54 protein-coding genes and 2 tRNA genes (1 of these 56 running past the window's edge) are annotated in these 56471 nt (G+C 71.3%); 14 read left to right on the forward strand and 42 right to left on the reverse strand.

The window, feature by feature from the left end; all coding sequences use genetic code 11:
• Window positions 1–1427: acyltransferase family protein (locus ACK4LS_RS08455; RefSeq protein ID WP_409716009.1), on the reverse strand; the 1427-nt coding region annotated here is incomplete at its 3' end.
• A 298-nt stretch (window positions 1428–1725) separates the two neighbouring features.
• Here ACK4LS_RS08455 and ACK4LS_RS08460 point away from each other — a divergent pair.
• The 3 genes from ACK4LS_RS08460 (at window position 1726) to ACK4LS_RS08470 (ending at window position 4908) form a co-directional block, all read left to right on the forward strand.
• Window positions 1726–3726 carry a protein kinase domain-containing protein gene (locus ACK4LS_RS08460; protein ID WP_409716012.1) on the forward strand — a complete coding sequence of 667 codons (2001 nt, stop codon included), beginning with the start codon at window positions 1726–1728 and terminating at the stop codon, window positions 3724–3726.
• A 127-nt stretch (window positions 3727–3853) separates the two neighbouring features.
• On the forward strand, window positions 3854–4717 hold the full coding sequence (locus tag ACK4LS_RS08465; RefSeq protein ID WP_409716015.1) for a hypothetical protein: 864 nt from the start codon (window positions 3854–3856) through the stop codon (window positions 4715–4717).
• Window positions 4714–4908: a hypothetical protein gene (locus ACK4LS_RS08470; protein WP_409716018.1), complete on the forward strand. Its 195-nt coding sequence runs from the start codon at window positions 4714–4716 to the stop codon at window positions 4906–4908. Before ACK4LS_RS08465 ends, ACK4LS_RS08470 begins: the two co-directional genes overlap by 4 nt.
• 21 nt (window positions 4909–4929) lie before the next feature.
• Here ACK4LS_RS08470 and ACK4LS_RS08475 read toward each other — a convergent pair whose 3' ends face one another.
• The 9 genes from ACK4LS_RS08475 to recO form a co-directional block, all read right to left on the reverse strand.
• On the reverse strand, window positions 4930–5181 hold the full coding sequence (locus ACK4LS_RS08475) for a hypothetical protein (RefSeq protein WP_409716021.1): 252 nt from the start codon (window positions 5179–5181) through the stop codon (window positions 4930–4932).
• A gap of 77 nt (window positions 5182–5258) precedes the next feature.
• Window positions 5259–5334 (reverse strand) — tRNA-Asn (locus tag ACK4LS_RS08480).
• Between the two features lie 62 nt (window positions 5335–5396).
• Window positions 5397–6170 carry an ATP-binding cassette domain-containing protein gene (locus tag ACK4LS_RS08485; protein ID WP_409716159.1) on the reverse strand — a complete coding sequence of 258 codons (774 nt, stop codon included), beginning with the start codon at window positions 6168–6170 and terminating at the stop codon, window positions 5397–5399.
• 159 nt (window positions 6171–6329) lie between these two features.
• Window positions 6330–8171, reverse strand: a complete 1842-nt coding sequence (gene dnaG, locus ACK4LS_RS08490; protein ID WP_409716023.1) for a DNA primase — start codon at window positions 8169–8171, stop codon at window positions 6330–6332.
• Complete coding sequence (locus tag ACK4LS_RS08495) at window positions 8171–9523, reverse strand: deoxyguanosinetriphosphate triphosphohydrolase (protein WP_409716026.1); 1353 nt, start codon at window positions 9521–9523, stop codon at window positions 8171–8173. The genes dnaG and ACK4LS_RS08495 overlap by 1 nt, the downstream gene beginning before the upstream one ends.
• On the reverse strand, window positions 9495–10661 hold the full coding sequence (dusB, locus tag ACK4LS_RS08500) for a tRNA dihydrouridine synthase DusB (RefSeq protein ID WP_409716029.1): 1167 nt from the start codon (window positions 10659–10661) through the stop codon (window positions 9495–9497). Before dusB ends, ACK4LS_RS08495 begins: the two co-directional genes overlap by 29 nt.
• A gap of 81 nt (window positions 10662–10742) precedes the next feature.
• On the reverse strand, window positions 10743–11426 hold the full coding sequence (locus ACK4LS_RS08505; RefSeq protein WP_409716032.1) for a DsbA family protein: 684 nt from the start codon (window positions 11424–11426) through the stop codon (window positions 10743–10745).
• A 28-nt stretch (window positions 11427–11454) separates the two neighbouring features.
• The gene (locus ACK4LS_RS08510) at window positions 11455–12279 is read right to left on the reverse strand and encodes an isoprenyl transferase (protein ID WP_409716035.1); all 825 of its coding nucleotides are present in this window, start codon (window positions 12277–12279) and stop codon (window positions 11455–11457) included.
• The gene (gene recO, locus ACK4LS_RS08515; RefSeq protein ID WP_409716038.1) at window positions 12276–13004 is read right to left on the reverse strand and encodes a DNA repair protein RecO; all 729 of its coding nucleotides are present in this window, start codon (window positions 13002–13004) and stop codon (window positions 12276–12278) included. Before recO ends, ACK4LS_RS08510 begins: the two co-directional genes overlap by 4 nt.
• A gap of 73 nt (window positions 13005–13077) precedes the next feature.
• On the opposite strand from recO, the gene ACK4LS_RS08520 reads away from it, so the two are divergent.
• Window positions 13078–13791: a trimeric intracellular cation channel family protein gene (locus ACK4LS_RS08520; protein WP_409716041.1), complete on the forward strand. Its 714-nt coding sequence runs from the start codon at window positions 13078–13080 to the stop codon at window positions 13789–13791.
• 51 nt (window positions 13792–13842) lie between these two features.
• On the opposite strand, the gene ACK4LS_RS08525 is transcribed toward ACK4LS_RS08520, so the two are convergent.
• From ACK4LS_RS08525 to lepA, 16 genes are all read right to left on the reverse strand, one after another.
• Window positions 13843–14631: an MOSC domain-containing protein gene (locus ACK4LS_RS08525; RefSeq protein WP_409716044.1), complete on the reverse strand. Its 789-nt coding sequence runs from the start codon at window positions 14629–14631 to the stop codon at window positions 13843–13845.
• A 40-nt stretch (window positions 14632–14671) separates the two neighbouring features.
• Window positions 14672–15460 carry a methyltransferase domain-containing protein gene (locus ACK4LS_RS08530; protein ID WP_409716047.1) on the reverse strand — a complete coding sequence of 263 codons (789 nt, stop codon included), beginning with the start codon at window positions 15458–15460 and terminating at the stop codon, window positions 14672–14674.
• 10 nt (window positions 15461–15470) lie between these two features.
• Window positions 15471–17231: a 2-isopropylmalate synthase gene (gene leuA, locus ACK4LS_RS08535; protein WP_409716050.1), complete on the reverse strand. Its 1761-nt coding sequence runs from the start codon at window positions 17229–17231 to the stop codon at window positions 15471–15473.
• A gap of 150 nt (window positions 17232–17381) precedes the next feature.
• On the reverse strand, window positions 17382–18008 hold the full coding sequence (locus tag ACK4LS_RS08540; RefSeq protein WP_409716053.1) for a GNAT family N-acetyltransferase: 627 nt from the start codon (window positions 18006–18008) through the stop codon (window positions 17382–17384).
• A complete protein-coding gene (locus ACK4LS_RS08545; protein WP_409716056.1) occupies window positions 18005–18952 on the reverse strand; it encodes a zinc-binding alcohol dehydrogenase family protein in 948 nt (315 codons plus the stop codon). The genes ACK4LS_RS08540 and ACK4LS_RS08545 overlap by 4 nt, the downstream gene beginning before the upstream one ends.
• Before the next feature lie 149 nt (window positions 18953–19101).
• Window positions 19102–19995, reverse strand: a complete 894-nt coding sequence (gene era, locus ACK4LS_RS08550) for a GTPase Era (protein ID WP_409716059.1) — start codon at window positions 19993–19995, stop codon at window positions 19102–19104.
• The gene (locus ACK4LS_RS08555; protein WP_409716062.1) at window positions 19992–21302 is read right to left on the reverse strand and encodes a hemolysin family protein; all 1311 of its coding nucleotides are present in this window, start codon (window positions 21300–21302) and stop codon (window positions 19992–19994) included. The genes era and ACK4LS_RS08555 overlap by 4 nt, the downstream gene beginning before the upstream one ends.
• Window positions 21299–21766: an rRNA maturation RNase YbeY gene (gene ybeY, locus ACK4LS_RS08560; RefSeq protein ID WP_409716065.1), complete on the reverse strand. Its 468-nt coding sequence runs from the start codon at window positions 21764–21766 to the stop codon at window positions 21299–21301. The genes ACK4LS_RS08555 and ybeY overlap by 4 nt, the downstream gene beginning before the upstream one ends.
• On the reverse strand, window positions 21763–22788 hold the full coding sequence (locus ACK4LS_RS08565; protein WP_409716162.1) for a PhoH family protein: 1026 nt from the start codon (window positions 22786–22788) through the stop codon (window positions 21763–21765). Before ACK4LS_RS08565 ends, ybeY begins: the two co-directional genes overlap by 4 nt.
• A gap of 49 nt (window positions 22789–22837) precedes the next feature.
• The gene (locus ACK4LS_RS08570) at window positions 22838–23185 is read right to left on the reverse strand and encodes an HIT domain-containing protein (protein ID WP_409716068.1); all 348 of its coding nucleotides are present in this window, start codon (window positions 23183–23185) and stop codon (window positions 22838–22840) included.
• A gap of 133 nt (window positions 23186–23318) precedes the next feature.
• On the reverse strand, window positions 23319–24053 hold the full coding sequence (locus ACK4LS_RS08575; RefSeq protein ID WP_409716070.1) for a 16S rRNA (uracil(1498)-N(3))-methyltransferase: 735 nt from the start codon (window positions 24051–24053) through the stop codon (window positions 23319–23321).
• Between the two features lie 2 nt (window positions 24054–24055).
• Entirely contained in the window at window positions 24056–25177 is a 1122-nt protein-coding gene (gene dnaJ, locus ACK4LS_RS08580; RefSeq protein WP_409716073.1) for a molecular chaperone DnaJ, read from the reverse strand.
• Window positions 25178–25224: 47 nt separating this feature from the next.
• On the reverse strand, window positions 25225–26265 hold the full coding sequence (hrcA, locus tag ACK4LS_RS08585) for a heat-inducible transcriptional repressor HrcA (protein ID WP_409716076.1): 1041 nt from the start codon (window positions 26263–26265) through the stop codon (window positions 25225–25227).
• 126 nt (window positions 26266–26391) lie between these two features.
• Window positions 26392–27609, reverse strand: coding sequence for a radical SAM family heme chaperone HemW (gene hemW / locus ACK4LS_RS08590; RefSeq protein ID WP_409716078.1), 1218 nt, complete (start codon window positions 27607–27609; stop codon window positions 26392–26394).
• Entirely contained in the window at window positions 27609–28253 is a 645-nt protein-coding gene (locus tag ACK4LS_RS08595; protein ID WP_409716081.1) for a DUF1990 family protein, read from the reverse strand. Before ACK4LS_RS08595 ends, hemW begins: the two co-directional genes overlap by 1 nt.
• A gap of 26 nt (window positions 28254–28279) precedes the next feature.
• Window positions 28280–30124 carry a translation elongation factor 4 gene (gene lepA, locus ACK4LS_RS08600; protein ID WP_409716084.1) on the reverse strand — a complete coding sequence of 615 codons (1845 nt, stop codon included), beginning with the start codon at window positions 30122–30124 and terminating at the stop codon, window positions 28280–28282.
• Window positions 30125–30211: 87 nt separating this feature from the next.
• On the opposite strand from lepA, the gene ACK4LS_RS08605 reads away from it, so the two are divergent.
• The 3 genes from ACK4LS_RS08605 to ACK4LS_RS08615 all read left to right on the forward strand — a co-directional run bounded on the left by ACK4LS_RS08605 (window position 30212) and on the right by ACK4LS_RS08615 (window position 31778).
• Complete coding sequence (locus ACK4LS_RS08605; protein WP_409716087.1) at window positions 30212–30937, forward strand: alpha/beta fold hydrolase; 726 nt, start codon at window positions 30212–30214, stop codon at window positions 30935–30937.
• Between the two features lie 115 nt (window positions 30938–31052).
• Window positions 31053–31313, forward strand: coding sequence for a 30S ribosomal protein S20 (rpsT, locus tag ACK4LS_RS08610; RefSeq protein ID WP_013586458.1), 261 nt, complete (start codon window positions 31053–31055; stop codon window positions 31311–31313).
• Window positions 31314–31532: 219 nt separating this feature from the next.
• Window positions 31533–31778, forward strand: a complete 246-nt coding sequence (locus ACK4LS_RS08615; protein ID WP_409716091.1) for a hypothetical protein — start codon at window positions 31533–31535, stop codon at window positions 31776–31778.
• Window positions 31779–31914: 136 nt separating this feature from the next.
• Here the strand turns inward: ACK4LS_RS08615 and holA are convergent, their stop codons facing one another.
• The 5 genes from holA to ACK4LS_RS08640 all read right to left on the reverse strand — a co-directional run bounded on the left by holA (window position 31915) and on the right by ACK4LS_RS08640 (window position 40206).
• The gene (gene holA, locus ACK4LS_RS08620) at window positions 31915–32952 is read right to left on the reverse strand and encodes a DNA polymerase III subunit delta (RefSeq protein ID WP_409716094.1); all 1038 of its coding nucleotides are present in this window, start codon (window positions 32950–32952) and stop codon (window positions 31915–31917) included.
• 9 nt (window positions 32953–32961) lie between these two features.
• On the reverse strand, window positions 32962–35277 hold the full coding sequence (locus ACK4LS_RS08625; protein WP_409716097.1) for a ComEC/Rec2 family competence protein: 2316 nt from the start codon (window positions 35275–35277) through the stop codon (window positions 32962–32964).
• Between the two features lie 29 nt (window positions 35278–35306).
• Window positions 35307–35963, reverse strand: a complete 657-nt coding sequence (locus tag ACK4LS_RS08630) for a helix-hairpin-helix domain-containing protein (RefSeq protein WP_409716100.1) — start codon at window positions 35961–35963, stop codon at window positions 35307–35309.
• A 346-nt stretch (window positions 35964–36309) separates the two neighbouring features.
• The gene (gene leuS / locus ACK4LS_RS08635) at window positions 36310–38883 is read right to left on the reverse strand and encodes a leucine--tRNA ligase (protein WP_409716103.1); all 2574 of its coding nucleotides are present in this window, start codon (window positions 38881–38883) and stop codon (window positions 36310–36312) included.
• 66 nt (window positions 38884–38949) lie between these two features.
• Window positions 38950–40206: an anthranilate synthase component I family protein gene (locus tag ACK4LS_RS08640; RefSeq protein ID WP_409716106.1), complete on the reverse strand. Its 1257-nt coding sequence runs from the start codon at window positions 40204–40206 to the stop codon at window positions 38950–38952.
• Window positions 40207–40248: 42 nt separating this feature from the next.
• Here ACK4LS_RS08640 and ACK4LS_RS08645 point away from each other — a divergent pair, with 42 nt between their 5' ends.
• From ACK4LS_RS08645 to ACK4LS_RS08665, 5 genes are all read left to right on the forward strand, one after another.
• Window positions 40249–40929 (forward strand): DedA family protein, encoded by a 681-nt coding sequence (locus ACK4LS_RS08645; RefSeq protein ID WP_409716109.1) that lies wholly within the window; start codon window positions 40249–40251, stop codon window positions 40927–40929.
• A gap of 5 nt (window positions 40930–40934) precedes the next feature.
• Window positions 40935–41966, forward strand: coding sequence for an App1 family protein (locus ACK4LS_RS08650; RefSeq protein WP_409716111.1), 1032 nt, complete (start codon window positions 40935–40937; stop codon window positions 41964–41966).
• A 602-nt stretch (window positions 41967–42568) separates the two neighbouring features.
• Window positions 42569–43279: an SOS response-associated peptidase gene (locus tag ACK4LS_RS08655; RefSeq protein WP_409716114.1), complete on the forward strand. Its 711-nt coding sequence runs from the start codon at window positions 42569–42571 to the stop codon at window positions 43277–43279.
• Window positions 43280–43455: 176 nt separating this feature from the next.
• Window positions 43456–44319 carry a 3-methyladenine DNA glycosylase gene (locus ACK4LS_RS08660; protein ID WP_409716165.1) on the forward strand — a complete coding sequence of 288 codons (864 nt, stop codon included), beginning with the start codon at window positions 43456–43458 and terminating at the stop codon, window positions 44317–44319.
• Window positions 44320–44359: 40 nt separating this feature from the next.
• Window positions 44360–44432: transfer RNA gene (locus ACK4LS_RS08665), tRNA-Ala, on the forward strand.
• A gap of 514 nt (window positions 44433–44946) precedes the next feature.
• Here the strand turns inward: ACK4LS_RS08665 and rsfS are convergent.
• From rsfS to rplU, 9 genes are all read right to left on the reverse strand, one after another.
• On the reverse strand, window positions 44947–45327 hold the full coding sequence (gene rsfS, locus ACK4LS_RS08670; protein ID WP_409716117.1) for a ribosome silencing factor: 381 nt from the start codon (window positions 45325–45327) through the stop codon (window positions 44947–44949).
• Window positions 45324–46541, reverse strand: coding sequence for a hypothetical protein (locus tag ACK4LS_RS08675; protein ID WP_409716120.1), 1218 nt, complete (start codon window positions 46539–46541; stop codon window positions 45324–45326). Before ACK4LS_RS08675 ends, rsfS begins: the two co-directional genes overlap by 4 nt.
• A complete protein-coding gene (gene nadD / locus ACK4LS_RS08680; RefSeq protein ID WP_409716123.1) occupies window positions 46538–47134 on the reverse strand; it encodes a nicotinate-nucleotide adenylyltransferase in 597 nt (198 codons plus the stop codon). The genes ACK4LS_RS08675 and nadD overlap by 4 nt, the downstream gene beginning before the upstream one ends.
• Before the next feature lie 10 nt (window positions 47135–47144).
• On the reverse strand, window positions 47145–47369 hold the full coding sequence (locus ACK4LS_RS08685) for a hypothetical protein (RefSeq protein WP_409716126.1): 225 nt from the start codon (window positions 47367–47369) through the stop codon (window positions 47145–47147).
• A 50-nt stretch (window positions 47370–47419) separates the two neighbouring features.
• Window positions 47420–48679, reverse strand: coding sequence for a glutamate-5-semialdehyde dehydrogenase (locus tag ACK4LS_RS08690; RefSeq protein ID WP_409716129.1), 1260 nt, complete (start codon window positions 48677–48679; stop codon window positions 47420–47422).
• Between the two features lie 4 nt (window positions 48680–48683).
• Window positions 48684–49520, reverse strand: a complete 837-nt coding sequence (gene proB / locus ACK4LS_RS08695; protein WP_409716132.1) for a glutamate 5-kinase — start codon at window positions 49518–49520, stop codon at window positions 48684–48686.
• Entirely contained in the window at window positions 49517–51181 is a 1665-nt protein-coding gene (gene obgE, locus ACK4LS_RS08700) for a GTPase ObgE (protein ID WP_409716135.1), read from the reverse strand. Before obgE ends, proB begins: the two co-directional genes overlap by 4 nt.
• Before the next feature lie 126 nt (window positions 51182–51307).
• Window positions 51308–51565: a 50S ribosomal protein L27 gene (gene rpmA / locus ACK4LS_RS08705; protein WP_194581431.1), complete on the reverse strand. Its 258-nt coding sequence runs from the start codon at window positions 51563–51565 to the stop codon at window positions 51308–51310.
• An 18-nt stretch (window positions 51566–51583) separates the two neighbouring features.
• Window positions 51584–51892 (reverse strand): 50S ribosomal protein L21, encoded by a 309-nt coding sequence (gene rplU, locus ACK4LS_RS08710; RefSeq protein ID WP_138172328.1) that lies wholly within the window; start codon window positions 51890–51892, stop codon window positions 51584–51586.
• Window positions 51893–52102: 210 nt separating this feature from the next.
• On the opposite strand from rplU, the gene ACK4LS_RS08715 reads away from it, so the two are divergent.
• Entirely contained in the window at window positions 52103–52381 is a 279-nt protein-coding gene (locus ACK4LS_RS08715; protein ID WP_409716139.1) for a DUF4031 domain-containing protein, read from the forward strand.
• 92 nt (window positions 52382–52473) lie between these two features.
• On the opposite strand, the gene ACK4LS_RS08720 is transcribed toward ACK4LS_RS08715, so the two are convergent.
• Window positions 52474–55164, reverse strand: a complete 2691-nt coding sequence (locus tag ACK4LS_RS08720) for an Rne/Rng family ribonuclease (RefSeq protein ID WP_409716142.1) — start codon at window positions 55162–55164, stop codon at window positions 52474–52476.
• A gap of 283 nt (window positions 55165–55447) precedes the next feature.
• On the opposite strand from ACK4LS_RS08720, the gene ACK4LS_RS08725 reads away from it, so the two are divergent.
• Window positions 55448–56047 carry a vitamin K epoxide reductase family protein gene (locus ACK4LS_RS08725; protein WP_409716145.1) on the forward strand — a complete coding sequence of 200 codons (600 nt, stop codon included), beginning with the start codon at window positions 55448–55450 and terminating at the stop codon, window positions 56045–56047.
• 162 nt (window positions 56048–56209) lie between these two features.
• Here ACK4LS_RS08725 and ndk read toward each other — a convergent pair whose 3' ends face one another.
• Window positions 56210–56471, reverse strand: the 3' portion of a protein-coding gene (gene ndk, locus ACK4LS_RS08730) for a nucleoside-diphosphate kinase (RefSeq protein ID WP_409716148.1). Its footprint extends 155 nt past the window's final position; the window shows 262 of its 417 coding nt (coding positions 156–417); the start codon falls outside the window, past its right edge; the stop codon is at window positions 56210–56212.

Consider the following 56471-nt stretch of genomic DNA (forward strand, 5'->3'; position numbering starts at 1 on the left):
ACGGGCGCGGCGGGGAGCGAGGGCTCGCGAGCGGGTCGCGAGTCGGGGGCTGCGGGTGCCGTCCGCCGCGGCGTCGCCGGGATGGCCGTATCCGCGGCGCCCTCGTCGGGCAGTCCGACCGCCGAGGAGGCGGTCGACGCGGATGCCGCGGTCGCGGCGGGCGGGCGCGCGCCGGGGTAGTAACGCTGGCCGGGGACCCACCCGACAGGACGCGACGTCTGGGCAACCGTGCGGCGGGGGGCCGCGGGCGCGGGCGACGCGGTCGGCGGAGTCGGCGCGGAGACGGCCGGTGTCGAGGCCGCGGGCGCACCCGCCGTCGACGCGTCCGCCGGTGTCGCGTCCTGCGACGACCGGGCCGCGGGCCAGGGCGCCCGGTGCAGCGGCTGCTCCACGCCGAGATAGGTCGCGACGGTCAGAACGAGCATCGTCAGAACGGTGATCGCCGTCGCGGCCGGCCCGGGACTGAGCAGCACGCCGGCGAAGACGATGACGGGCAGATGCCAGAGGTACAGCGAATACGAGGCGTTGCCGAGCGCGACCGACAGCGGATTCGTCAGAACGAACAGGTGACGGTGTCGCGGATCGCCACCGATGCCGCCGGCGATCACGAGGGCGGCGCCGACCACCGGCATCGCCGCCCAGGGCGCCGGGAAGGGCTGTGTCGGGTCGACGACGAAGAAGGCCGCGACGACGACCGCTCCGCCCGTCCACGCGACCAGGCCGCGCGGGAACGCCGGCAGGCGCGACAGCAGGGGTGCGCTCGCTGCGAGCACGGCCCCCACGCCGAGCTCGCCGGCGCGGGTCAGGGTGGAGAAGTACGCCAGGCTGGCATCCACCGGCGTCAGGGACATCGCGGCGAGGGCGGACGCCCCGACCACGGCGAGGGCGGCCGCACCGATCGCGAGCCGACCCCCGCGGCCGCGACGCGCTTCCGCGGGGAGCGCGCACACCGCCAGGATCACCACGAGCGGCCACAGGAGGGAGAACTGCTCCTCCACCGAGAGCGACCAGAAGTGCTGGAGGGGCGAGACGTCGGTCGCCGCGAAGTAGTCGCGACCTTCGATCCCGAAACGCCAGTTCGACACCAGGCCCAGGGCCGAGAGCGCGTCGCCCAGGGTCTTCTCGGCGCGCACGGGTGAGAACACGGCGAACGCGGTGGCGACGACGGCTCCGAGCACCACGAGGGCCGCGGGCAGCAGGCGCGTGACCCGCCGCGCGATGAAGGCGCCCAGACGCACCGTTCCCGACTGGCGGAGGTCGGTCAGGAGGATGCCGGTGACGAGGAACCCCGAGAGCACGAAGAAGACGTCGACCCCGACGAAGCCCCCGCGCGGCCAGCCGGTGAGGTGCGTGACGACGACGGCGACCACGGCGACGGCGCGGAGTCCCTGCAGGTCTCGGCGCACGCGCGAAGCGGGGGCGGTCACGGCGAATCCTCTCGAGCCGGCGTCGACGGCCGGAAAGAGCCTAGTGGAACCGCTCCCAGATCGCGGGCATCGCCGGGCGTGCACAGCGGATCGGCGTGATGGTGGGGCCGACCGGCGAGCGGCGCGGCGCCCGCGAGCAGATCCGAGCGAGGCGGCCGGGGACCCATTATGAGCGTCGGCGGCTTTCGCCGCCACCCCCGGTTCCGGCCACGGGCGGCGACGTAACGTTCGATGCGGCGGAGATCTCCCGGTTCCGTCTTCGCTGCTCGCCACCGCGGCGCTCCCCGTGAAGGACCCGATGAGCCACGCACCCGACATGTCGATGCCCCACGCGGGCGACATCCTCGGCGGACGCTACGTTCTCGTCGACCGCATCGGGGCGGGGGGCATGGGACGCGTCTTCCGCGCGCGCGACGAGGTTCTACGCCGCGACGTCGCGGTCAAGATCTTCTTCGCCGACCGCACCGACGAGGCCGAACCCGCCCGCCGCATGTCGGAGGCGCGCGCTCTCGCCGCCCTCGACCACCCTTCCCTGGTGACGCTCTACGACGCCCGGCTCGACACCGGCGACCATGTCTACCTGGTCATGGAGCTGATCGACGGCCCTTCGCTGCAGAGGCGCATCGAACAGGGCCCGGTGGCGACGGCCGAGGTGGCCGGCATCCTGTCGGATCTCGCCGGGGCCCTGGCCGTCGTGCACGACGCCGGCATCGTGCACCGCGACGTGAAGCCCTCGAATGTGCTCTTGCGGCCGACCCGCGGCACCGACCGCGGGTTCGAGGCGGTCCTCGCCGACTTCGGAGTCGCCCACCTCGTCGACGCGACGCGGCTGACGACCCCCGGGACGGTCATCGGCACCGCGGCCTACCTCGCACCCGAGCAGGTGCGCGGCGAACCGCCCCGGGCGGCCTCCGACGTCTACGCTCTCGGCTTGCTCGCCATCGAGGCTCTGACGAGACTGCATCCGTTCGGCGGCGGCTCGTTGCAGGAGACGCTGCTGGCCCGCCTCGCGCGGCAGCCCGACGTGCCGACGACCCTGGGGTATGCCTGGCGCTCGCTGCTCGTGGCCATGACCGCGAACGATCCCGACGTACGCCCCACCGCCGCCGACGTGTCCGAGCGCGCGAGCGCCTTGGCCGACGGCCTCGGGGGCACCGCCCTCGAGACCGGTCCCGTCACGGTCACCGTGGCGAGTCCCTGGGCCCAGCTCGGGCTCGCCGACACGGGGGATGCCGTGGCCGCACGGGCGGACACACCGACCGCCGTGGTCGCCGCGCCGGTGAGCGGTCTCACGGAGGCCTCCTCTCCCGCGAGGTCGGCTGCCTCCCCCGCGGACCCGGCGGCGTCGAGCGGTTCCGTCACCGCCGCGCCGATGATCGCGGACGAGGAGGATCGGCCGGCGACGCCCGCGGATGCGGCGACCGCGAGTGCACCGACGGAGTCGCCCGCACCCGGCGCCGGTGCGCGCGACGTCGACGTGACGGTCGGCGCGACACCGGGTGTCGACGCGACCGACGCTCTCTCAGCCTCGCCCGTCGCTCCGCCGGTGGAGTCGTCGACGGTTCCGGCGGTCTCGCCTGCCCTCGCCACGGGTGACCACGCGCCCCGCGCCCTCGGAGACGCCGCATCCCCTCGGGCCGACGTCGTTTCGCGGCGTTCCCGCGCCGCCTCCGCCGCCGTGCCGTCACGCCGTCGGCGACGCCGGTGGGTGATGGGCGCAGCTGCGGCCGCGGTGGTGGTCGTGGGAGTGCACGTCGTCGCCTTCGCCCTCGGCGCCGCCGGTGACCCCTATACGACGGTCGGCGTCCCCGACCCCGGTCCCTCGGTCGCTGCGTCGACGCCGACACCCGCCCCGACACCCGTCGCATCGTCCGACGACCGGGCCTCGAACGTCGAGCAGGTGTCGACGCGGAACGATGAGGCGACCACCATCGCGGAAGAGGCGCCCGTCGACGGTGTCCCCTCCCATCCGACGCCCGTGAACCGTGCACCGGACGAGCTGCTGCCGGCTGAGCCGCCGGCATCCGCGTCGAATCCCGGCGTGGCGAACGGAACGGGTGGAAAAGCGTCGACCGGCACGGGCAACGGCGCCACGGGCAACGGCGGCACAGGCAGCGCCAGCACAGGCAACGCCGGCAACGGTAACGGCAAGGCCGGCGGCGCGAACGTCGGAAACGGAAACGGAAACGGCGGCGGGGCCGCGCCGGGCCGCAGCGCCGACTCCGGCAAGGGCGCGAACGGCTCCGGAAACGCCGGCGCCGGCCCCAGCGGCAAGGACGGCGCACCGGGCAAGAAATGACCGCCTCCGCCGCCCGCCACGCGCCGATACTCTGCCCTTCCGACACGGAGCGTCGGCGGCGTCGCGTGCGGTCGGGGGGTCTTCGCGCGGGCGCGACGGCCACGTTCGCCCCCGGACCGGGGGGAAGATGACACCGAGAAGAGCCGCGATCATCCTGGCCATCGTCGCCGTGGCCCTCATCGCGACGTCCGTGTTCTTCCTGCCGACGGGTGGCCTGGTCAGCCTGCTCGCGGCGGGCGGCATGGCTGCGGGTCTGGCCGCTGCCGGCCAGGCGGTGGTGTGGGCGACCCGTTCCTCGTGGGAACCCGAGACCGCGCCGACGCCGTCTACGCCGGATCGCGCGCACGCCCAACGCCGTGCGCGACGTGTGCTCCGCATCCTGGGCTGGGTCGCGATCGGTCTGGGCGTCATCCCCGCCGCCTTGCTGTTCAGCGTCGACTCTTTTGCTCCGTCGGCGGTTCTGCGGCTCGCCGTCCTGTCGGCGACCGCCGTGGCCCTAGGGGTGGTCACCCTCGTGGCCGTGCGCGTGGCCGGGCGTTCCCGCCCCGAGGAGGATGCCGAGGTCGAGGATGACGCGCCCGCGATCTCCGGGTGGATCCGTGTGTCGCAGCGCGATCGCGCGACCGTGCTGATCTTCGCGCTGCCCGGTCTCTTCGGCGCGTTGTGGGCCGCCTGGCAGGTCCTTCCGGCCTTCCTCCTCCTGCGGAACGAGGACTCCTTCGCGGTTCCGATCATCGTCCTGGGGGCTGCGGCGGTCATCGTCGTCCCGGCCACGTGGGTGTGGCGGCGGACGCCCGACGTCTGGGTCGACGTCGATGCCGAGCTTGTGCGCGCGGGGTCTCGCACCGTCGCGTGGTCGGCCGTCACCGCAGCGCGGGTGGTGGCGACGGGCGGTCTGACGGGCGGTACGCGTTCGGTGTTCCTCACCTGGAAGGACCCGACAAGCTCCGCCTGCCTCTCCTGCTGCGACGTCAGGGCGGTCTCGCGATGACACCGTCGCAGCGTCGCGCCGCCGTGGCGCTGATCGAGGGTGCAGACATCTCGCTCCCCCGTGCCAAGGAAGACCCCCACGGTAAGTTCTCTCGCACGCTCTTCCCCACGCACGTGGATGCCGCGCAGGCGCGCGACCTGGTCGCGCGCCCCCCGCGCTCCGACGAAGACCTCCCCGTCACCCTGGTCTGACGCGCTCCCCGCGCTGCGCCGTCACACCGCGTCGGAATCCTCGGACGAAGCGGATGCCGGCGCGTTGCGCTCCCGCACCAGGGCCCGCCTCCGAAGGCCCAGCGCGCCCACGCTGGCGATCACCGTGCAGAGCGAACCCGCCACCGTGAGCCAGTTGCCCGTTCCCGTGAGCACGATCAGGAGGATCATCGCCACGACGACCGAAGCGCTCACGCACAGGAGCACCCACCAGAGCACGGGTGACCCCGCCCACCGCTGATCGCCGTCATCCACCGCACCAGTGTGGCGCACGCCGGCCACACGGCAAAGGCCCGGATCCCGCGACACACGCGGAATTCCGGGCCTTCTCCTGGCTCCCCGGCTTGGACTCGAACCAAGAACCTATCGGTTAACAGCCGATTGCTCTGCCAATTGAGCTACCGAGGATCATGCTCACCTCGCGGCGGGCAACCCCACGATACTAACAGCACGCGGGGTCGGTGGGAAAATCAGCCGGCCGAAATCCGTCGCTCGGGCGTGCCGCCGGGAGTCCACTGCAGATCGCCGCCACCGTGCCCCAGGCCGACCGCGTGACCGGCGTGGAGGACGAGCACATCGGCATCCAACTCGCGTGACGCGTCGGCGTCGTTCGTCACGACGAGCGAGGCCATCTGGCGCTCGTCGCGGCGGCGGATGATGGCTGCCCGCACGGCCGCACGCACCTCGACGTCGAGGTTGGCGTACAGGTCGTCGGCGACGAACAGCCGCGGCTCGAGCACGAGGGCCCGGGCCAGCGCGACCCGCTGCCGCATGCCGGCGCTGAGCTCGTAGGGATACTTCGGGGCGGTACCGAGCGGCAGCTCCATCTCGTCGAGCAGCGTGGCCACGCGGACGGCGAGGGCACGCGTGTTCACCCGCCGGTCGCGGCTGGTGATGGGCTCGGCGATGACGTCCTGCACGGTGAGGCGCGACGGCAGCTTCGCCCCCGCCCCCTGCGGCAGATATCCGGTGTGGAAGGTCCACTCGCGCCGTGCGCGGCCGGGTCGGCGCGCCGAGATGCCGTGCACGCGCGCGTCGCCGCCCACCACGACGAGTCCGTCGTCGGGGTGCCCGGCCAGCACCGAGACGAGCGAGGTCTTGCCCGCTCCCGTCGCTCCGCGGACGACCATGGTGCGTCCGGCCGCGAGCGAGAAGGTCACGCCGTCGATCACCCGCACGCCGTTGCGCGCGAGCGAGAGGTCGTCGGTGCGGAGGGCGACGTCGTCGTCGAAAGACCGGGGCATCTGATCATCTTCGCCGACGAACGTGGTGCGCGCACCGGGCTTCCCCGCCGACACGCCGGTGCGGTAGCGGTGCATGACGCGCGGGAGCGTGGCGTGATCGAGCCGGTGGCGCCGGCTCGCGGGCCGCCGCGCCCGCACAGGTCGACGAGCCGCCGAAGCTCAGGGGTCGACGAGCCGCTGACGGTCCGCGTCGAGCTCGCGCAGGCGCAGGCGTAGACGTCGCCCCTCCTCCGAGTCGGCCGGCACACGCTGGATGCCGCGGAGCAGCTCGTCCTTCTCGCGTTGCAGCTCGCGCACGAGCAGCCCCCGCGCGAGGTCGTTGGCCGATGCGATCGCACCCTCCTCGGTACGCGCCGGGAACTCTGCCGTGAGCAGTTCAGCGGCCAGCGAGCGGAAGGGCTCGCGCACCGCCTCGACCGCCGTGACGGCCCAGCCCGGTTGCGACAGATCCGTGGATGCCAGGGCGCCGCGCACGGCCTCGAGGGCGGGGTGGCCGAACGGCGTCTGCAGCGCCCGCAGGAACAGCTCGGGCTCGATGCGGTGCCCGTACTGCAGGAAGGCCATCATCGCGCCGCGCTCGAGGGCGACGTCGCGCGTGTGCGGGAGCGACGCCATCGTCACCGACACGGCGACGGGTGCGGCATCCGCCGTGCGCTGGGCCTCGCGCTTCTCGGCGCGGTCCGCGCCACGGGCGGCCCGCTCGACGGCCGACTGCACCTCGGGCAGGTCGAGGCCGAGCCGGCGCGCGAGCACGCGTACGTACCCGGGCCGCAGCGCCGGGTCGCGGATGTCGGCGACGATCGGGGCCGCGGCGTTCAGCGCTCCGGCGCGCCCCTCGACGCTCGAGAGGTTGAAGTCCTTCAGACGCTGGTCGATGACGAATTCGAACATCGGCGCCTTGTTCTCCATGAGGGACCGCACGGCACCGTCGCCGCGCTGCAGGCGCAGGTCGCACGGGTCGAGCCCCTCGGGCGCGACGGCGACGTAGGTCTGCGCGGCGAAGCGCTTCTCGTCGGCGAAGGCGCGGAGCGCCGCCTTCTGCCCCGCGGCATCCGGGTCGAAGGTGAAGACCACCTCGCCCGCGGCGCTGTCGTCGCCCATCACGCGGCGCAGCACCGTGATGTGGTCGCTGCCGAAGGCGGTGCCGCACGAGGCGATCGCGGTGGTGACGCCGGCGAGGTGACAGGCCATCACGTCGGTGTAGCCCTCGACGACGACCACGCGGTGCGAGCGTGAGATGTCGCGCTTGGCGAGGTCGAGGCCGTAGAGCACCTGCGCCTTCTTGTAGATCGGCGTCTCGGGGGTGTTGAGGTACTTGGGGCCCTGGTCGTCGTCGTACAGCTTTCGCGCGCCGAAGCCGATGACCTGACCGGTGACGTCGCGGATCGGCCACACGAGCCGCCCGCGGAAGCGGTCGTAGACCCCGCGCTGCCCCTGCGACACGAGACCCGCCTGCAGCAGCTCGTCACGCGAGAACTTCTGCGCGAGCAGGTGGTCCATGAGGTGCGACCAGCCCTTCGGGGCGTAGCCGACGCCGAAGTGCGCGGCGGCGCCCGCGTCGAAGCCGCGATCGCCGAGGAAGCGGCGACCGGTCTCGGCCTCGGGCGTCATCAGCTGCGCGCGGAAGTACTCCGCCGCGGCCGCGTTGGCGGCGTACAGGCGCGAGCGGCCGGTGGTCTCGGGAGCCGCTCCCCCGTCTTCGTAGTGGAGCGTGAAACCCACGCGCGCGGCCATGCGCTCGACGGCCTCGGTGAACGAGACGTGGTCCATCGCCCGCAGGAACGAGTAGACGTCGCCCGATTCACCGCAGCCGAAGCAGTGGTAGTAGCCCACCTGGGGCCGCACGTTGAAGCTCGGGCTGCGCTCGTCGTGGAAGGGGCACAGGCCCTTCATCGACCCGACGCCCGCGGGCTTGAGCGCGACGCGCTCTCCGATCACGTCGGCGATGTTGACGCGCGCCTTGACCTCCTCGACGTCGGCCTGACGGATGCGTCCCGCCATCAGGCGTCCGCCCCGCGCGACGCGCGCGCGCCCGGCGCCCAGACGCCGAGCTCGGCGGCATCCACTTCGCCCACCAGTCGGCCGTGCCACGAGATCGCGAGCTGGTCGGTGAGGCTGGCGACCTGGTCGACCACGACACGGCGGCGCGCGGTGTCGTCGTGGGCCGCGGCGAAGTCGGGCGCGTGCAGCGCGTCGAGGGCGCCCGGGTTCTCCCACAGGGCGGACGCCAGCCGCTTGAGCACGTGCCGCTGCTCGCGGTACAGCACCTTGCGGCCGTCGATCGAGACCACGGTGGCGCCGATGATGCCCTTGAGCACGGCCATCTCGACCTCGACCTCGGCGGGGACCACGACGTGCGCCCGGTACCGCGTGAGCTCGTCGGCGGGGTACGCCTCGCGGGTCGCGGCGGTCGCGGCGCGCGCGAAGCGGCCGATGAGGTCGGAGGTGAGGTTCTTCAGGCGGGCGAGGGCCGGACGCGATCCGTCGAAGGAGTGGATCCACTCGGGCATCGCCATCAGGCGGTCGAGGCCCGCGGCGAGGTCGTCGCGCACGAAGTCGTAGCCGACCCAGCGCTGGATCGCGTCGAGCAAACCCTCACGACCGACGCGGGATGCCAGGCGGGCGGGGTCGACGTAGCGGTTGACCACCGCGTCTTCGAAGTCGTGGACCGAGTACGCGATGTCGTCGGAGAGGTCCATGACCTCGGCCTCGATGCAGCGCTGTCGGGCCGGAGCACCGCCGCGCATCCAGTGGAAGACGGGCTCGTCGTCAGGGTAGACCCCGAACTTCAACCGGCCGCCCGGGTCGGGGACGGGCTCGTCGACGGTCCAGGGGTATTTGCAGGTGGCGTCGAGGCTCGCGCGCGTGAGATTGAGACCGAACGGCTCGCCGTCGGCGCCGAAGACCTTCGGTTCGAGCCGGGTGAGGATGCGCAGCGTCTGCGCGTTGCCCTCGAAACCGCCGATGTGCTCGGCCCACTCGTTGAGGGCGCGCTCCCCGTTGTGACCGAAGGGCGGGTGCCCCAGGTCGTGGCTGAGACACGCGGTGTCGACGACGTCCGGAGACAGCTGCAGAGCGGTCGCGAGTTCGCGGCCGACCTGCGCCACCTCGAGGGAGTGCGTGAGGCGGTTGCGCGCGAAGTCGGCGGGGCTCGCCGGGCTGAGCACCTGCGTCTTGGCCGCGAGGCGTCGCAGCGCCGCGGAGTGCAGCACGCGCGCGCGGTCGCGAGCGAAATCGTCGCGCTGCGAGCGGTGCCGTTCGACGTGGAATCGGGCGGCGTCGTCGTCCTCGTAGCCGAGGGGACGAGCCGCCGTCACCACCACCTCACCCGCCACTGTGGTGCAGCTCCGCATCGGCCAGGGCGCGACCGGCGGCGTCGCCGATCTCGCGGGAGTCGAGCCATCCGTCGGGCAGGGCCGGCCGCTTCGGGGTGCCGGCACGACCGCGCTGGCCCTCGGCCGCGGACCCCGGGTAGGGGGCGTCGAGCTCCATCGTGGCCAGCAGCTCGTCGATCTCGTCGAGCGTCGAGGCCGTCGCGAGGCTCGCGCGCAGCTCGCCGCCGACGGGGTAGCCCTTGAAGTACCAGGCGACGTGCTTGCGGATGTCGCGGCACCCGCGCCCCTCGTCGTCGAAGAACTCCACGAGCAGCTCGGCGTGTCGGCGGAAGGCCTTCGCGACGAAACCGAGGGTCGCATCCACCGGCTCGGCGTGCGCGGCTCCCGGGCCGCCGAGGGCGCGCGCGAGGTCGCCGAACAACCACGGACGGCCCAAGCACCCGCGCCCGACGACCACGCCGTCGCAGCCGGTCTCGTCCATCATGCGCACGGCGTCGTCGGCCGACCAGATGTCGCCGTTGCCGAGCACCGGCACGCTCGTGACGGTCTCTTTCAGCTTCGTGATCGCGGCCCAGTCGGCGTGGCCGGAGTAGAACTCGCTCGCCGTGCGGGCGTGCAGGGCGATGGATGCCACGCCCGCCCCCTCGGCGATGCGACCGGCCTCGAGGTAGGTGAGGTGATCGGCGTCGATGCCCTTGCGCATCTTGACGGTGAGGGGCTTGTCGCCCGCCGCCGTGACGGCCCGCTCGACGATCTCGCGGAACAGCGACGTCTTCCACGGAAGGGCCGCTCCCCCGCCGCGGCGCGTCACCTTGGGTACGGGACAACCGAAGTTGAGGTCGATGTGGTCGGCGTGATCTTCTTCGACGATCATGCACACCGCCGCCTCGACGGTCGCGGGGTCCACACCGTAGAGCTGGATGGAGCGCGGGGTCTCGGACTCGTGGTGGCGGATGAGTCGCATCGTGGTGTCGTTACGCTCCACGAGGGCGCGCGTCGTGATCATCTCGCTCACGTAGAGCCCGGCACCGTATTCGCGACACAGGCGACGGAACGCCGTGTTCGTGATGCCGGCCATGGGAGCGAGCACGACGGGGGCGTCGAGTTCGATGTTGCCGATGCGAAGCGTTCGCGCCGGAGCCAATGCCGTATTCACCGTTTCATTCTCCCAGACCGCCGACGACGACGGTGCCCGCCTCCGAGCGCGTCGAGGACGGGCACCGCCTGGGGAGGAGCCTCACGCGTCGGCGGTCTCGGTGACCTCGCGACGCTCGCCCCACACCTGGCGGGCGATCTGACTGAACGCTTCGACCGGCTGCGCGCCGCTCACGCCGTACTTGCCGTCGATGACGAAGAAGGGAACGCCCGTGATGCCGAACTGGCGTGCCTGCTCCTGATCGGCGCGGACGGCCGCGCGGTACCGCTGCGAGGAGAGCGCCTCGCGGGCGGCGTCCGCGTCGAGACCGGCCTCGGTCGCGAGCTGCACGAGGTCGTCGTCGCGGCCCACGTGACGACCCTCGAGGAAGTAGGCCGACATGAGCAGCTCCGCGAGCTCGAGCTGGCGCCCGTTCTCCTTGGCGAAGTGCAGCAGCTCGTGCGCCTTCACGGTGTTCGTGTGCTGCAGGATGTCGAATCGGTAGGCGAGGCCGGCGTCGGCGGCGACGCCCGTGACGCGGTCGAGCATCTCGCGCGCGGCGTCGGGGGAGATGCCCTTGTGCTGCGACAGGTAGTCGATCTCCCCGCCGTGGAAGTCCTCGGGGGTGTCGGGCGACAGCTCGAACGAGTGGTACTCGATCTCGACGACCGGGGCGTCGTCGTCGGCGGCCGTGGCGGCCAGGCCGTTCTCGAGGTTCCGCTTGCCGATGTAGCACCAGGGGCAGGCGATGTCGCTCCACACGTCGATCTTGATGGCATCCGTCATATCGCGTGCAACTCCTCGCATCCGGGATCTATTCCGCCGACGGCATCGACGCGGCCGTCGGGGTGTCGACCGCCCCACCGAAGCGGCGATCCCGCGAGAGGTAGAGGCCGATCGCGTCCCACAGGTGGGTCCGGCGGAAGTCGGGCCAGAGCGTGTCGAGGAACACCATCTCGGCGTACGCCGACTCCCACAGCAGGAAGTTCGAGGTGCGCTGCTCGCCGCTCGACCGCACGAAGAGGTCCACGTCCGGCATGTCGGGCTGGTAGAGGTGCTTGCGGATCAGCTTCTCGGTCACGGCCGAAGGCTTGAGGCGCCCGGCGGCGATGTCGTCGCCGATGCGCCGCACGGCATCCACGATCTCGACGCGACCGCCGTAGTTGACGCACATGGTCAGCGTGAGGGTGGAGTTGCCCTCGGTGAGGCGCTCGGCGTGCTGGAGCTCTTTGATGACCGAGCCCCACAGGCGGGGCTTGCGGCCCGACCAGCGGATGCGCACGCCCCACTCGTTCAGCTGGTCACGACGGCGGTGCAGCACCTCGCGATTGAAGCCCATGAGGAAGCGCACCTCGTCGGGAGAGCGCGACCAGTTCTCGGTCGAGAAGGCGTACACCGACAGATGCTTCACGCCCGCCTGGATGGCGCCGGCGACGACGTCGAGCAGGGCCGCCTCCCCCGCTCGATGACCCTCGACGCGGGTGAGTCCCTGCCGGTTGGCCCATCGGCCGTTGCCGTCCATGACGATGGCGACGTGCTCGGGAACGGCCCCTCTCGGGTAGGCCGGCGGGTACTCCCCCGTCCAGTCCAGCGGGCGGTACGGCACGGCGTCGCGGTGCGTGAACGGCTTCGGTGTCATCGAGACGACTCCAGGTGCGTGAGGGAACGGATGCCGCGCTCGAGATGGAACTGCGCGTACGCGGCGACGAGGCCCGAGGCCGCGGCGGTCGTGCGGCCGGGGGCTGCGTCGATGGTCTCCCACTCCCCCGCCATGAGCGCGCGGAGCATGTCGACGGTGTCGCGGGCGACGCGCGGGGAGCCCGCGGGGGCGCAGGTCGAGCAGACGACACCGCCGAGCTGCGGGAGGAAGTAGTCGTGGTCGCCGACCGTGCCGCAGCGGGCGCACTCGGTCAGCCCCGGCGCCCAGCCCGAGAGGGCCATCGCGCGCAGCAGGTAGGAGTCCAGCACGCTGCGCTCGGAATGCTCCCCGCGGGCAAGGGCGCGGAGTCCGCCGACGAGCAGCAGATACTGCTGGGGCGTGGCCTCGGCCTCGTTCAGTCGGTCGGCCGTCTCGACCATCGCGCTCGCGGTCGTATACACGTCGTAGTCCGCGACGATCTCGGCCCCGTACGAGCCGAGCGACTCCGCCTGCTGCACGATGTCGAGGTTGCGCCCCTTGAACAGCTGCACGTCGGCGACCATGAAGGGTTCCAGGCGCGAACCGAACTTCGACGACGTCCGCCGCACGCCCTTCGCGACCGCGCGGATCTTGCCGTTGCGGCGGCTGAGGAGGGTGAGGATGCGGTCCGCCTCCCCCAGTTTGTGGGTACGCAGGACCACGACCTCGTCGCGGTAGGTGGGCACAGTCCATTATCGGCCCGCCCACCCGTGAGCGGCCTGCGCGGCGCGCGCGGCGCCGGCCCGGCGAGGCGGAAGAATGGATGCCGTGGACGCGCCCTCCTTCGTCATCCCCCTGTGGGCGGATCTCACCGCCGTCGCGCTCGGTGGCGTGCAGGGCGCGCTGTTCGCCTCGGGCTTCCAGGGTCAGCGCCGCCTCGATCTCCTCGGGGTCGCGATCATCGGCATCCTGCTGGGGATGGGCGGGGGGCTCATCCGCGACCTGCTGCTGGGACTGACCCCGGCGACCCTCCAGAGCGACTGGTACCTCATCACCGCGACCCTCGCCTCGATCGTGGGCATGCTGCTGTCGGGGATCTTCCAGCGGCTGAACCGCGCGATCGTCATGCTCGACGCGGTGGTGATCGGCCTGTTCGGCGCGTTCGGCACCTCGAAGGCGCTGGCCCTGGGACTGCCCGCGGTGCCCGCGGTCTTCGTGGGCGTACTCGCGGCGGTCGGCGGCAGCGTGCTGCGCGACGTGCTCATGGGGCTGCCGGTGGCGATCATGCACGTCGGCTCGCTCTACGCCGTCGCCGCGGGCGGCGGCTGCGCGGTGCTCGCCGTGACGGCGGCGTTCGGGGTGCCGCTGCCGCTCGCCGCCGTCGTCGGGCTCGTCGTGACCACCGTCATCCGGGTGCTCGCGGTGCTGTTCGACCTCTCGCTGCCCGAGCAGCGCAAGCTCTACCGCCGCAAGGTCGCGGTCGAGACCACCGGCATCCCGATCATCCGTCCCTCCGACCCACCCCGCGCGTGAGGGGTCGGAAAGCGTCGCCGAGCGCCGGCCGAGGCGACAGAAAGCGACCCCTCAGGCGGGTGGGACGAGCGTGACCTCGTCGCCGACGCGGATCGTGCCGCCCCCCTCCACGGGAAGCAGAAGGATGCCGAGGGTCGCCTCGGCCTGACCGAACTCGCTCGTGAGCACGCGCAGCAGGCGTGCGTCGCGCACGCCCGTGTCGGGATTGGCGGTGATGGCCGCGCACCGTTCGATCGGCTTCTGCACCTCGAACAGCACCTCGCCGATGCGGAGACGTCCGGTCCACTCGAGCTCGGTCCACGCCTCGGCTCCCGAGACGACGATGTTCGAGCGGAACCGGCGATCGTCGACGGGCGCCGTCACCGCGGCATCCACCGCTTCCACCGACGCCGCACCGTGCAGCGAGATGTATCCCTGTGGACGGTCCTGGAACCGCGCGGTGCGACCGTCGCCGAGAAGACCGAGGGGCAGGATGCCATCGGCCTCGAGCAGTCGCGCATCACTCGTCGTGAGCAGATACGCGGTGACCGCCTCGCTGAGGCGCGCGCGGCCCTCCTCGCTCAGATCGGCCGTCACGTCGATGTCGTCGACGCGCAGGCGCAGGGTCTGCGCCTCGTCGTCGAACGCGAGATCGATGCGGGCCAGGGTGGGGAACGTCATGAGCGCGAGTCCGCGGCTCTTCGGGTAGGTGGCATCCGCCGGCTCGAGGGCGTCCGCGAAGCGGAACACGAGGGAACGATCGCCCGGCACGCGACCGTCGGGCTGGATCACGAGGCTCTCGCGCCTCTCGGGCGTGAAGCCCTTCACGGGATAGCGGGAGAGGGCGTCGACACGGATCACGCGACCCATCCTCGCATCGGTGTCGACGCCCTCCCGCGCGTCACGCCCGCGCTCGCACCTCACCGTGGGGCAGGAGGATCCACCCGTCGGGGTGCGCCGCCCATTCGCGCCAGGCGTCGGAGATGCGTTGCAGCGTCGCGTCGTCGGCGAGACCGAGGCGGCGAGCGTGCCCGGCGAACGCGGACGCGAGCACCCGGTCGGCCCACATCCCGCCCCACCACGCGCGCTTGTCGGGCGTGTCGAACACCCACACGCTCGCGCTCGCCTCGACGCGGGTGAATCCGGCTTCCCGGGCCCACGCCTTGAGCGCGCGGCCCGCATCGGGCTCCCCCGACGATCCGCGGTGGACGCCGTGATAGATCTCGAGCCACTCGTCGAGGGCGGGGATGAGGGGATGCCAGATCACGCCGCCGTAATCGACGTCGCGCACCGCGACCAAGCCCTCGTGTCCCGCGACGCGGCGGAACTCCCGCAGCGCCTCGACGGGCCGCGCGAGGTGTTGAAGCACCTGGTGCGCGTGGACGATGTCGAACGAGGCGTCGGGCACGTCGAGCGCGTACGCATCGCCGGTGCGGAACGTCACGTTCGTGCGCCCACCCACGGCGGCACGGGCGATGTCGACGACGTCGGGGGCGGCATCCACCCCCACGACCTCGCCCGGGAAGACCCGGTCGGCGAGGTCGACGGTGATGGTGCCGGGGCCGGCGCCCACATCGAGGATGCGGGCGCCGGCGAACAGGGAAGACACCAGGTAGGCCGCCGAGTCGGCGACGGTGCGGGCGGCGTGGGAACGCAGCACGCTCTCGTGGTGTCCGTGGGCGTAGGCCACGGCCCGACGCTCAGACGCCGGCGAGGGCGCCGGACGACTGGCGCGTGCGGATCGCGCGGTTCACGCCGGAGACGATCGCCTTCAGGGACGCGGTCGAGATGTCGCCGTCGATGCCCACGCCCCACAGTCGCTGGTCGTCGACCTGCAGCTCGACGTAGGCCGCGGCCTGGGCGTCGCCACCGGAGCTGAGCGCGTGCTCGACGTAGTCGTAGAGCGTGACCTCGAAGCCCTGTGCCCGCACGATCTCGAGGAACGCGGCCACCGGCCCGTTGCCGACGGCGGACGCGGGGTGCACGGCATCGCCGTCGCGCAGCGAGACGTCGAGGTGCACGTCGCCCGACATGTCGCTGGACGACCGGGTCGACACCAGCTCGAAGCGGCCCCACCGCTGGGTGTCGTCTTCCGCGGGAAGGTATTCGTCGGTGAAGATGTCCCAGATCTGCGCGCTCGAGACCTCGCCGCCCTCAGCATCGGTGCGTGCCTGCACGACGCCGGAGAACTCGATCTGCAGTTTGCGCGGCAGATCGATCGCATGATCGGCCTTGAGCAGGTAGGCGACGCCGCCCTTGCCCGACTGCGAGTTCACGCGGATGACGGCCTCGTACGAACGGCCCAGGTCCTTCGGGTCGATGGGCAGGTACGGCACCGCCCACTCGATGTCGTCGATGCTCTTGCCTTCGGCTTCCGCGCGGGCCTCCATGGCCTCGAAGCCCTTCTTGATGGCATCCTGATGCGAACCGCTGAAGGCCGTGAACACGAGGTCGCCGGCCCACGGGCTGCGCTCGGGGACGGGCAGCTGGTTGCAGTACTCGACCGTGCGCTTGACCTGGTCGATGTCGCTGAAGTCGATCTGGGGGTCGATGCCCTGCGTCAGCATGTTGACGCCCAGGGCGACCAGGTCGACGTTGCCGGTGCGCTCCCCGTTGCCGAACAGGCAGCCCTCGATGCGATCGGCGCCGGCCAGGTAACCCAGCTCGGCGGCGGCGACGGCGGTCCCGCGGTCGTTGTGCGGGTGCAGCGAGAGGATGACGTTCTCGCGGTGGTTCAGGTGGCGCGACATCCACTCGATCGAGTCGGCGTAGACGTTGGGGGTGGCCATCTCGACGGTGGCGGGCAGGTTCAGGATGACCTTGCGCTCGGGCGTGGGCTCGAGCACCTCCAGCACCTCGTTGCAGATGCGGAGGGCGAACTCGAGCTCCGTACCCGTGTAGCTCTCGGGCGAGTACTCGTAGAAGACCTCAGTCTGCGGGATCGTCGCTTCGTACTTGCGGCACAGGCGCGCGCCCTCGAGGGCGATGTCGACGATGCCCTGCTCATCGGTGCGGAAGACGACCTCGCGCTGCAACACGCTCGTGGAGTTGTACAGGTGCACGATGGCCTGCTTGGCACCGGCGATCGCATCGTACGTGCGGGCGATCAGGTGCTCGCGCGCCTGCGTCAGCACCTGGATGGTGACGTCGTCGGGAATCAGGTCCTCGTCGATGAGCTGACGGACGAAGTCGAAGTCGGTCTGGCTGGCGCTGGGGAAACCGACCTCGATCTCCTTGTAGCCCATCTTGACGAGCAGATCGAACATCACGCGCTTGCGCTCGGGGCTCATCGGATCGATGAGAGCCTGGTTGCCGTCGCGCAGGTCGACGGCGCACCAACGGGGCGCGGTCTCGATGCGGTTCGAGGGCCAGGTGCGGTCCGGCAGGTCGACGCGGATCTGCTCGTGGAACGGACGGTACTTGTGCACCGGAGCGGACGTGGGCTTCTGGGTGTTCTTCATGATGTGTCGCTTCTTTAGATTCGTTCGGTGGGGCCGACGACGATCTCCGCGACGAGGAAGGCCCTTAGAACGAGGACTCGTCGCGGCAGCTAAGAAGAAGCAGGCCACCGAAGCGCATTCTGCGATCGTAGCAGCCCCCCGTGCGCGGGCTCACTCCCCCGCGTCGCCCCCCGCGTCGTCGAGACGCCACTCGCGGGCCAGCACGGCGTAGTCGAGCTCGTCGCTCCAACGGCCCTTGAACCACTCGTTCTCGACGAGGTGCGCCTCGCGCCGCATGCCGAGACGCTCGGCGAGGGCCGCCGACCGGGTGTTCTCGGCATCGATCCGCGCGACCAGGCGACGGAGCCCGTACACGCTGAACGCCGTGTCGATGAGCGCGCGCACCGCCTCGGTGGCGAGCCCCCGGCCGGATGCCGCCGGGCTCACGACCCAGCCGATCTCGGCCGAGCCCGCCGCCGTGTCGACGTGGAAGAGCACGAGATCGCCGATGACCTCTGCATCGCTCACCCCCTCGATCACGAGCACGACGCCGGCGTTCTCGCCGTGCAGACTCGTTCGACCGAAGAGGTGGCCGATGCGACGACGGATGTCGTCGGGCGACTGCGGCTCGAACGGCAGGAAACGGCACACCTCCGCATCGCCCCGGTAGACGGCCATGGCCTCGAGATCGGCTTCGACGAACGGTCGGAGCCGCACGCGCTCGCGCTCCACCTCGAGGGCCTCGGGCGCGGGCGGCAGCAGGAACGGCGAGGGCTCTGCCGCGGCGGGTGTGCTCACGGCTCCAGCGCGACCTTGCCGCCGGGGTGGCCCGTCATCACGAATCCCACCGCGTCGATCGCGTCGGCGAGGGGGTAGGTGCGCGCGATCGGCACCTCGAGGGCTCCGGATGCCGCGAGCTCGAGCACGCGCGCCCGCGCGATGTCGCGGAACCGTGCGCTCTCGGGCCGCGCCCCGGCGATCCAGAGGAAGTCGTCGTCCTTCGCGCGGTCCGGCGCCACGATCGTGACGATGCGGTCGCGCGGGGTGACGAATTCGAGCGACACATCGATGGCCTCGTCGGTGCCCGCGGCATCCCAGGCCGCGGCGATCGGTGCGCCGTCGGCCGCGGCCTCGACGCGCTCGCGCAGACCGGCGCCGTAGGCCACCGGGATGCCGCCGTAGTGACGCACGCGTTCCGCTGAGTCGGCGGCATCCGGGCTCACCGTACCGATCACGCGCACGCCGAGGGCGCGAGCCTGCTGCAGCAGGCTCACCCCGACCGCCCCGGAAGCCGCGTGCAGGAGCACGGTCTCGCCCGCGACCACGCGCGTGACCTGGATCATCTCGGCGGCGGTCGTCCCGGCGAGGAGGAGGTTCGCCGCCTCGGGGTGCGAGAGCGTCGCGGGCTTGGCGAACACGTCGCGCGCGGGGACGGTGACGAAGGTGGCATAGGCACCCTGCACCCGGAACGCCACGACCTCGTCGCCCGTGTGCAGGTCGCCCGATCCGCCCACGGCGTCGGTGCCGACGGCGGTGATCTCGCCCGACAGCTCATAGCCGATGGGCACGGGGAACCGAGCTCCCGGTCGCGCCTGGGCGACGTGCTTCGCATCGGCGGGGTTGACCCCCGCCGCGCGGACGCGGATCGTGACCTCGTCGGGCCCCGGAGCGGGAACCTCGACCTCGTCGAAGCTCCAGGTCTCGATGGGGCCGGGGGCCGGAGCCGTCCACCTCTTCGCCATGACCGCACCTTCCGTCGTTGTGGTTCGTGAGTCGTGCTCGGCGACGCCGTGCCGGGCGCCGTCGATCCGCGGTCGCGGTCGGCGCCCGTAGTCGGCGTCTGTGATCGTCGGGGCCGGTGGCGCCGCCGGCGTCGTCCGGCGGGCCGGGCTCAGAAGCCGAGGCGCCCCAGCTGCTTGGGGTCGCGCTGCCATTCTTTCGCGACACGGACGTGCAGCGAAAGGTAGACACGGCCACCGACCAGCGGTTCGATGCCGGCGCGGGCGCGCGCGCCCACATCGGCCAGGCGCGAGCCCTTGCGACCGATGATGATCGCCTTCTGACTGTCGCGCTCGACCACGATGTTCGCCCACACGTCGGTGAGGTCGCTGTCTTCGCGGGGGGCGACGTCGTCGACGGTCACGGCGATCGAGTGGGGAAGCTCATCGCGCACCCCGTGCAGCGCCGCTTCGCGGATGATCTCGGCGATGCGGTCTTCGAGCGTCTCGTCGGTCACCACGTCGTCGGCGTAGAGCGCCGGGCCCACGGGCATGAGGGCGAGCAGTTCGTCGCTCAGCACGTCGAGCTGGTCGTTGGTGACGGCCGACAGCGGGATGACCGCGGCCCAGTCCTCGCGCAGGGCGTCGACCTCGACGAGGCGCTCGGTGATCTGATCACGCGTCGCCGCGTCGGTCTTCGTGACGAGCGCGACCTTCTTCGCGCGCGGGTAGCCCGACAGCGATTCGGCGATGCGACGGTCTCCGGGACCGACCTTCTCGGTCGCCGGGGCGCAGAAGGCGATCACGTCGACGTCGCCGAGCACCTGCTCGACGAGGTCGTTCAGGCGCTGCCCGAGAAGGGTGCGCGGGCGGTGGATGCCGGGGGTGTCGACGACCACGAGCTGCCCGCCGGGACGGTTGACGATGCCGCGGATGGCGCGGCGCGTGGTCTGCGGCTTCTCGCTCGTGATGGCGACCTTCTCGCCCACGAGCGCGTTGGTCAGCGTGGACTTGCCGACGTTCGGCCGGCCCACGAAGGTCACGAAGCCGGATCGGGTGTCGGTCATCTGTCGTTCCTTTCACGCGTCGAGGCTTCGACCTCGACGTCGTCGTCGACGAGCTGTTCGCTGCGCTCGACGATCACGGTGGCGATGCCCCGGTTCCGACCGCGCGAGGCGCCGCCGGTCATCACGAGGCCGGAGTGCTCGGCGGTGGCGCCGGGCTGCGGGATGCGTCCGAGGGCCTTGCCCAGCAGACCACCGATCGAGTCGACGTCTTCGTCGTCGAGCTCGAGGCCGAACAGGTCGCCGACCTCGTCGAGACCGAGGCGGGCGTTCACGCGGTAGCGACCGTCGGGCAGCTCGACGACCTCGGTGGAGGGGGCGTCGTACTCGTCGGCGATCTCGCCCACGAGCTCCTCGATGAGGTCTTCGAGGGTCACGAGGCCCGCGACCCCGCCGTACTCGTCGACGACCAGGCAGACGTGCACGGCATCCTTCTTCATCTGCTGCAGCAGGGTCTCGGCCTTCATCGACTCGGGGACGAACACGGCGGGACGCGCGATTCGACGGATGGGCGCGTCGCGCCAGCCCGCCTCATCGCGGAAGCCGAACTGCACCAGGTCTTTCAGGTACAGCACCCCCACGACGTCGTCGGCGTCGTCGTCGGCGAGGGGGACGCGCGAGACGCCCTTGTCGAGGAACAGCGCGAGCGCTTCGCGGGAGGTGGCTGCGGCATCCACCGTCACCATGTCGGTGCGCGGGACCATCACCTCGCGCACGTACCGGTCGGTGAAGTCGAAGACCGAGTGGATGAGTTCGCGGTCGTCTTCCTCGATGAGCTCGTTCTCGGTCGCCTCGTCGATGATGCTGAGCAACTGCTCCTCCGACGCGAACGACGTCGAATGGGTGATCCCCGGGGTCACGCGGTTTCCGACGGCCACGAGGCCGTGCGCGAGGGGACCGAGCAGGATGCGCATGCCGCGGATGATCGGCGCACCGCCGCGCAGCAGACCGCGGGCGTGCTGCCGCCCGACCGAGCGCGGACTCGCCCCCACGGCGACGAACGAGATGCCCGTCATGAGCACCGCCGCGGCCGCGACGGCCAGCCAGATGTCGTCGAAGATGAGCATGAACGCCGCGGCGACCAGCACGGCGGCGGTCGTCTCGGCGAGGACGCGGATGAAGACGACGGCGGTGACGTGGGCACTCGTGTCGTCGGCGATACGGCGCAGCGCACGGGCGTTGCGCCCCGACGCGCCCAGTTCGAGCAGGTCGGCGCGCGAGGTGACACCCAACGCCGCCTCGGACGCCGCCATGAGGCCACCGAAGGCGACCAGGAGGAAGGCGGCGACGAGGAGCAGCGCCTCGGTCATGCGCGGCGGTGGCGCTCGACGGCCTGGAAGCCGGCGATCAGCTCGCGCTGCAGTCCGAACATCTCGCGTTCCTCATCGGGTTCGGCGTGGTCGAACCCCAGCAGGTGCAGAAGACCGTGGGTGGTGAGGAGGATGAGTTCGTCCTGCGTCGAGTGCTTCGCGGCGACCGCCTGGGTCTCGGCGACCGCGGGGCACAGCACGATGTCGCCGAGCAGGCCGGCCGGGGTGGGGGCGTCCTCCGACCCGGGGCGCAGTTCGTCCATCGGGAAGCTCAGCACGTCGGTGGGGCCCGGCTCGTCCATCCACTGCACGTGCAGCGACTCCATCGCGCCCTCGTCGACGAGCACGATGGCCACGTCGGCGTCGGCGCTGACGTGCAGCTCCGAGAGGTTGTACTCCATCAGGCGCAGCAGCACCTGCTCGTCGACCTCGTGGCCGGATTCGTTGTTGATCTCGATCGTCATGAGCGGTTTCGTCTCGGGAGGTGATCGCGGGGACCGGCGGCACCGGGGCCGCGTCGCTCCGCACGGGTGGCGAACTCGGTGGCTTCGTCTCGCTCGCGACGGGCGGCGAGGCGCTTCTCGTCGTACTCGCTGTACGCGTCGACGATGCGGCCGACCAGCGAGTGGCGCACCACGTCGTCGCTGGTGAGGCGCGAGAAGTGAATGTCGTCGATGTCGCCGAGCACGCGGGTGACGAGCCGGAGGCCCGACGCGCCCTGCGGCAGGTCGACCTGCGTGATGTCGCCGGTGACGACCATGCGCGTGCCGAAGCCCAGACGCGTGAGGAACATCTTCATCTGCTCGGGCGTGGTGTTCTGCGCCTCGTCGAGCACGACGAACGAGTCGTTGAGCGTGCGCCCGCGCATGTACGCGAGCGGCGCGACCTCGATCGTGCCCGTCGCCATGAGCTTGGGGACGATGTCGGGGTCCATCATCTCGTTCAGCGCGTCGTAGAGCGGCCGCAGGTACGGGTCGATCTTGTCGGTGAGGGTGCCGGGGAGGAAGCCCAGGCGCTCGCCGGCCTCGACCGCGGGACGCGTCAGGATGATGCGGCTGACCTCTTTACGCTGCAGCGCCTGCACGGCCTTGGCCATCGCGAGATAGGTCTTGCCGGTACCGGCCGGCCCGATGCCGAACACGATCGTGTTCTCGTCGATCGCGTCGACGTATTCCTTCTGGCCCGCCGTCTTGGGGCGGATGACCTTGCCGCGCGACGACAGGATCGCCTCGCCCATGACCTCGGAGGGACGCGGACCGCCGTCGGTGCGCAGCATCCGGTTCGAGGTCGACACGTCGGCCGGGTCGAGGCCCTGACCTGAGCGCGTCATCGCGAGCAGCTCGTCGACGAGCCCGCGCGCCGCGCGCACCGCCGCGGGCGCGCCCGACAGCGTGATCTCGTTTCCGCGCACGTGCACGTCGACGTCTGGGTGCTCCTTCTCGATCACGCGCAGGAGCCGATCCTGCGGGCCGAGCAGTTGCACCATGGCCACGCCGTCGACGGCGATGTGCTCGACGACGGTCTCTTCGGGGGAATCAGCCACCCAGGCTCTTTTCGTTCAGGCCGCCCGCGAGGACGTGGGCGTGCACGTGGAAGACGGTCTGACCGGCGCCCTCGCCGGTGTTGAAGATCAGACGGAAGTCGCCGTCGGCGTGCTCGGACGCGACGGCGTTGGCGAGGCCGATGACCTCGGTGAGCAGATCGGGGTCGCCGGCGGCGAGCTCGACCACGTTGCGGTACTGCTGCGTCTTCGGGATGACGAGCAGGTGCACCGGAGCCTGCGGCGCGATGTCACGGATCGCGAAGGCGTTCTCGGTCTCGGCCACGATCTCGGCGGGGATCTCGCCCCGGAGGATGCGCGTGAAGATCGACGGTTCGCTCATGGCATCCAGTCTAGTGAGGGCCTCCGACACGCAGGTCGGGCGGGCGTGCACGCATCCCGTCGCGGCACCGCACGCGCCCAGCGGTGCGGGGCGGATTCCTCCGTTGGCGCCTCGAACCGGAGAAGCGACCGCCTCACCACCGCCCGTGCGCCGCGGACAGCACCGAGATCGCCGCCGCCCCGGCGGTGGAAGTCCGCAGCACGGTCTCGCCGAGGCGCACGAGCCGCGCACCGGCGCTCTCGAGCGCGGCGAGCTCCTCGGGGGCGATGCCGCCCTCCGGGCCGACGACGAGCACCACCTCACGTCCGTCCGCCGCCTCGGCGGCCACCTCGGTGAGGCGAACGGATGCCGACGGCTCCAGCACCAGCACCTGCGCCGTGCCGGCGAGGCGCACGAGGTCGGCCGTGCGCGCGACGCCCTCCACCTCGGGGATCCACGCGCGGTGGGCCTGCTTCGCCGCCTCGCGCACGATCGTGCGCCACCGCGCGAGCCCCTTGTCGGCCTTGGCATCCCATCGGGAGACGCTGCGCGCCGCCTGCCACGGCACGATCGCGTCGACGCCGAGCTCGGTCGCCGCCTGCACGGCGAGTTCGTCGCGGTCGCCCTTGGCGAGGGCCTGCACGAGAACGAACCGCGGCGTGGACGGAGCCGCCTCGGCGCGCGCGGTCACCCGCACGTCGACCTGCTTCGGCGTCGACGCCGTCACCACGGCGTCCAGCCATACGCCGCGCCCGTCGCCGAGGGTCACGGCCTCGTCGACGCGGACGCGCCGCACGGCCGCGGCGTGGTGCGCCTCGGCACCCGTGAGCGACACGGCGTCGCCCGGCTGCGCGGATGCCGCGTCGTCGGTGACGAAGTGAAGCGCCACGGTCAGTGCCGGAAGCGGTCGCGGAACTTGCTGAACATGCCCTGCTGGTGCTCGGCGAGACGCGGCCGGGGGGCCTTCGTGCGCTTGGCGAACTCCTCGATGAGGGCGCGCTCCTTGTGATCGAGGCGCGTGGGGGTGACCACGTGCACGTCGACCTTCAGGTCGCCGCGCTGGGTCCCCCGCAGGGGCGTGATCCCACGTCCCTTGATGGTCAGCACGTCGCCCGACTGCACGCCCGCGCGCACCTCGAGGTCGACGCCGCCGTCGAGAGATTCGATCGTCGTGGTGGTGCCGAGGATGGCATCCGGCATCGACACCTCGAGGGTCGCGATGAGGTCGTCGCCCTCGCGACTGAAGGCGTCGTGGGGCTCGACGGTGATCTCGAGGTACAGGTCGCCGTTGGGGCCGCCCGCCGGGCCGACCTCGCCCGAACCCGGAAGCTGCAGGCGCAGTCCCGACTCGACGCCGGCGGGGATGTCGACCGAGACGGTGCGGCGCGCGCGGACACGGCCCTGACCCTGGCAGGTGCCGCAGGGGTAGGGGATGGTCGTGCCGTGGCCCTGGCAGACGCTGCAGGGCGCGCTGGTGACGACGTTGCCGAGGAGGCTGCGCACCGTGCGCTGCACGTGACCGGAGCCGTGGCAGATGTCGCAGGTGACCTCGCTTGTGCCAGGCTGCGTGCACGCGCCCTTGCACGTCTCGCACAGCACGGCGGTGTCGACCTCGAGGTCGCGGTGCGTGCCGAAGACCACGTCGCCGAGCTGCAGCGTCACGCGCACCAGGGCGTCCTGCCCGCGCTCACGGCGCGAGCGGGGTCGAGGGCCACGACCGCCGCCGCCCTGGGCGCCGCCGAAGAACGTCTCGAAGATGTCGCTGAAGCCGCCGAAACCGGCCGCTCCCCCGCCGCCGAACGGGCTCTGGTCGCCGCCCATGTCGTACCGACGCCGCTGCTCGGGGTCGCTGAGCACGTCGTAGGCGTGGGTCACGAGCTTGAAGCGCTCGGAGGCGTCGTCTCCGGGGTTGACGTCGGGGTGCAACTGGCGCGCGAGACGTCGGTACGCACGCTTGATGTCTTCGGGGCTGGCATCGCGTTCGACGCCGAGGACCTCGTAGTGGTCAGCCACAATCGCCTTCCTGCCCGCTCACGCGGGGTCGTTCTCCTGGGTGCTCGTCAGCGCGCGCTGTCGTCGTCTTCGAGCATTCGGGTGAGATAGTGCGCGACGGCGCGGACCGCCGCGAGGTTGGAGGAGTAGTCCATGCGCGTGGGGCCCAGCAGGCCCACGCGTGCACCACCGGTGGAGCCGTCGTAACGGCTGGCGAGCACCGAGGCCTCGATGAGGCCGAACTGCTCGTTCTCGCGGCCGATGCTCGCCGACAGTCCCTGCTCGTCGGCGACCATCTCGCTCATCAGGCGAAGCAGCGTGACCTGCTCCTCGATGGCCTCGAGCAGGGGGTAGATGCTGCCGCGGAAGTCGGATTCCCGTTTCGCGAGGGTCGCGGCCCCGGCCATGACGAGTCGGTCCTGGCGGAACTCTTCGAGCTCCTCCCCCACGACGCGCAGGACGGCGTCGGCGATCACGTCGAGGACCGAGCCCGGGCGGGGACCGTCGCCGAGCGCGTTCGCGACCCGCTGCGCGCAATCCGCGACGCTGTGCCCGACGAGCAGCACGGTCACACGAGCGCGCAACTGCGCGACGTCGCCGTCGCTCGGCTCGACCGGCACCAGCGCGATGCGCTGCGACACCCGCCCGGTGTCGGTCACGAGGATGACGAGCACCCGCGGGCCGCCGAGGGCCACGAGCTCGACGTGCGAGACGTTGGCGCGCGCGAACGAGGGGTACTGCACGATCGCCACCTGGCCGGTGAGGTGCGTGAGTGCTCGCACCGTACGTGCGAGGAGGTCGTCGAGGTCGCCGGCCTCGTCGAGGAACGAGGTGATGGCGCTGCGCTGGGCCGTCGAGAGCGGACGGAGCTCGGCGAGGTGATCGACGAAGACGCGGTAGCCCTTGTCGGTGGGCACGCGCCCCGACGAGGTGTGCGGGGCGACGATGAGGTCTTCGTCTTCGAGCAGCGCCATGTCGTTGCGGATCGTGGCCGCCGAGACGCCGAACGCGTGCCTGTCGACGATCGCCTTGCTGCCGACCGGCTCGCGCGTGTCGACGTAGTCCTGCACGATCGCGCGGAGCACCTGAAGGCCGCGTTCCGACACCATGCGCTGCTCCTCCCGTCTGGCACTCGACTCAGCTGAGTGCCAATTCTACGGGATGCCGCCGACTCGGTGCCGGAGGCGGCCGGCGGCGCGCGCCGCGCGCCGGCACGCGCGCCGCGGCGAGACGCCTCAGGCGGTGAGCGCCCGCACCACGGCATCCGCCAGCAGGCGTCCCCGTCGAGTGAGGACGATGCGCCCGCGCACGGCATCCGTGCCGTCGATGAGGCCGTCGGCGATGAGGGATGCCACCGCCTTGCGGCCCTCGCCGAGGATCTCCGACACGGCCAGTCCTTCACGGATGCGGCTGCGCAGCAGCACCGACTCGAGGCGGCGCGCGGTCTCGTCGGGGCGTTCGCGCGCGGCGGCCGGCGACTCCTCGCCCGCGAGACGCTGGGCGTAGGCGGCGGGGTGCTTGACGTTCCACCAGCGCAGGCCGGCGACGTGGCTGTGCGCCCCGGGTCCGAAGCCCCACCAGTCGGTCCCCCGCCAGTACGCGAGGTTGTGGCGCGAGCGGTGGGCGACCCCGCGCGAGAAGTTCGACACCTCGTACCAGTCGAAGCCGGCCGCGGTCAGCAGATCGTCGGCGAGCTCGTACATGTCGGCCTGCAGGTCGTCGGAGGGCTCCGCGACGGCGCCCGAGCGGATCTGCCGCGCGAGCTTCGTGCCGTCTTCGACGATGAGCGCGTAGGCCGAGATGTGGTCGGGGGCGAGAGCCGTGGCGGCCTCGAGCGAGGCGCGCCAGTCGTCGAGCGACTCCCCCGGCGCGCCGTAGATGAGGTCGACCGACACGTCGAGTCCCGCGCGGCGCGCCGCGGCGACGGCGGTGGCGACGTTCACGGGATCGTGGGTGCGGTCGAGGGCGGCGAGCACGTGCGGCCGTGCCGACTGCATGCCGATCGACAGGCGTGTCACGCCTGCCGCGGCGAGCGTCTGGGCGACGGCGTCGTCGACCGTGTCGGGATTGGCCTCGACGGTGACCTCGGCGCCGTCGGCGATCCCGAACTCCCCGCGCACGGCATCCAGCATCCGGGCCAGGTCGCCCGGCGGGAGCGACGTGGGCGTGCCGCCTCCGAAGAAGACCGTAGATGCCGCGCGCCGACCGCCCGCGGCATCCATCACGGTGCCCGCCAGACGCACCTCGGCGGCGAGGGTGTCGGCGAAGTCGTCTTGGCGGGCGCCGCGCAGCTCGCTCGCGGTGTAGGTGTTGAAGTCGCAGTAGCCGCAGCGCACGCGGCAGAACGGCACGTGCAGGTAGACGCCGAAGTCGGCGGTGGGGTCGATGTCGAGGTCGTCGGGCAGGCGACCGTCGAGGGGCGCGGGATCGCCGAGCGGGAGGGGCCCGCCCATCAGGACGAGTACAACGGCGAGATCGCCCGCAGGTAACGGGCGAACAGCGCCCGGCGGCGCCGGCGCACGCGGCTGGTGAAGAGGCGGTACGAGGGGGCGGTGGGGCGGTCGAACGCCCGCACGACGAACCACACCTCGTCGTTGTCGCGCCACTCGAGCGCGAACAGCTCCTCGCCGCTGACGATCGAGTGACCCACCGTTCCGAGGATGAATCCGATGCGACGCGGCTCCTCGAACACCGAGATGACGCGCAGCTCGGCGTCGGCGCGATGTCCGTCGACCCTGCCGTGCAGGCGCACGCCCGTGCCCGGGCTGACGAACGGCGTGCCGTCGGCGGCGAAGCGCTGCTCGGCCTCGAGGCTGCTGGGCGCGACGGGCGAACCGTCGGCATCGAAACCCACGCCCGAGTAGCCCGCTCCGGATGCCGGGCGCACGTCGCTGATGCTCAGCTCCCCGGTGCGCAGCGGGGCCCACGACAGCAGCAGCTCGCCGGCCGCCGTGAAGCGCTCCTCGCCGCTGCCGATCCGCCAGGAGTCCTCGGCGGGCAGCGAGTGCTCCGGCGGGTACTGCATGAGGTCGTGCGCCTGGGTGGCGCCGACCGCGGCGTAGTCGACCGTGTCGTCCGTGAAGCTCTGCCGACGCATGATCCGCCCCTTCCGGTGTCGCGGGTTTACTTCTTGGTCTCGACGTCGCCCGACAGGGCGGCGATGAACGCCTCCTGCGGCACCTCGACGCGGCCGACCATCTTCATGCGCTTCTTGCCCTCTTTCTGCTTCTCGAGGAGCTTGCGCTTACGCGTGATGTCACCGCCGTAGCACTTGGCGAGCACGTCTTTGCGGATGGCGCGGATGGTCTCGCGCGCGATGATGCGGGCGCCGATCGCGGCCTGGATGGGCACCTCGAACTGCTGGCGCGGAATGAGCTTGCGCAGGCGTTCGGCCATGAGGGTGCCGTAGGCGTACGCCTTCTCGCGGTGCACGATCGAGCTGAAGGCGTCGACCTTCTCACCCTGCAGCAGGATGTCGACCTTCACGAGGTCGGCGGTCTGCTGGCCGGCCGGTTCGTAGTCGAGGCTGGCGTAGCCCTGCGTGCGCGACTTGAGGTGGTCGAAGAAGTCGAACACGATCTCACCGAGGGGCATGTGGTAGCGCAGCTCGACGCGGTCTTCGCTGAGGTACTCCATGCCGAGCAGGGTGCCGCGCCTTGTCTGGCAGAGCTCCATGACGGTGCCGACGTAGTCCTTCGGCAGCAGGATGCCGACCTTGACGATGGGCTCCGAGACCGAGGCCACGCGACCGTCGGGGTACTCGCTGGGGTTGGTGACCGAGACGGTCTCGCCGGTGTCGGTCGTGACCTCGTACGTCACCGACGGTGCGGTGGTGATGAGGTCGAGACCGAACTCGCGCGAGAGGCGCTCGGTGATGATCTCGAGGTGCAGCAGACCGAGGAAGCCCGCGCGGAAACCGAAGCCGAGGGCCACGGAGGTCTCGGGCTCGTACTGCAGCGAGGCGTCGGAGAGCTTGAGCTTGTCGAGGGCTTCGCGCAGCTCGGCGTAATCGCTGCCGTCGATGGGGTAGATGCCCGAGAACACCATGGGCTTCGGGTCGGTGTAGCCGGGCAGGGCGTCGGTGGCGGGCTTGCGATGCGTCGTGATCGTGTCGCCGACCTTCGACTGGCGCACGTCTTTCACGCCGGTGATGAGGTAGCCGACCTCGCCGACGCCGAGGCCGCGCGTGGGCACCGGCTCGGGGCTCGACACGCCGATCTCGAGGAGCTCGTGCGTGGCCGTGGTCGACATCATCTGGATGCGCTCACGGGGCTGCAGCGACCCGTCGATCATGCGGACGTAGGTGACCACGCCGCGGTAGGCGTCGTAGACGGAGTCGAAGATCATCGCGCGGGCCGGGGCGTCGGGCTTGCCGACGGGGGCGGGGATCTTCTCGACGATGAGGTCGAGCAGTTCTTCGACGCCCATGCCGGTCTTGCCGCTGACACGCAGGACGTCTTCGGGGTTTCCGCCGATGAGGCCGGCGAGCTCGGCCGCGTACTTCTCGGGATCGGCGGCCGGGAGGTCGATCTTGTTCAGCACGGGGATGATCTGCAGGTCGTTCTCGAGAGCGAGGTAGAGGTTCGCGAGCGTCTGTGCCTCGATGCCCTGAGCGGCGTCGACCAGCAGGATCGCGCCCTCGCACGCGGCGAGCGAGCGGCTGACCTCGTAGGTGAAGTCGACGTGGCCGGGCGTGTCGATCATGTTCAGGGCGAACGTGCCGTCGGCCGTCGACCAGGGCATGCGCACCGCCTGCGACTTGATCGTGATGCCGCGCTCGCGCTCGATGTCCATCCGGTCGAGGTACTGCGCCCGCATGTCGCGGTCGCTGACCACGCCGGTGATCTGCAGCATGCGGTCGGCCAACGTCGACTTGCCGTGGTCGATGTGGGCGATGATGCAGAAGTTGCGGATCTGCGCCGGCGGGGTGGCGGACGGCTCGAGGGGCTTCAGGGCGCGCGGTGACATGTTCCGTCGATTCTACGCGGCGACCGCCGACATCGCCGTCCGCGGACGCTCAGGCTGCGCCTCGACGGCGCTTCTAAGCTGGATGCCATGGCGGTCCAGGTCGTGCTCGTGCACGGCATCCGCACGTCGGCGACCATGTGGCGCGCCCAGCTCGAGCACCTGCGCGAGCGAGGGAATCCGGCGACGGCCGTCGACCTGCCCGGGCATGGCACGCGGCGAGGCGAGGAGTTCACACTCGACGGCGCGTTCGCCACGATCGACGACGCCGTTCAGGATGCCGCCCGCCGCGGTCCCGTGCTTCTCGTCGGCCACTCGATGGGCGGACTGCTCTCGGTCGAGTACGTCGGGCGCGAGGAGCCTCCCCCCGTCGCGGCGTTCGTGGCGGCATCCTGCACCTCCGTCCCGCGGGGCGTGGGCCTCGCCGCCTACCGCTTCCTCGCGCGCCGTTTCGACGACCTGCCCGATCGCGGCCTCGGGTTGACCAATCGCGTGCTCGAACGCACCCTGCCCCCGGAGACCCGGTCCGACTTCGGCGCGGGTGGTTACGCCTTCGACGCACAGGACACCGCCCTCGCCTCGCTGTCGGTGCTCGACCTGCTCGCCGCGCTGCGGCGCATCGACGTTCCGCTCTGGTTCGTCAACGGGCAGTGGGACCAGCTGCGGGTGAACGAGAAGCTGTTCACCTCCGTCGCCCGCGACGCCGAGCTCATCGTGGTGCCGCGCACGACGCACCTCGTGACGGCGATGCGGCCCCGCGTGTTCAACGCGCTGCTGGACGTGGCGCTCACGACGGTCGAAGCCTCGACCTGGTAGTCTCGACTCTTGGCTTGCGTGTGGGGTTTTTCCCGACCTCCACGACCGCCGGTGCAGCGCCCCTCTACCGCTCGCCCGGCACATCCACTACTCACTCAAACGAAAGACCGTCGACGTGGCGAACATCAAGTCGCAGATCAAGCGCAACAAGACCAACGAGAAGGCGCACGAGCGCAACAAGGCCGTCAAGAGCGAGCTGAAGACGCACGTGCGTCGCACCAAGGAAGCCGTGCTGGCCGGTGACAAGGAAGCCGCCGTCAAGGCGCTCGCCACCGCGACCAAGAAGCTCGACAAGGCCGTGAGCAAGGGTGTCATCCACCAGAACCAGGCCGCGAACCGCAAGTCGGCCATCGCGAAGTCGGTTGCCGCTCTCTGAGCCGCAGCCTTTTCGACAGCCCGTCCCGCATCGCGGGGCGGGCTTCGTCGTTTCCGGGACGACGGCGGTAACCGCGTGCGGCGTTCTCCGCCGCCGGGGTGCGCCCTCGCCTCGAACCATGCGAACGGGGAGGCGGCACCCGCCGGGCCGCTGATCTCCTCCCCGCGGAGGAGGTGGCGCTGCGGCGGCATCCGTAGCGTGGATGCCGGGAGGTGCAGCATGCAGAGCGAACGCGCGGCGAAGATCTTCGGTGACCGGGAGGACCCTCGGGTCCGGCTCGTGGAGCTGTTCGGAGGCGACCTCCCGGTGGGCGGCCAGCCCCCGGAAGCCGCTCTCCGCTGGGCGCAGACCGTGTCGTCGGCGGATCACGACGAGGTCGTCGTGGTGCGCGACCTGCGCCGCGCGGAGCCGAGGCTGACCCTGCGGGCGGCGACGTTCCTGGCCCGCCATCTCGCACGCCGCTGAGCGGTGACCTGCCTCCGAGGACAGGGGATCGTTCCGGAACAGGACGTTCGCCGCCGTATCCGCCCTGTTTTCGAGCGATGTCCTGCCCCGGCGGGGGTGTGGGACCGACGCGGTGGCCGCGCGGCAGACTCGCGCGTCAGTCGCCGTAGGGGGCGCGCGTGGCGATGATCGTGATCATGCGCTCGAGGGCGAAGACGGGGTCTCGCGACGCACCCTTGACCTCGGCGTCAGCCCGCGCGGTGGCGTGGATCGCCATGCCGAGGGTGTTGCCGGTCCAGCCGACGAGGTCGCGGCGGGCCCGGTCGACCTGCCAGTCCTTCATGCCGAGCCGCTGCGCGGTGGCAGACGACGACTCGCGCGTGCCGGCGACCCGCGCCATCGTGCGCAGCTTCATGGCCACCGCGGCGACGAGGGGCACCGGGTCGGCTCCGGATGCCAGAGCGTGCCGCAGAGCGAGCAGCGCGGGCCCGTACTGACCGGCGATGGCGGTGTCGGCCACCGTGAACGCCGAGGTCTCGACACGCCCGCCGTAGTAGCGCTCGACGATGCGCTCGTCGATGTCTCCGGGCACGTCGGCGATCAGCTGCTGGCACGCGGCGGCGAGCTCGGTGAGGTCGTCGGCGAACGCGGAGACGAGGGAGCGCAGGGCGACGGGGGCGATGCGCTTGTTCGCGGCCCGGAACTCGCCGACCGCGAAGTCGAACCGGTCGGAGTCGCGCTTGACCGCGGGGCAGGCGATCTCGATGCCGCCACCCTGCCCGGCGCGGATGCCGTCGAGGAGCTTCTTGCCGCGCACGCTCGCGCCCGTGTGGCGCAGCACCACCGTCGCGCCCTCCTGCGTCTGCGAGAGGTAGGACACCGCCTCGCTGAGGAAGGTGTCGCTGCACTTCTCGACCCCACTGACCCGCACGAGCCGCGGCTCGCCGAACAGCGACGGCGAGGTGACACCCAGCAGGGTGCCCGCGGCGTAGTCGTCTGCACGGATGTCGGTGACCTCGAGACTCGGGTCTTCGCTCTTGAGCAGGGAACGGATGCCGGCGATCGCGCGCTCCGCGCACACCTCTTCGGGCCCCGACACCAGCACGATCGGGGCCGGCTGCGGGGCGCGCCACGACACCTGCGGGATGGCCGATTTGGCCTTCGCGGGGGCGGAGCGTCGGGGAGCCGGGGTCACTCCCCCAGCCTACCGAGGGTGCCCGACATCGACATCCGGCGCAGGACCGCGCGGCGGCGATCGCTCCCGCCACAGATTGAGACTGTCATCCGAGCCCTCCCAGACGGCGAGCGACCCGTCGAGGTCGGTCCGGCCGACGGTCGTGCCGAGCGCCGCCAACGTCGCCAGCAGCGAGGCTGTGGGGTGTCCGTACGAGTTCTCCGCCCCGACGCCGATCAGCGCAACCCTCGCGCTCACGCGGCGGTAGAGGTCGGCATCCTGGTCCGCGCTGCCGTGGTGCGAGACCTTGACGACGTCGACGTGCGGCACGTCGACGCGCCGTAACAGGGCGGCCTGCGCCTGCTCGCCCAGGTCGCCGAGCAGAACCGTGCGCGGGAAGCCGGCACCGCTGACATCGAGCGCGATGCTCGCGTCGTTGCCCGGCTCGGCGCGCGGTGGCGGCCCGAGGGCGTGCCAGCGTGTGTCGCCGAGCGTGCCGGTCAGGCCGGTGGCCGCCTGCTGCAGGCGCGCGCCCTGGGCGGTGAGTCCGTCGAGGAGCCGTTGGCCCGACGCGTCGTCGACGGGGCCGTGGAGCAAGAGATCCACCCGGCCGAGCACGGCGGAGGTGCCGCCGATGTGATCGAGGTCGAAGTGGGTGAGCACGAGCAGATCGAGGTGCGCGATGCCGAACGTCTGCAGGCATCGGGCCAGCGCGTCGGGATCGGGCCCGGTGTCCACCAGTCCGACGGCGCCGGCGGAGCGCCAGAGGGTGGCGTCGCCCTGACCCACGTCGCACATCGCGACCTGCCAGGGCGCGGGCACGGTCAGCGGACCCGCGACGGTCGCAACCGTGGTCTGTCCGAGGATGAGGCCGGTGACGACGGCCATGGCCGCCGTGCACAGCGCCGTGATCCGCGGGAGCCGGCGGGGCCGGATGACGGCCACGCTGAGCGCTGCACCGACGGCTGCGAGCAGAGCCGCTCCCGTGACGCCCTCCGGCCACGGCAGATTCTGGGCCGTACTGGTCGTCGTGGTGTGAGCGACGGCCGCGATCCAGGATGCCGGGATCCAGGCGAGAGCGGTGAGGCCGTCGCGCAGCCACGGCAGGGGGGCGATGCACGCCAGTGCTCCGGCGATCGTCGCGGGCGCGGCCGCGGGGTCGGCGACGAGGTTCGCGGCGATGCCGCCCAGGGGCACATGCGGGTCGATGAGCACGATGAGCGGACCGCAGACCAGCTGAGCCGAGGTGGGCACGGCGATCGCCAGGGCCAGGGATCGCGGCATCCACCTCTCCAACCCCGTCGCCAAGGGGCGCGCCAGCACGAGCAACGCACCCGTCGCAGCAACGGAGAGGGCGAAACCTATCGACCGCGACAACCAGGGATCGAGGATGAGGAGCACCGCGACCGCGGCCGCGAGCACCGCGACGCCGATGGCCGGACGCCCCAGCGCGACGGCGAGCAGGGCGATGGCGGCCATGACGGCCGCACGCACGACGCTCGGCTCCGGTGTGACCAGGCAGACGAAGGCCGCGAGCACCGCGAGCGCTCCCCCGACTCGAACGCCGCGTCGCACGCCCAGCGCCGCGAACACCGCGAAGGCGGCCCCGACCACGATGGCGCAGTTCGCACCGGAGACGGCCGTGAGATGAGAGAGCGACGCGGCGTTCATCGCGGCTTCGGTGTCGGGGTCGAGGGTGCTGGTGTCACCGACGGCGAGCCCGGGTACGAGCCCGGCGCCGGGCTGCGGTAATCCCCGTGTCGAGGAGACGAGCGCGTCGCGGATGCCCTGGAACCACCCCCACGCCCCCGGTGGCGGCGAGGCGCTCACGACCTCGTTCGCGCGCACGACGACGAGCGCGCGCTCACCGGGGTCGGACGGGAGGGCGCGCGCGGTCACACGCACGAGACTCCCCATGCCGACCCCGACCAGGGCCCGCCGACCCTCGGCGTCGACACCCACGCGTGCCGGGATCTCACCGCTCAGGCGCGTCCGACCCGCGACGAGGGAGGTCGCGCGCGCGTCGAACCAGGCACCTCCGTCGGCGCTCGGGTCGACACGGCCCGTCACGGTGACCTCGAGGTCGAGGTGGCGGCCTCCCTCGAGCTCGAGAGCGGCGATCTGCGCCCGCATCGGCGCCACGGCGGCGACGCCTCCCGCCGCAGCGGTCGCGCAGGCGAGCGCGACGGCGGCGACGCCGATCGTCGCGCGTCGTCGCCGGCCGAACAGCACGGTCGCGAGGACGGTCAGGACGGCGAGGATCCCGACGAGGACGCCTGCATCGCTGCCCGCCGTCGCCGCCCCCGCCGCCGCCCACGTGGTCAGGGCCACGGTCACGGGTCGCATCGCCCGTCGGCGAAGGACGGCGCGCGCGTTCACACGCGGACCAGATCGCGGATGTTCGCCAGCATCTTCTCGCCGATCCCCGGCACGGAGAGCAGGTCGTCGACGCTGGTGAACCGCCCGTTCGCCTGCCGCCACGTGATGATGCGGTCGGCCATGGCGGGGCCGACGCGCGGCAGGGTGTCGAGCTGGTCGCGTGTCGCGGTGTTCAGGTCGAGGGGGCCACCCGCCGGCACCACACCATCCGCCCCACTCGACGACGCACCGGCGGCGGCGTCAGCCGGAAGCGCTCCGATGACGGGCACCACGATCTGCTCGCCGTCGGCGACGGGGCGGGCCAGGTTCACCCCGTCGCGCGCGGCGTCGTCCGCGAAGCCGCCCGCCCGCGCGATGGCGTCGGCGACCCGGTCTCCGGCATCGAGCCGGTACAACCCCGCCTCGCGCACGGCGCCCGCGATGTGCACGTAGAGCCCCGCGGCGGGCGGTGCGACCGCCGCCGAGGTCGAGACGGGATCGGGGGTGACCACCTCCGCGCCCGTCGCGCCCCGGAGCATGCCGACGGCGATGGTGACGGCGAACGCGAGCAGGACGAGGGTGATGACCGCACCGATGCCGAGCCGCTTCCGCGGGCTGAGCGCCCCGCCTCCCGGCTCGGTCTCGAACGCTGCGGCGGGGAGGCTCTCTGTCACGCGGCCACGGTAGGCAATCTCGATGCTCCCGCGGGCCGCTCGCGCACCGTCCGGTGGAGGGGCCGAGTCGATCGGCATCCGGGGAGGAAGGGCCGCTCAGCCCGACGCGCGCCGATCACGCGTCCGACGGCGACCCCGCGGCGTCGGCGTTCCTCGGCGATTCCGGGGTATCACGCAGCGATCAGGCGCACTTCTCCGAGGACCGTGCGCTTTCCGAGCCCGGCGCGACCGACACCCGACGATCGCCATCCCGGCGCTCCGCGAACGAACGATGAGGCCGAAACGCCGGATGCCACGTCTCCCGCGCTTCGAGAAGCGCCGGTGACGTGGCATCCGGAACCGACGATCACTTCGTCGAGAAGCTGACCACCTTCGGCGGGCGCACGACGGCGCGGACGATCTCGCGGTCGCCGAGAGCCCGCAGGACCTTCTCGTCGCCGCGGGCGAGCTTCTCGAGCTCGTCGGCACCGATCTTGGCCGAGACCTGCAGTGTGCCGCGCACCTTGCCGTCGATCTGCACGACGGCAGTCACGGTGTCCTCGACGAGCAGCGTGGGGTCGGCCTGACGCCAGGTGGCCAGGCCCACGAAGCCCTGGTAGCCCAGCGTGTGCCACATCTCCTCGGCGGTGTGCGGGGCGAAGAGGTCGAGGGTCATCGCGATGACCTCCGCGGCCTCGCGCACCGCGGGGTCGCTCGCACCTGCCGTGCCGTCGATCGCCTTGCGGGTGGCGTTGACCAGTTCCATGAGGCGTGCCACGACGACGTTGAATTTCGTCTGCTCGATGAGGTTGGGCGCCTCGGCCAGCAGGCGATGCGTCACCCGGCGGAGGGCCTGGTCGCCCTCGGCCCAGACGACGTCGGTCTCGCTGTCGACGTCGTGCGCGATGCGCAGGGCGCGTGCCAGAAACTTCGCGGCGCCCGTGGTGGAGACGTCGTTCCAGTCTTTGTCGTCTTCCACGGGGCCGGCGAAGGCCAGGGCCACGCGCAGCGCGTCGGCTCCGTGGGCGTCGAGCTCTTCTTGGAAGAGCACGAGGTTGCCCTTGCTCTTCGACATCTTCGCGCCGTCGAGGATGACCATGCCCTGGTTGATGAGGCTCGAGAAGGGCTCGGTGAAGTCCACCAGGCCCATGTCGAACAGGGCCTTGGTGATGAAACGGGCGTACAGCAGGTGCAGGATGGCGTGCTCGACGCCTCCGATGTAGAAGTCGACCGGGCCCCACTTGGACGCCTCTCGACCCGAGAACGCCTCGGTGTCGCTGTTCGGCGACAGGAACCGCAGGTAGTACCAGGAGCTGTCGACGAAGGTGTCCATGGTGTCGGGGTCGCGCAGCAGGGTCTGCCCCGTCTCGGGGTCGGTGACCTGCACCCATTCCGTGGCCGCCCCCAGCGGGGAGGTGCCCTTGGGCTTGAGGTCGAGACCCTCGACCGAGGGCAGCACGACCGGCAGCTGGTCGGCGGGGACGGGCGTGATGGAGCCGTCTTCCCCGTGCAGCATCGGGATCGGCGTACCCCAGTAGCGCTGGCGCGAGATGAGCCAGTCGCGCAGGCGGTAGGTCTTGGCCGCGCGGCCGACGCCCTTCGCCTCGAGCTCCTCGATCATGCGCGCGATGGCGTTGCGCTTGCTCAGCCCGTTGAGCGACCCGGAGTTGATCATGCGCCCGTCGCCCGTGAGCGCCACTCCGGTCTTGACCGGGTCGGTCTCGTCGAGGTCGCCCAGGGGATCGATCGGCACGCCCTCGGCATCCAGCTCGATCACCGGGATCGCCCCGGTGACGGGAGCGTTCGTGTCGACGACCACCTTCACCGGCAGGTCGAACGCGCGGGCGAAGTCGAGGTCGCGCTGGTCGTGCGCGGGCACGGCCATGACCGCCCCGTGACCGTAGTCGGCGAGCACGTAGTCGGCGGCCCAGATCGGCAGCTTCTCGCCGTTGATCGGGTTGATCGCGTAGTGGCCGAGGAACACTCCCGTCTTAGGACGGTCGGTCGCCTGGCGCTCGATGTCGGTCGCGCGCTGCACCTGGGCCAGGTAGGCCTCGAAGGTCTCCTGCACGCCCTGGTCGGCGGATGCCGCGAGCTCGGCCGCGAGCTCGGACTCGGGCGCCACGACGAAGAACGTCGCGCCGTGAAGGGTGTCGGGCCGCGTGGAGAAGACCGTGATCTTCTCGTCCCGACCCTCGATCTCGAACGTGATGTCGGCGCCCACCGAGCGGCCGATCCAGTTGCGCTGCATCTGGATGACCTTGCTCGGCCAGAAACCCTCGAGCTGGTTCAGGTCGTCGAGCAGGCGGTCGGCGTAGTCGGTGATGCGCAGGAACCACTGCGTCAGCTTCTTCTTGACCACCACGGCGCCGCTGCGCTCGCTCGTGCCGTCGGGCAGGACCTGCTCGTTCGCGAGCACCGTCTGATCGACCGGGTCCCAGTTGACGAGGGCGTCCTTGCGGTAGGCCAGGCCCTTGTCGTACAGCTTCTGGAACAGCCACTGGTTCCAGCGGTAGTACTCGGGGTCGCTGGTGTGCAGCACGCGGCTCCAGTCGAAGGAGACGCCGTAGTCCTTCAGGCTCGCCTTCTGCTGCGCGATGTTGGCGTAGGTCCACTCGACGGGGTCGGCGCCGCGCTTGATGGCCGCGTTCTCGGCGGGCAGGCCGAACGAGTCCCACCCGATGGGGTTGAGCACGTTGTAGCCGCGGTGGCGCCAGAAGCGCGCGACGATGTCGGAGTAGAGGTAGTTCTCGGCGTGCCCCATGTGCAGATCGCCCGACGGATACGGGAACATCGCGAGCACGTACTTGCGGGGGCGCGTGTCGTCGTCGCCACCGGCGCGGAACGGGTCTTTCTCGGCCCAAGCCTGCTGCCACTTCGCCTGGATGGCGTGGGTGTCGAAGCCCCCCTCGCGGGGGTCTGCTGCGGAGTTCTGAGACACGGGTGAAGCCAATCGTGAAGGTCGGGGAGGCCACGAGGGCCTGCTCCCAGGGTATCGGACCGGGCGTCACCACCCGGGCGGCACCTCGGCCCCCAGCGCGGCGAGGGGCGCGCGGGCTTTGAGCCCCACCTCGGCGACCTCGGATGCCGCGACCGAGCGCCACGTGATCCCGCCGCCGGCGCCGACCCAGGCGGCATCCGGCTCGATGACGACGCTGCGGATGACCATCGCGAGGTCGGCGGAGCCGTCGTCGCCGACCCAGCCGAACACGCCGGAGTACACGCCCCGCGGCTGCCCCTCGAGCCCGGCGAGGATGCCCATCGCCGACTCCTTGGGCGCCCCGGTCATGCTGCCCGCGGGGAAGGTCGCCGCGAGCAGATCTCCGACCCGCGTCCCGGGGAGCAGCCGCCCCGACACCTCGCTGACGAGCTGATGCACGGTGGGATACGTCTCCACCTCGAGCAGGCGGTCCACGCCCACCGTCGACGGTTCGCACACCCGCGAGAGGTCGTTGCGCATGAGGTCGACGATCATGACGTTCTCGGCCCGCTCCTTGGCATCCGTGCGCAGCTCCTCGGCGAGCGCGCGGTCGGTGGCCGGGTCGGGTGAGCGCCGACGGGTGCCCTTGATGGGATGGGTGTGCACGCGGCCGGCGCGCACGTGCAGGAAGCGCTCGGGCGACGCGCTCGCCAGGGCGGTGTCACCCGCCCGCACGAAGCCCGCATGATGCGACGTCGACGACCGCCGCAGCCGCCGGAAGACGTCGAGGGCGTCCATCGCGCCGGGCACGGTGAAGCGCGTCGTGAGGCAGAGCTGGTAGGCGTCTCCCTCGCGGATGCGGTCACGGCACGCTTCGATCAGCTCGGCGTAGCGGGCGGGCGTCACGCGGGCGGATGCCGTCCCCCGGGCGGGAGCGGGCGCCACGCCCGGCGCCGGGGGCGCGGCAGCGGCACGCGCGGCGAGGGTGGGGTCGCCGTGGGCGATGACGCGACGTCGCGCGTGGTCGAAGGCGAGGAGGGAATCGACGCGCACCCACGCGGGCTCGCCCTCGTACGAGATCCAGCCGACCCACCCGCCACGGAAGGGTGCGCCCTCGGCATCCTCTTCCGGGGAGGCGCCCACGAGGCCGGGGCCGTCGGCGGAGCGCGTCATCGCCCGCGACGGTTCGTCGGGACGCCCCGTGCCCAGGAAGCTCCAGCCGCTCGTCGCATCGACGCCGGCATCCAGCCAGAACGCGTGCGGGGCGTCGGCGAAGAGGTGGAGGAACACCGATTCGGGGTCGACCCACCCGAACGGGGTGAACGGTGAGGCGGATCGGGGCACGCTCCCAGGCTAGGCGGGGCGCGCGGCCCTAGGCTGACGGAGGTGAACGAGATCCTCACGTGGTTGCTCGACGTCGTCCAGAACGTCGACCCCGTGCTGCGCACGGTCATCGCCGGGGTCGCCGTCATGCTCGAGACGAGCGTGCTCGTCGGCCTCATCGTCCCGGGCGACACGATGGTGATCGTCGCCGGGACCGCGGTGGCCTCCCCGGTCGAGGGCGTGGTGCTGGCGGGGGCGATCGTGGTCGGCGCCCTTCTCGGCGAGAGCTTCGGTTTCTGGCTCGGGCGCTTCTTCGGACCTCGCATCCGCGCCTCGCGCCTCGGGCAGAAGCTCGGCGAGCGCAACTGGGAACGAGCCGATCGCTACCTGCGACGGCGTGGCGGACCGGCGATCTTCCTCTCGCGCTTCCTCCCCGTCCTGCACTCCCTCGTGCCGCTCACGGTCGGCATGAGCGGCTACAGCTACCGACGGTTCCTGGCGTGGACGGCGCCGGCGTGCGTCGTGTGGGCGGGGCTGTACGTGACGGTCGCGGCCGGGGCGGCGGGCACCTACCGCGAGCTCAGCGACCGCATCCACTACGCCGGATACGTGTTCGTCGGCATCCTCGTCGTGTTCCTCGTGCTGGTGTTCGCGGGCAAGAAGCTGATCGAGCGCGCAGAGCGACGTCACCTGGCCGACGACGTCCAGCCCCTCGAAACCGTGGACGGCGACGTGAAAGACTGAGGCCGATGCCTCGTTCTCCTCGCGCCAAAGTGCTCTGGTTCGCTCGACTCGAGCGCCGTTTCCACCGATGGCGCGAACGCCGGGCGCGCGCCCGCGGCCTGCGCCCCGTCGTCACGGGCTTCCCCGGGTACGGCACCGAGCACTGGGTGCGCGTCCTCGGCCGCGTGCTGATCGCCCCGCCGATCAAGAGCAGCTCCTCCGGTGAGGCCGCGAGCCTGCGCGGATGGCGCAGCTTCGCCGCCGTCCCGGTGGGCTTCGCGCACGTCACGGTGATCGTCGACGGCATGACGCACCAGGTCGCCGCCGACCGCGGCGGCGTGATCGACGCCAAGCTCCCCGCGACGCTGAAGCCCGGCTGGCAGAGCATCACGATGTCGGTCGAGGGCAGCGAGCCCACCGAGACCCGCGTCTTCGTGGTGGGCTCCGACGTGCGCTTCGGCGTCGTCAGCGACATCGACGACACCGTGATGGTGACCGCGCTTCCGCGCCCGCTGCTCGCGGCGTGGAACTCGTTCGTGGTCGACGAGCACGCTCGTCAGCCCGTTCCGGGCATGGCCGTCATGCTCGAGCGCCTCTCGCGCGAGCACCCGGGCACGCCGATCATCTACCTGTCGACGGGTGCCTGGAACGTCGCACCGACGCTCACGCGCTTCATGCGCCGACACCTGTTCCCGGCGGGATCGTTCCTGCTGACCGACTGGGGTCCCACGCACGACCGATGGTTCCGCAGCGGCCGCGCCCACAAGGAGTCCAACCTCCGCCGTCTCGCGAACGAGTTCCCCGACGTGAAGTGGCTGCTCGTCGGCGACGACGGTCAGCACGACGACGCCATCTACACCGGCTTCGCGATCGAGCACCCGCAGAACGTCGCCGCCGTCGCGATCCGTCGCCTGTTGCCCACCGAAGCGGTGCTCGCCGGTGGTCGCACCGTCGTCGACGATCACTCCGCCGCTGAGGTGCCGTGGGTGACCGAACCCGACGGCGCAGGCCTGCTCGAACGCCTGCAGAACGTGGGCGTGATCTCCAGCGACGACTGATCCCGCGGCGTCCGCGGGGCCGCGGTCCGGGGCGGCGCGCGACCTCCGCGATGTGCATATCCTCCGCGGTATCCGGCGGTGCGGGACTGAGGATGTGCGCATCGCTGACTTTGCGGGGTGGGACTCTGGCAGGCGTCGCTCCGATGCCAGGGCCCGGCGGCGCGCGACCTCCGCGATGTGCGTATCCTCCGTGGCATCCGGCGGTGCGGGGCTGAGAATGTGCGCATCGCTGACTTTGCGCACCGGGGCGCCCCGCGGCAGTCGGGGATGGATGCCGCGGCGCGGGGCGGCGCACAACCTCCGCGATGTGCATATCCTCCGCGGGATCCGGCGGTGCGGGACTGAGGATGTGCGCATCGCTGACTTTGTGCACCGGGGCGCCCCGGGGCAGTCGGGGATGGATGCCGCGGCTCGGGGCGGCGCACAACCTCCGCGATGTGCATATCCCTCGTGGCATCCGGCGGTGCGGGACTGAGAATGCGCGCATCGCTCACACCACGCACCTCGGGCGCCTGAAAAGTCGGGGGACGGATGCCGCGCCAGGACGCTCCGCTCGCCGGCGGACGGGGTGCGATGTCGGACCCGGCGCGTACGGTGGAGGTATGTGTGGTCGATTCGTCGTAGCCAACGTGGCCAGTGAGCTCGTGGGGGTGTTGCGCGTCGACGTCGAGGCCGACGAGCTGCCGCCGCCGTCGTACAACATCGCGCCCACCTCGTCGGTCGCGATCGTGCTCGACTCCGTCAAGAGCGAGCCACCCGTGCGCCGCCTCGAGGCGGCGCGCTGGGGCCTGGTTCCCGGGTGGGCGAAAGACGTCAAGGTCGGCGCCCGCGCCTTCAACGCGCGCTCCGAGGAGGTCGAGGACAAACCGATGTTCCGCAACGCCCTCATCAAGCGGCGCGCGGTGATCCCGGCATCCGGGTACTACGAGTGGAAGACCACCGAGGCGGGCAAGACGCCTCACTACATCCATCCCGCCGACGGGTCGCCGCTGTTCTTCGCGGGCCTGTACGAGTGGTGGAAAGACCCGGCTCGCGCCGACGACGATCCCGCACGGTGGGTGCTCAGCTGCACGATCCTCACGCGCGACGCGATCGGTCGGCTGGGGTCGATCCACGACCGCATGCCGCTGTTCATGGACCCCGACTTCGCCGACGCGTGGCTCGACCCGACCACCGAGAACGTCGGCGACGTTCTGGACGCCGCGATCGACGCCGCGCCCGACATGGCCGAGACACTCGACGATCACGTCGTCTCGTCCGAGGTGGGCAACGTGCGCAACGACTCCCCCGCGCTCATCGAGCCCGTCGAATGACGCCCGTCGTCGGCACGCGGAGCGCGGACCCCCGGGTCGCGAAGCCCCGCATCACGGACACCCGCATCACGGACCCCCGCATCACGGACACCCGCATCACGAACCCACGCCTCGCCGACACACCCCTCCCCGAGGGTGGCTCCCCCGGCACGCTCGCGCTGTCGCGCGACGAATGGATGCCGCTCGCCACCGCCCACGCCGAGCGGGCCGACGCCCTCACCGCCGCACACCGCGCGCGCGCGAGCCGTGCCGAGAAGCACCCCGTGGAGGACTTCCTCTTCACGTACTACTCGTACAAGCCGGCGATCCTGCGCCGGTGGCACCCCGGCCCGGGTGTCGTGCTGCGCGACGCCGAGGAACGCCAGGCGTGGCGCTGGTACCGCCGCGACGGCGACGGGGTGCGAGTGGATGCCGATTCCTTCCGCGCCGAGAGGGGCACCCTGTTCCGCGGCACCGTGGGCCTGCTGCGCGCGACCCTGTCGCGTCCCGGGCAGTTCGGATGCTTCGGCCTGCACGAGTGGGCGATGGTCTATCGCGCCGACGAGGTACGCCACGCGGTGCCCTTGCGACTGGGGAGCGACGGCGCCGACGCCGTCGTCGAGGCCCACGACCTGAAGTGCACGCATTTCGACGCGTTCCGGTTCTTCACGCCCGAGGCGGTTCCGCGCAATCGTGCCGCGCTCGATCGTGAGGACCAGGTGCAGCACGAGCAGCCCGGGTGCCTGCACGCCGGCATGGACGTGTACAAGTGGGCGGTCAAGCTGGGCCCGCTCGTACCGGGTCCCCTGCTGCTCGATGCGTTCGAGCTCGCGCGCGACATCCGCACCCTCGACATGGAGGCCTCGCCCTACGACCTCTCGGGCTGGGGCTACGGTGCGGTGCCGATCGAGACGCCCGAGGGAAAGGCGCAGTACGTCGCACGGCAACGGCGGTTGAGCGAGCGGGGACAGGTGCTCCGACGATCCCTGATCGCTGCCGTGACGGCATCCGACGACACGCCCGGCGGAGCCGATTTTTCGCCCTCGCGATCTGTGTTGTAAGCTCATGGAGTTGCCTCAAACGGGGCGGAAAACAAAACACGGGCCTGTGGCGCAGCTGGTAGCGCACCTGCATGGCATGCAGGGGGTCAGGGGTTCGAGTCCCCTCAGGTCCACATAAAGAGAAAGCCTCCGCCTCGGCGGGGGCTTTCGTCGTTGAGAGAGCGCACCTCACCAGGCGAGGAGCACCGTCGAGGAACCGTCGCTCACCGGCCACCCAACGCCCACGCCACCCAACGCCCACGCCACCCGCGCCTCCGCCACCCGGCGCCCACCCCGTCCGGCGCCCACCCCGTCCGGCGCCCACGCCACCGACCGCGCTCGCGCTCGCGCTCGCGCCGAACGTACGCCCCCAGATCCGCTCCCCCGCGCGAGGACACTCATCCCCGCGAGCACCCATCCCCGCGAGCACTCATCCCCGCGAGCACTCACCGGAGCGACGCACCACCGCGGCGATCACCGGCCCGCGGTCATCCCGACACCGCACTCGCCCGCGGGCCACCCTCCTCATCGAACGCGCCACGGTGTCAGAAGCCGCTCCGATCGCGTCGCGATCCACCGGCGCGCCGTGCAGGGCGCGGGAAACGAAGAACGCCCCCTGTCGGAGACAGGGGGCGTTCGTGCGGTGACTCAGTCCGCGGCGTTGGCCGGCGTCGGCAGCTCGATCGGAACGACCGGGCAGTCCTTCCAGAGGCGCTCGAGACCGTAGTACACGCGCTCCTCCTCGTGGAACACGTGGACCACGAGGTCGCCGAAGTCCAGCAGCACCCAGCGGGACTCCTGCCGTCCTTCGCGGCGCACGCGCTTGTGGCCGGCCTCGAGGAGCTTCTCTTCGATCTCGTCGGCGATCGCGGCGACGTTGCGCTCGTTGCGCCCCGTGACGAGCAGGAAGATGTCGACGAGCGGGAGGGGCTCGGAGACGTCGAGCGCGACGATGTCGTCGCCGCCCTTCGCGTCGGCGGCGATGGCGGCGATCTGCGCCATCTCGCGACCGTTGTCGGTAGCTGTCATCGGAAGACTCCTGTCGTGATGGCGAGCGCGAGGGTGACGACCACCGCCAGCGCGAGTGCGCCGGTCGTGATGATCAGGCCGATGAGGAGCTTGCTCCCCTTCTCGGGCGCCGGGGGGCGAATGATCTCGCCGGGTTGCTTGACGGTGCTGATCGCGGCGCTGGCGGCGATCGGCGTGGGCGACGAGGCGGGCGGGAGCTCGCCGTCGAGGAGCACCGCGTCGGCGTCTCGGCCGTCGGTGGTGCCGGGTGCGTGACCGACCGACCCCAGCCCCTGGGGGAGCTCGAAGGTGCCGGTGATCATGATCTCCCCCGTCGCGCTGACGGGACCCACGAGCGGTACGCCCGTGGGGGTCTGCGACAGGATGAGGGCGTTGGGGGTCGACACCGCGCCGGTGGCGCCGGTGTTGCGCGAGATGAGCTGATCGAACGACGCCGGCAGGGCGATCTCCGGCACCTGGCCCTCGAGCAGGTCGGACCCGAGCGCGGGGTTCACGACCGACGGCGCGGGCTGATCGACGGGCTCGACCGCGTGGTCGCCGGTGTCGACGACGGCGGGGCGGAAGATGGCGGGCTGCGCCGGCTCCGCGGGGGCTGCCTCGGCCGCGGGGGCCGCCGCGCGATGCGGCTGTGCGGGCTCGAGGTCGGGGCTGATGATGGGCACCGCGGCGGTGCGGATCTTCTCCTGCGCGCGCGCCTGACGGCGTGTCAGGCCCGAGGTGCCGAACTCCCCGGCGTCGCCGAAGGGACCGTCGAAGGTCGCGGGGCGAAGAGGCGCGGCGGACGCGTCGTCGACCGGGGGCAGCGGCGAGTCGTCGGAGACGGCCGGGGCGGGAGTGCCGTCGACGGGGGCGTCGGCGGGCGTGCTCGCGACAGCGGGGACGTCGCCGATGATCGCGGGGGCAGGCGCGTCGGTCGCCGGTGCCGTGTCGGTGCCGCTCCCCTCGGCCGGGCCCGCGTCGGTGGCCAGACCTCCGGGGGCCTCGTGCGCGGGGGCCTCGTGCGCCGGGACCTCGTGCTCGTGGGTCTCGCTCGCGGTGTCCGCCGCGTCGGTGGTCGCCGGGGTCGCCTCGGGCTCCTGCGACACCGGGGAGACGGCATCCGCGGTCTCGCCCTCGGTCGGCGGCACGATGATGGGCGTCGCGCCCGTCTGACGGAGCTCGCGCAGCTGACGACGGGTCAGAGCGGGAGTCTCGGGGGTCTCGGAAGTGCTCATGCCTTACTCCGGTAGAGGTGATGCTTCGCGATGTACTGCACGACGCCGTCGGGCACGAGGTACCACACGGGGTGTCCTCGGCGCACACGAGCGCGGCAGTCTGTGGACGAGATCGACAGCGCCGGGATCTCCAGTTGGCTCACCGTCTCGGTGGGCAGTCCCTCGGTGGTCAGCACGTGACCGGGGCGCGAGACGGCGACGAAGTGCGCGAGGTCCCAGAGCTCCTGGTGGTTGCGCCACCCGAGGATCTGCGCGACCGCGTCGGCGCCGGTGATGAAGAACAACTGCGCGCCCGGCCGCTGCTCCTGCAGATCGCGCAAGGTGTCGATCGTGTACGTGGGCCCCGCGCGGTCGATGTCGACGCGGCTGACGGTGAACTGCGGATTGGATGCCGTCGCGATCACCGTCATGAGATAGCGGTGCTCGCTCTCGGTGACGTCGTCCTTCTGCCAGGGGCGGCCCGTGGGGACGAAGACGACCTCGTCGAGATCGAACGATTGCGCCACCTCACTGGCGGCGACGAGGTGACCGTGATGGATGGGATCGAACGTCCCACCCATGACCCCGATACGAGGGGCGCGCGTCACCGACATACAGTGGGCCTCAGTGGCCGTGCGCCTCGGGGGTGGGCGTCCCGTGCTTCTGGGTGTAGGCCTCCGCCTTGTGGGCGTGGCGGTTCGAGACGTTGCGGTACGACAGGGTCACCAGGCTGAGCGCGACGAAGACCACGAACGCCACGGCGCCGATCCAGAAGGTCTCGGCCTGCACGTTACCGCCGTGGTGTCCGCCTTCTTCGGCAGCGTGGGCGAGAAGTGAGGCGAAAGTCATCAGTGCTCCGTTCGAGATGTCTGCGCAAAGCGCACTGTCATTTTAGGCGGTCAGGCGCGGACCTGGCCGTCGCCGCGCCCGAGCCACTTGGTGCTCGTCAGCTCGGCGAGACCCATGGGTCCGCGGGCGTGAAGTTTCTGGGTGGAGATGCCGACCTCGGCGCCGAAACCGAACTCGCCGCCGTCGGTGAACCGGGTCGAGGCGTTGACGAGAACGACCGCCGAGTCGACCTCGGCAAGGAAGCGGTCGGCGGCATCGTGATCGGCCGTCACGATCGCCTCGGTGTGGTGGGTCGAGTAGCGACGGATGTGGGCGAGCGCCTCGTCGAGGTCGTCGACGACGCGGACCGCGAGGTCGAGCGTGCCGTATTCGCGTGCCCAGTCGTCGTCGGTCGCATCGAAGACGCGGTCGTCGTGCGATCGGGTCGCCTCGTCTCCGTGCACCGTCACACCGGCGTCGGCGAGGGATGCCAGCAGCTCGGGCAGGAGGCGGTCGGCGGCGGCGCGGTGCACGAGGACCGTCTCGACGGCGTTGCAGACGCTCGGGCGCTGGGTCTTGGCGTTGAGCACGATGTCGCGCGCCCAGTCGTCTCGCGCGGTGGCGTCGAGGAACACGTGCACGACACCGGCACCGGTCTCGATGACGGGCACGGTGGATTCGGTGACGACGGTCTCGATGAGCGACGCGCTTCCCCGCGGGACGAGCACGTCGACGAGGCCGCGGGCGTTCATGAGCGCACGGGCGCCGTCGCGACCGAAGTCGTCGACGCTCTGCACGGCCTCCGGGGTGACGCCCTGCGCCTGGAGAGCCTCGCGCATGATCGACACGAGGGCGGCGTTGGAGCTCTGCGCCGCCGACCCGCCGCGCAGCACCACGGCGTTGCCGGAGCGAAGCGCCAGGGAGGCGATGTCGACCGTGACATTGGGCCGGGCCTCGTAGATGGAGCCGACGACGCCGAACGGCACGGCCACCTTCTCGAGCCTCAGGCCGTTCGGCAGCGTTCGGCTGTCGAGCACGCGTCCCACGGGGTCGGGCAGTTCCGCGACGTCGCGGACCGCGGCGGCCAGTGCCGCCACGCGGCCGGCGTCGAGACGCAGCCGATCGAGCAACGCTTCGCCGATGGCATCCGCCCGACCACGTTCGAGGTCGTCGGCGTTGGCGGCCACGATGCGATCGGAGGCGGCCTCGAGAGCGTCGGCCACCGCGGTCAGCAGAGCGCTCTTGCGGCCGGAGTCGAGCAACGCGATCTCGCGCGCCGCGTCTTTGGCCAGACGGAGGCGCTCGTCGACGAAAGCGGCGATCACGGTCATGGGCTCAGTGTACCGGCGCGCCGACGGCGCCCACCGGGCCGGTGGTCAGGGTGACGGGGTCGGGATTGGGGGCGAACCACGTGCCCACGGGCGCGCCCACGAGAGCGGATGCCACGAGGTCGGCGCTCGTGACGAGAACGCCGACGCCGGCGGTGGAGGCGAGCTTCGCGGCGGAGGCCTTCGTGGCCGCTCCCCCGGTGCCCACGCCGTTGACGACTCCCGCGCCGAACTCGTAGTCGGTGAGGTCGTCGCCCCAGGCCACGTCGACGATGGGACGCGCGTCCGGCTCGCTCGGCGGGCGGGTGAAGAGGGTCTCGATGTCGCTGAGCAGGACGAGGGCGTCGGCGCCGATGAGCTGGGCGACGAGGGCGGCGAGGCGGTCGTTGTCGCCGAAGCGGATCTCGTGGGTGGCGACGGTGTCGTTCTCGTTCACGATGGGGAGGATGCCGAGTCCCAGCAGACGCTCCATCGCGCGACGGGCGTTGGAACGGTGCGTGGCGTTCTCGAGATCACCGGCCGTGAGCAGCACCTGGCCCGCGAGCAGACCGAAGCGGTCGAGGGAGGTCTGATAGCGCCACATGAGCACGTTCTGACCCACGGCCGCGGCCGCCTGCTGCGTGGCGAGATCGTTGGGCCGGCCGCCGAGGTCGAGAAGCGGCAGGGCGGTCGCGATCGCGCCCGACGAGACGAGCACGACCTCGGTGCCGCCGGCGTGCGCGCGCGACAGTGCCTCCACGATCGTGTCGATGCGGTGCGCGGCATCGCCGCTGATCGACGACGAACCGACCTTCACCACGACGCGGGCGGCGCCGGGGATGTCGGCGCGCGTCGTCGCGGTCACCGGACCTCGTCCTCGTCGTCGCCGCGGCTGGTGTCGCCGCGCACGAAGTCGCCGTCGCCCAGGTCGTCGGGAGCGTCGTCGTCGAACGGGTCAGCGACGAACACGTCGTCGCCCTCGTCGTTCTCGAGCGTCTCGTCGGCGACGGGCGCGGAGACGCCGTCGGCCCCGATGCCCGCGGCACGCGCCGCGCGGCGCTCCGCCTCGAGTTCGGCGCGGGCGTCGGCCTTGGCATCCATGCGCTCGTGGTAGCGCTCGCGACGCTCGTTGGTCGTGCGGCGCGTGCTCTGCAGCAGGCGCGGGTCGGTGCCACGGGGCGCGGTCATGAGCTCGGCCGCCGACGTCAGCGTGGGCTCCCAGTCGAAGACGATGCCGTCGCCGGGACCGATCACGACCGTCGCACCGGCGACCGCGCCCGCGCGGAAGAGCCCGTCTTCGACCCCGAGCCGCGCGAGGCGGTCGGCGAGGTAGCCGACGGCCTCCTCGTTCTGGAAGTCGGTCTGCTGCACCCACTTGACCGGCTTGTCGCCGAGGATGCGGTACACGGGGCCGTACGTACCGCCCTCGACCTTGATCTCGAAGTCTTTGACAGCGCCCTTCGGACGGATCACGACGCGCTCCGCCGGAGCGTCGTCGATCGTAGCGAGACGGTGCTGCTCGACGACCTCGCCGAGCGCGAAGGTGAGCTCGCGAAGCCCGGCACGACTGACGGTGGAGATCTCGAACACGCGGAAGCCGCGGGCTTCGAGGTCGGGGCGGACGAAGTCGGCGAGTTCGCGCGCCTCGGGGACGTCGATCTTGTTCAGGACGACGATCTGCGGACGCTCGAGAAGAGGAATCTGCCCCTCGGGCACCGGGTACGCGGCCAGCTCCGCCTGGATGATGTCGAGGTCGGTGAGCGGATCGCGGCCGGGGTCGAGCGTGGCGCAGTCCAGCACGTGGACGAGGGCGGTGCAGCGCTCGACGTGGCGGAGGAACTCCAGTCCCAGGCCCTTGCCCTCACTTGCGCCCTCGATGAGGCCCGGAACGTCGGCGATGGTGAATCGCGCGTCGCCGGCCTGCACCACGCCGAGGTTCGGGTGCAGAGTCGTGAAGGGGTAGTCGGCGATCTTGGGCCGTGCCGCGGATACGGCCGCGATCAGGCTCGACTTACCGGCGGACGGGAACCCCACCAGCGCCACGTCGGCGACGGTCTTGAGCTCGAGGACGACATCGCCCTCCCAGCCGGGCGTGCCGAGCAGCGCGAAGCCCGGGGCCTTTCGCTTCGGCGAGGACAGGGCCGCGTTGCCGAGACCGCCGAGACCACCGGGGGCGGCCACGAAGCGCATGCCCGGGGTCAGCATGTCGACGAGGACGTTGCCGTCGGGGTCTTTCACCACGGTGCCGAGCGGGACGGGCAGCTCCTGGTCTTCCCCCAGGGCGCCCGATCGGTGGTCTCCCATGCCGAAGCCGCCGTTACCGGCGGAGCGGTGCGGCGAGTGGTGGTACGACAGCAGGGTCGTCACCTGCGGGTCGGCGACGAGCACGACGTCGCCGCCACTGCCCCCGTTGCCCCCGTCGGGACCGGCCAGCGGCTTGAACTTCTCACGGCGCACCGAGACGCAGCCGTTGCCGCCCTTTCCCGCACGCAGGTGCAGGGTCACGCGGTCGACGAAGGTGACCATGGCGGGTCCTTCCGGGACGAGCGGCGGCGGAGCCGACGCGGGAGGGCGAGTCGTGGGGAACGCTCGCGGGAAAACGACGAGGGGGCGGGCAGTGCCCACCCCCTCGGAAGCGCCTGGCGCCGCGGATTACTCCGCTGCGGCGACGATGTTGACGACCTTGCGGCCGCCCTTCTTGCCGAACTCGACCGCACCGGCGGCCAGAGCGAAAAGCGTGTCGTCGCCACCGCGGCCGACGTTGGCGCCGGGGTGGAAGTGCGTGCCGCGCTGGCGGACGATGATCTCGCCGGCGAGGACGGCCTGGCCGCCGAAGCGCTTCACGCCGAGGCGCTGTGCGTTGGAGTCACGACCGTTACGGGTGGAGCTTGCGCCCTTTTTGTGTGCCATCTCTGCGTCTCCTGGCTCTTACTTGATGCCGGTGATCTTGACGCGCGTGAGGTCCTGACGGTGACCCTGGCGCTTCTTGTATCCGGTCTTGTTCTTGAACTTCTGGATCACGATCTTCGGACCGCGCTCCTCGCCGAGCACCTCGGCCGTGACCGAGACCTTCGCGAGCTTGTCGGCGTCGGTCGTGACCGCGTCGCCGTCGACGAACAGGACGGCGGGCAGCTGGATGCTCTCGCCGATCTTCGCCTTCTGGCGGTCGAGCACGACGATCGTGCCGACCTGGACCTTCTCCTGGCGGCCGCCGGCGCGCACAACTGCGTAAACCACTTCACACCTGTTTCGTTCGGGAGCGCAGGGCTCCGGTTGTCTGATGACGTCGGGAGGGTCTGATGACCCAAGTCTCGGTGCGATCCGGCGAGCAAACCCACGGGGTCACGCTCCAATGAGGGCGGACGCGACGCACCAAGGGTCGAGTTTAGCTCACCCGGAGGCATCCGGCAAAAGCATCGGCCCGCGTGTCGACCGTAGGATCGCGGGATGGCGATCCTCATCGACGACCCGCAGTGGCCCGCGCACGGACGACTGTGGGCGCATCTGGTGAGCGACAGCGACCTCGCCGAGTTGCACGCCTTCGCCGCGGCGGCCGGCATCCCTCGTCGCGCCTTCGATCTCGACCACTACGACGTGCCCGACGAGCGCCACGCCGACCTCGTCGCCGCCGGTGCCGAGCACGTGGGCGGGAAAGAGCTCGTGCGGCGCCTGCGGGCCTCGGGCCTGCGCATCACGGCCCGCGATCGCCGCCCGAAGAGCACCTGAACCGCTCCGCCGTGCGCGAGAGGCCGGGACGCGTCGCTCGGAGTCACTCCGAGGCGACGATTCTCGGCCCCTCACACGTGTGAAGATGCGTTTCAGGCCTCGGCGGGGGGCTGCGCGTTCACCGGGGTGCCCGTGAGGGCAGCGGTGGTCACGCGGCGCCGCGAGCGGCCCTGACCGGGAGCCTTGGGCTCCGGCAGAGCCTCGAGCACCGACTCGAGCAGTGCGTCCTTCTCGGTGCGCGGCGCCTTGGGCTCGCGCTTCTTGCGCGGGCGCTTCTCGCGCGCCGGGGCCGGCGCCTCGGTCTCGGTCTTGGCCTCGAGCACGGCCTCGACGGATGCCGCGACCGCCGCCTCGACCACGGCGGGGTCGTCGAGGCTCGGCTTGACCGTGGACGCCGCGATCTGCGCGAGCGCCGACTTCACACCCTCGGTGATGACGTGGGTGCCACCGGCCTGCGCCGCCGCTCCCCCGTTGCCACCGGCCGGAGCCGGCGCAGTGCCCGCGTTGGAGCCGTTGCCGTTGGAGCCGCCGTTGCCGCCGCGACCACGACGGTTGCCGGAACCGCCGTTGCCGTTGCCGTTACCCGTGCCGTTCGAAGGACCCGAGGTGCGGTGCTTGACGACGGGGTCGTGGTGGACGATCACGCCGCGACCGGCGCACACCTCGCAGGCCTCGCTGAAGGTCTCGAGCAGGCCGAGGCCCAGCTTCTTGCGGGTCATCTGCACGAGGCCGAGCGAGGTGACCTCGGCGACCTGGTGCTTGGTGCGGTCGCGGCTGAGGCACTCGATGAGGCGGCGTAGCACGAGATCGCGGTTGGACTCGAGCACCATGTCGATGAAGTCGACGACGATGATGCCGCCGATGTCGCGCAGGCGCAGCTGTCGGACGATCTCCTCCGCGGCCTCGAGGTTGTTCTTGGTAACCGTCTCTTCGAGGTTGCCGCCGGAGCCGACGAACTTGCCGGTGTTGACGTCGACGACCGTCATCGCCTCCGTGCGGTCGATGACGAGCGAGCCGCCCGAGGGCAGCCACACCTTGCGGTCGAGGGCCTTCTCGATCTGCTCCGTCACTCGGAACGCGTCGAACGGGTCCTGGTCGCCCTCGTACTTCTCGATGCGCTCGAGCAGATCGGGAGCGACACCCTGCAGGTAGGTCGAAATCGTCGACAGGGCCTCGTCGCCCTGGATGAGCATGCGCGTGAAGTCCTCGTTGAAGACGTCACGGACGATCTTGACGAGGAGATCGGGCTCGGAGTGAAGGAGCGCCGGCGCCTGGATGGTCTTGATCTGGCTCGAGACGTGCTCCCACTGCGAGGTGAGGCGCTGCACGTCGAGGGTCAGCTGCTCCTCGGTGGCCCCCTCGGCGGCGGTGCGCACGATCACGCCCGAGGACTCCGGCAGCACCTCCTTGAGGATCTTCTTCAGGCGGGCGCGCTCGGTGTCGGGGAGCTTGCGCGAGATGCCGTTCATGGTGCCGTTCGGCACGTACACGAGGTAGCGTCCGGGCAGCGAGATCTGGCTCGTGAGGCGGGCGCCCTTGTGTCCGACCGGGTCTTTGGTGACCTGCACGAGGACGCGGTCGCCCGACTTGAGCGCGAGCTCGATGCGACGCGGCTGGTTGTTGGTCTCGACGCCGTCCCAGTCGACCTCGCCCGAGTAGAGCACGGCGTTGCGGCCACGACCGATGTCGACGAACGCCGCCTCCATGCTGGGCAGCACGTTCTGCACGCGACCGAGGTAGACGTTGCCGATGAGCGAGGCGTCCTGGTTGCGGGCGACGTAGTGCTCGACGAGCACGTTGTCTTCGAGCACGGCGATCTGGATGCGACCGGCCTTGGAACGCACCACCATGACGCGATCGACGGCCTCGCGGCGCGCCAGGAACTCGGCCTCGGTGACCACCGGTCGACGACGACCGGCCTCGCGCCCATCGCGACGGCGCTGCTTCTTGGCCTCGAGACGAGTCGAACCCTTGATGCGCTGCGGCTCGGTGACGACCTCGACGGCGCGCTGACGCACGGGAGCCGCGGGGGCCTCGTTCTGCTCGGCGGGAGCCGGGTCGCTCGATCCGCGGCGGCGGTTACGGCGGCGGGCGTTGGCGCTGCCCCGCTCGACGGGACCCTCGTCGTCGCGGTCGTCTCGGTCCCACACGTCGTCGCGGGCGGGCAGCGCCGGGAGCGCGGGGGCGTAGAAATGCAGCGCGGTCGACACGGCCGACACGAAGTTCTCGGGCAGCAGGCCGAGCGAGACAGCCGTGGGACGGGCGGGCTTCTCCGGCTGGGCGGGAGTGGCAGCCGCTTTCTCGGCCGACGCGGGGGCCTCGGGTTCGAAGACGTCGGACACGGATGCCGCCGACTCGGACGCGACCGTGGTGTCGGGTGCGGTGTCAGGCGCGGTCTCGGCTGTCGCGGTGTCCCCTGCGGGTGCGGCGGTGCCCCCCGCGGGCGCGGGCTCCGACTCGGCGGGGGCGTCGGGCGTCGCGTCGGCGGATTCCTCCGCCTCCGCCGTCTCGCTCCCCGCGAGCACCGCGGGCGCCTCGGAGTCTTGAGCGGCGGCCTCTTCGGCATCCTGCACCGCGGCCTCCTCCTCATCGACGGAAGGGGCGTCGACCGAGGGGGTGTCGACCGAGGGGGTGTCGACCGAGGGGGTGTCGACCGAGGGGGTGTCGACCGAGGGGGTGTCGACCGAGGGGGTGTCGACCGAGGGGGTCTCGGCCGTGGGCGTCTCGGGGGTGTCGGTCGCCGTCTCGTCAGCGGGGGTCTGATCGTCGGTCACATCGGCCATATCGGGGTTTCTCCCTGGCGGGCGACACCGCGCGTCGCCCGACGAAATCTCATGCAGCGCCGCACCCGGCGGGGCTGCGAACTCACTCGGTCTGCAGCAGGCCTGCGGCTCGTGCTGCGAAGGGCGGTCGTCGCCCGAAGTCTTCTGGGTGATGTTCCTGCGGCGCGGCCGCGGTCTCATCAGCCTCCATTATCGCACGGGCGCGCCGTTTCGCCCGCAGAAGCTCGCTTCGACACCGAAGCGTCTCCGCGGACGGCTCATCGGGCGGTGGCAGAATCGCGACATGAGTGAAACCGTCACCCCCCGTCGTCCGGTCGTCGTCGCGATCTGGCTGATCCTCGCGGGCATCGTGGGATGGTGGGCGGCGTTCTCGCTCACGATGGAACGCTTCCACCAGTTGATGGACCCGGGCGCAGCGGCCTCGTGCGATTTCAGCGTGCTCGTGCAGTGCTCCGCCAACCTGCAGTCCTCTCAGGGCAGCGTCTTCGGCTTCCCCAACCCGATCATCGGTCTGGCCGCCTGGATCGCACCGATCGTGGTCGGCATGGCGCTCCTCGCCGGTGCCCGCTTCGCCCGGTGGTTCTGGGTGCTGTTCTGGCTCGGATTCGTCTTCGCGCTCGGTTTCGTCGTCTGGCTCATCGGCCAGAGCCTGTTCGTTCTCGCCACCCTCTGCCCGTGGTGCATGGTGACGTGGTCGGTCGTCATCCCGTCGTTCTTCGTCGTGACGCTCCACGTGCTCCGCGAGGGCGTCATCCCGGGCGCGCCGCGCGTGCGCGAGGTCGCCGGTCGGCTGATGGTCTGGGTGCCGCTGATGAGCTTCCTGGCGTACGTCGTGGTCGCGGTTCTCGCACAGGTGCGCCTCGACGTTCTCGCGCAGCTGTGACGCCGCCGAAAAGCCCGCGATCCGCACACCCTCCGGGGCCCCGACGCGGATGCCGCTGACCGAGCGCGGTCCCGGGAGCCTCTGCCGCGGCATCGCGCCGACACGGCGTGCGAAAAACGACGAAGGCCGCCACCCCCACGGGGCGACGGCCTTCACGGTGGATCAGGCGAACCAGATCGCGAGCTCGCGCTCGGCGGACTCGACGCTGTCGCTGCCGTGCACGAGGTTCTGCTGCACCTTCAGGCCCCAGTCGCGACCGAAGTCGCCGCGGATCGTGCCGGGCGCGGCGGTGGTGGGGTCGGTCGTGCCGGCGAGGGAGCGGAAGCCCTCGATGACGCGGTTGCCGGCGAGGCGGATCGCGACCGAGGGGCCGGACAGCATGAACTCGAGCAGCGGCTCGTAGAACGGCTTGCCCTCGTGCTCG

The sequence above is a fragment of the Microbacterium sp. genome (genome assembly GCF_046295495.1).
Classification (GTDB): domain Bacteria; phylum Actinomycetota; class Actinomycetes; order Actinomycetales; family Microbacteriaceae; genus Microbacterium.

Excerpts from the sequence above, each read along its gene's own strand:
- ACK4LS_RS08460 (WP_409716012.1), top strand. The coding sequence starts at position 1,726 with ATGAGCCACGCACCCGACATGTCGATGCCCCACGCGGGCGACATCCTC.
- ACK4LS_RS08465 (WP_409716015.1), top strand. The coding sequence starts at position 3,854 with ATGACACCGAGAAGAGCCGCGATCATCCTGGCCATCGTCGCCGTGGCC.
- ACK4LS_RS08470 (WP_409716018.1), top strand. The coding sequence starts at position 4,714 with ATGACACCGTCGCAGCGTCGCGCCGCCGTGGCGCTGATCGAGGGTGCA.
- ACK4LS_RS08485 (WP_409716159.1), bottom strand. The coding sequence starts at position 6,170 with ATGCCCCGGTCTTTCGACGACGACGTCGCCCTCCGCACCGACGACCTC.
- dnaG (WP_409716023.1), bottom strand. The coding sequence starts at position 8,171 with ATGGCGGGACGCATCCGTCAGGCCGACGTCGAGGAGGTCAAGGCGCGC.
- ACK4LS_RS08495 (WP_409716026.1), bottom strand. The coding sequence starts at position 9,523 with ATGCGGAGCTGCACCACAGTGGCGGGTGAGGTGGTGGTGACGGCGGCT.
- ACK4LS_RS08505 (WP_409716032.1), bottom strand. The coding sequence starts at position 11,426 with ATGACGGATGCCATCAAGATCGACGTGTGGAGCGACATCGCCTGCCCC.
- ACK4LS_RS08510 (WP_409716035.1), bottom strand. The coding sequence starts at position 12,279 with ATGACACCGAAGCCGTTCACGCACCGCGACGCCGTGCCGTACCGCCCG.
- ACK4LS_RS08520 (WP_409716041.1), top strand. The coding sequence starts at position 13,078 with ATGGATGCCGTGGACGCGCCCTCCTTCGTCATCCCCCTGTGGGCGGAT.
- leuA (WP_409716050.1), bottom strand. The coding sequence starts at position 17,231 with ATGAAGAACACCCAGAAGCCCACGTCCGCTCCGGTGCACAAGTACCGT.
- ACK4LS_RS08545 (WP_409716056.1), bottom strand. The coding sequence starts at position 18,952 with ATGGCGAAGAGGTGGACGGCTCCGGCCCCCGGCCCCATCGAGACCTGG.
- era (WP_409716059.1), bottom strand. The coding sequence starts at position 19,995 with ATGACCGACACCCGATCCGGCTTCGTGACCTTCGTGGGCCGGCCGAAC.
- ACK4LS_RS08555 (WP_409716062.1), bottom strand. The coding sequence starts at position 21,302 with ATGACCGAGGCGCTGCTCCTCGTCGCCGCCTTCCTCCTGGTCGCCTTC.
- ybeY (WP_409716065.1), bottom strand. The coding sequence starts at position 21,766 with ATGACGATCGAGATCAACAACGAATCCGGCCACGAGGTCGACGAGCAG.
- ACK4LS_RS08565 (WP_409716162.1), bottom strand. The coding sequence starts at position 22,788 with ATGGTGCAACTGCTCGGCCCGCAGGATCGGCTCCTGCGCGTGATCGAG.
- ACK4LS_RS08570 (WP_409716068.1), bottom strand. The coding sequence starts at position 23,185 with ATGAGCGAACCGTCGATCTTCACGCGCATCCTCCGGGGCGAGATCCCC.
- hrcA (WP_409716076.1), bottom strand. The coding sequence starts at position 26,265 with ATGGTGTCGGAACGCGGCCTTCAGGTGCTCCGCGCGATCGTGCAGGAC.
- hemW (WP_409716078.1), bottom strand. The coding sequence starts at position 27,609 with ATGGGCGGGCCCCTCCCGCTCGGCGATCCCGCGCCCCTCGACGGTCGC.
- ACK4LS_RS08595 (WP_409716081.1), bottom strand. The coding sequence starts at position 28,253 with ATGCGTCGGCAGAGCTTCACGGACGACACGGTCGACTACGCCGCGGTC.
- lepA (WP_409716084.1), bottom strand. The coding sequence starts at position 30,124 with ATGTCACCGCGCGCCCTGAAGCCCCTCGAGCCGTCCGCCACCCCGCCG.
- ACK4LS_RS08605 (WP_409716087.1), top strand. The coding sequence starts at position 30,212 with ATGGCGGTCCAGGTCGTGCTCGTGCACGGCATCCGCACGTCGGCGACC.
- ACK4LS_RS08615 (WP_409716091.1), top strand. The coding sequence starts at position 31,533 with ATGCAGAGCGAACGCGCGGCGAAGATCTTCGGTGACCGGGAGGACCCT.
- ACK4LS_RS08625 (WP_409716097.1), bottom strand. The coding sequence starts at position 35,277 with ATGCGACCCGTGACCGTGGCCCTGACCACGTGGGCGGCGGCGGGGGCG.
- ACK4LS_RS08650 (WP_409716111.1), top strand. The coding sequence starts at position 40,935 with ATGCCTCGTTCTCCTCGCGCCAAAGTGCTCTGGTTCGCTCGACTCGAG.
- ACK4LS_RS08655 (WP_409716114.1), top strand. The coding sequence starts at position 42,569 with ATGTGTGGTCGATTCGTCGTAGCCAACGTGGCCAGTGAGCTCGTGGGG.
- ACK4LS_RS08660 (WP_409716165.1), top strand. The coding sequence starts at position 43,456 with ATGCCGCTCGCCACCGCCCACGCCGAGCGGGCCGACGCCCTCACCGCC.
- rsfS (WP_409716117.1), bottom strand. The coding sequence starts at position 45,327 with ATGACAGCTACCGACAACGGTCGCGAGATGGCGCAGATCGCCGCCATC.
- ACK4LS_RS08675 (WP_409716120.1), bottom strand. The coding sequence starts at position 46,541 with ATGAGCACTTCCGAGACCCCCGAGACTCCCGCTCTGACCCGTCGTCAG.
- nadD (WP_409716123.1), bottom strand. The coding sequence starts at position 47,134 with ATGTCGGTGACGCGCGCCCCTCGTATCGGGGTCATGGGTGGGACGTTC.
- ACK4LS_RS08685 (WP_409716126.1), bottom strand. The coding sequence starts at position 47,369 with ATGACTTTCGCCTCACTTCTCGCCCACGCTGCCGAAGAAGGCGGACAC.
- ACK4LS_RS08690 (WP_409716129.1), bottom strand. The coding sequence starts at position 48,679 with ATGACCGTGATCGCCGCTTTCGTCGACGAGCGCCTCCGTCTGGCCAAA.
- obgE (WP_409716135.1), bottom strand. The coding sequence starts at position 51,181 with ATGGTCACCTTCGTCGACCGCGTGACCCTGCACCTGCGTGCGGGAAAG.
- rpmA (WP_194581431.1), bottom strand. The coding sequence starts at position 51,565 with ATGGCACACAAAAAGGGCGCAAGCTCCACCCGTAACGGTCGTGACTCC.
- ACK4LS_RS08715 (WP_409716139.1), top strand. The coding sequence starts at position 52,103 with ATGGCGATCCTCATCGACGACCCGCAGTGGCCCGCGCACGGACGACTG.
- ACK4LS_RS08720 (WP_409716142.1), bottom strand. The coding sequence starts at position 55,164 with ATGGCCGATGTGACCGACGATCAGACCCCCGCTGACGAGACGGCGACC.
- ACK4LS_RS08725 (WP_409716145.1), top strand. The coding sequence starts at position 55,448 with ATGAGTGAAACCGTCACCCCCCGTCGTCCGGTCGTCGTCGCGATCTGG.